Annotated in this window: 58 protein-coding genes and 2 tRNA genes (2 of these 60 only partly in view); 17 read left to right on the top strand and 43 right to left on the bottom strand. The window is 63.0% G+C overall.

Annotated features, from left to right (window positions below; translation table 11 throughout):
* A protein-coding gene (locus DWB85_RS12410; protein ID WP_117955067.1) for a DEAD/DEAH box helicase crosses the window boundary here: on the top strand, positions 1–807 show its final stretch. Its footprint begins 855 nt before the window's first position; only the last 807 of its 1,662 coding nucleotides appear in the window; its start codon lies beyond the left edge, outside the window; the stop codon is at positions 805–807.
* 275 nt (positions 808–1,082) lie between these two features.
* On the opposite strand, the gene DWB85_RS12405 is transcribed toward DWB85_RS12410, so the two are convergent.
* The 3 genes from DWB85_RS12405 to DWB85_RS12395 all read right to left on the bottom strand — a co-directional run bounded on the left by DWB85_RS12405 (position 1,083) and on the right by DWB85_RS12395 (position 4,380).
* A complete protein-coding gene (locus DWB85_RS12405) occupies positions 1,083–1,727 on the bottom strand; it encodes a phage integrase N-terminal domain-containing protein (protein ID WP_239017315.1) in 645 nt (214 codons plus the stop codon).
* Between the two features lie 697 nt (positions 1,728–2,424).
* Positions 2,425–3,003 (bottom strand): DUF2857 domain-containing protein, encoded by a 579-nt coding sequence (locus DWB85_RS12400; RefSeq protein ID WP_117955065.1) that lies wholly within the window; start codon positions 3,001–3,003, stop codon positions 2,425–2,427.
* A 15-nt stretch (positions 3,004–3,018) separates the two neighbouring features.
* Positions 3,019–4,380, bottom strand: a complete 1,362-nt coding sequence (locus DWB85_RS12395; RefSeq protein ID WP_162846108.1) for a ParB family protein — start codon at positions 4,378–4,380, stop codon at positions 3,019–3,021.
* A gap of 483 nt (positions 4,381–4,863) precedes the next feature.
* Between DWB85_RS12395 and DWB85_RS12390 the strand changes: the two genes are divergently transcribed.
* From DWB85_RS12390 to DWB85_RS12380, 3 genes are all read left to right on the top strand, one after another.
* A complete protein-coding gene (locus tag DWB85_RS12390; protein ID WP_117955061.1) occupies positions 4,864–5,073 on the top strand; it encodes a MerR family transcriptional regulator in 210 nt (69 codons plus the stop codon).
* Positions 5,074–5,175: 102 nt separating this feature from the next.
* Positions 5,176–5,550, top strand: coding sequence for a type II toxin-antitoxin system RelE/ParE family toxin (locus tag DWB85_RS12385; RefSeq protein WP_117955058.1), 375 nt, complete (start codon positions 5,176–5,178; stop codon positions 5,548–5,550).
* Positions 5,543–5,851, top strand: coding sequence for a helix-turn-helix domain-containing protein (locus DWB85_RS12380; protein WP_117955055.1), 309 nt, complete (start codon positions 5,543–5,545; stop codon positions 5,849–5,851). Before DWB85_RS12385 ends, DWB85_RS12380 begins: the two co-directional genes overlap by 8 nt.
* Positions 5,852–6,016: 165 nt before the next feature.
* Here the strand turns inward: DWB85_RS12380 and DWB85_RS12375 are convergent.
* Positions 6,017–6,093 (bottom strand) — tRNA-Asp (locus tag DWB85_RS12375).
* A 28-nt stretch (positions 6,094–6,121) separates the two neighbouring features.
* Positions 6,122–6,197 (bottom strand) — tRNA-Val (locus DWB85_RS12370).
* Between the two features lie 171 nt (positions 6,198–6,368).
* On the opposite strand from DWB85_RS12370, the gene queD reads away from it, so the two are divergent.
* Entirely contained in the window at positions 6,369–6,722 is a 354-nt protein-coding gene (gene queD, locus DWB85_RS12365; RefSeq protein ID WP_117955053.1) for a 6-carboxytetrahydropterin synthase QueD, read from the top strand.
* A 435-nt stretch (positions 6,723–7,157) separates the two neighbouring features.
* On the opposite strand, the gene DWB85_RS12360 is transcribed toward queD, so the two are convergent.
* Positions 7,158–7,760 carry a TetR/AcrR family transcriptional regulator gene (locus DWB85_RS12360; protein WP_117955050.1) on the bottom strand — a complete coding sequence of 201 codons (603 nt, stop codon included), beginning with the start codon at positions 7,758–7,760 and terminating at the stop codon, positions 7,158–7,160.
* A gap of 80 nt (positions 7,761–7,840) precedes the next feature.
* Here DWB85_RS12360 and DWB85_RS12355 point away from each other — a divergent pair, with 80 nt between their 5' ends.
* Both DWB85_RS12355 and DWB85_RS12350 read left to right on the top strand, forming a co-directional pair.
* On the top strand, positions 7,841–9,541 hold the full coding sequence (locus DWB85_RS12355) for a GMC family oxidoreductase (RefSeq protein WP_117955048.1): 1,701 nt from the start codon (positions 7,841–7,843) through the stop codon (positions 9,539–9,541).
* Between the two features lie 15 nt (positions 9,542–9,556).
* Positions 9,557–11,005 (top strand): coniferyl aldehyde dehydrogenase, encoded by a 1,449-nt coding sequence (locus DWB85_RS12350; protein WP_117955046.1) that lies wholly within the window; start codon positions 9,557–9,559, stop codon positions 11,003–11,005.
* A 17-nt stretch (positions 11,006–11,022) separates the two neighbouring features.
* On the opposite strand, the gene DWB85_RS12345 is transcribed toward DWB85_RS12350, so the two are convergent.
* Positions 11,023–11,349, bottom strand: coding sequence for a DUF3301 domain-containing protein (locus DWB85_RS12345; RefSeq protein ID WP_239017314.1), 327 nt, complete (start codon positions 11,347–11,349; stop codon positions 11,023–11,025).
* Between the two features lie 95 nt (positions 11,350–11,444).
* Between DWB85_RS12345 and DWB85_RS12340 the strand changes: the two genes are divergently transcribed.
* Positions 11,445–12,086, top strand: coding sequence for a TetR/AcrR family transcriptional regulator (locus DWB85_RS12340; RefSeq protein WP_133300614.1), 642 nt, complete (start codon positions 11,445–11,447; stop codon positions 12,084–12,086).
* Here the strand turns inward: DWB85_RS12340 and DWB85_RS12335 are convergent.
* Positions 12,075–12,866 (bottom strand): alpha/beta fold hydrolase, encoded by a 792-nt coding sequence (locus tag DWB85_RS12335; protein WP_117955040.1) that lies wholly within the window; start codon positions 12,864–12,866, stop codon positions 12,075–12,077. The genes DWB85_RS12340 and DWB85_RS12335 overlap by 12 nt on opposite strands.
* Before the next feature lie 30 nt (positions 12,867–12,896).
* On the opposite strand from DWB85_RS12335, the gene DWB85_RS12330 reads away from it, so the two are divergent.
* Positions 12,897–13,688, top strand: a complete 792-nt coding sequence (locus DWB85_RS12330; protein ID WP_117955038.1) for a hypothetical protein — start codon at positions 12,897–12,899, stop codon at positions 13,686–13,688.
* A 15-nt stretch (positions 13,689–13,703) separates the two neighbouring features.
* Here DWB85_RS12330 and DWB85_RS12325 read toward each other — a convergent pair whose 3' ends face one another.
* From DWB85_RS12325 to DWB85_RS12295, 7 genes are read right to left on the bottom strand one after another with little or no spacing between them, the layout of a single operon-like run.
* On the bottom strand, positions 13,704–14,702 hold the full coding sequence (locus tag DWB85_RS12325; protein WP_117955036.1) for a HupE/UreJ family protein: 999 nt from the start codon (positions 14,700–14,702) through the stop codon (positions 13,704–13,706).
* Complete coding sequence (locus DWB85_RS12320) at positions 14,699–15,631, bottom strand: peptidylprolyl isomerase (RefSeq protein WP_117955034.1); 933 nt, start codon at positions 15,629–15,631, stop codon at positions 14,699–14,701. The genes DWB85_RS12325 and DWB85_RS12320 overlap by 4 nt, the downstream gene beginning before the upstream one ends.
* Positions 15,632–15,674: 43 nt before the next feature.
* Positions 15,675–16,232, bottom strand: coding sequence for a nitroreductase family protein (locus DWB85_RS12315; RefSeq protein WP_117955032.1), 558 nt, complete (start codon positions 16,230–16,232; stop codon positions 15,675–15,677).
* Between the two features lie 59 nt (positions 16,233–16,291).
* Complete coding sequence (locus DWB85_RS12310) at positions 16,292–17,104, bottom strand: FkbM family methyltransferase (RefSeq protein WP_117955030.1); 813 nt, start codon at positions 17,102–17,104, stop codon at positions 16,292–16,294.
* Positions 17,104–17,289, bottom strand: a complete 186-nt coding sequence (locus DWB85_RS12305) for a hypothetical protein (protein ID WP_117955028.1) — start codon at positions 17,287–17,289, stop codon at positions 17,104–17,106. The genes DWB85_RS12310 and DWB85_RS12305 overlap by 1 nt, the downstream gene beginning before the upstream one ends.
* 2 nt (positions 17,290–17,291) lie before the next feature.
* Complete coding sequence (gene glpK / locus DWB85_RS12300; RefSeq protein WP_117955026.1) at positions 17,292–18,782, bottom strand: glycerol kinase GlpK; 1,491 nt, start codon at positions 18,780–18,782, stop codon at positions 17,292–17,294.
* Positions 18,783–18,790: 8 nt separating this feature from the next.
* Positions 18,791–20,218: an aldehyde dehydrogenase family protein gene (locus tag DWB85_RS12295; RefSeq protein WP_117955024.1), complete on the bottom strand. Its 1,428-nt coding sequence runs from the start codon at positions 20,216–20,218 to the stop codon at positions 18,791–18,793.
* Between the two features lie 126 nt (positions 20,219–20,344).
* Here DWB85_RS12295 and DWB85_RS12290 point away from each other — a divergent pair, with 126 nt between their 5' ends.
* Entirely contained in the window at positions 20,345–21,481 is a 1,137-nt protein-coding gene (locus DWB85_RS12290) for an acyl-CoA dehydrogenase family protein (protein ID WP_117955022.1), read from the top strand.
* A gap of 105 nt (positions 21,482–21,586) precedes the next feature.
* Here DWB85_RS12290 and DWB85_RS12280 read toward each other — a convergent pair whose 3' ends face one another.
* From DWB85_RS12280 to aptA, 3 genes are all read right to left on the bottom strand, one after another.
* Positions 21,587–21,952 carry a PilZ domain-containing protein gene (locus DWB85_RS12280; protein WP_117955018.1) on the bottom strand — a complete coding sequence of 122 codons (366 nt, stop codon included), beginning with the start codon at positions 21,950–21,952 and terminating at the stop codon, positions 21,587–21,589.
* Positions 21,953–22,033: 81 nt separating this feature from the next.
* Positions 22,034–23,005: an AEC family transporter gene (locus DWB85_RS12275; protein ID WP_239017313.1), complete on the bottom strand. Its 972-nt coding sequence runs from the start codon at positions 23,003–23,005 to the stop codon at positions 22,034–22,036.
* 36 nt (positions 23,006–23,041) lie between these two features.
* A complete protein-coding gene (gene aptA, locus DWB85_RS12270) occupies positions 23,042–24,373 on the bottom strand; it encodes an omega-aminotransferase AptA (RefSeq protein WP_117955016.1) in 1,332 nt (443 codons plus the stop codon).
* A 122-nt stretch (positions 24,374–24,495) separates the two neighbouring features.
* Here aptA and DWB85_RS12265 point away from each other — a divergent pair, with 122 nt between their 5' ends.
* The 3 genes from DWB85_RS12265 to DWB85_RS12255 all read left to right on the top strand — a co-directional run bounded on the left by DWB85_RS12265 (position 24,496) and on the right by DWB85_RS12255 (position 26,478).
* On the top strand, positions 24,496–25,422 hold the full coding sequence (locus DWB85_RS12265; RefSeq protein ID WP_117955014.1) for a LysR family transcriptional regulator: 927 nt from the start codon (positions 24,496–24,498) through the stop codon (positions 25,420–25,422).
* A 101-nt stretch (positions 25,423–25,523) separates the two neighbouring features.
* Entirely contained in the window at positions 25,524–25,784 is a 261-nt protein-coding gene (locus DWB85_RS12260) for a hypothetical protein (RefSeq protein ID WP_117955012.1), read from the top strand.
* A 214-nt stretch (positions 25,785–25,998) separates the two neighbouring features.
* Complete coding sequence (locus tag DWB85_RS12255) at positions 25,999–26,478, top strand: c-type cytochrome (RefSeq protein ID WP_117955010.1); 480 nt, start codon at positions 25,999–26,001, stop codon at positions 26,476–26,478.
* Positions 26,479–26,509: 31 nt separating this feature from the next.
* Here the strand turns inward: DWB85_RS12255 and DWB85_RS12250 are convergent, their stop codons facing one another.
* Both DWB85_RS12250 and DWB85_RS12245 read right to left on the bottom strand, forming a co-directional pair.
* Positions 26,510–27,157, bottom strand: coding sequence for a cytochrome b/b6 domain-containing protein (locus tag DWB85_RS12250; protein WP_117955008.1), 648 nt, complete (start codon positions 27,155–27,157; stop codon positions 26,510–26,512).
* A 7-nt stretch (positions 27,158–27,164) separates the two neighbouring features.
* The gene (locus DWB85_RS12245; protein ID WP_117955006.1) at positions 27,165–27,884 is read right to left on the bottom strand and encodes an NUDIX hydrolase; all 720 of its coding nucleotides are present in this window, start codon (positions 27,882–27,884) and stop codon (positions 27,165–27,167) included.
* 201 nt (positions 27,885–28,085) lie between these two features.
* Here DWB85_RS12245 and DWB85_RS12240 point away from each other — a divergent pair, with 201 nt between their 5' ends.
* Positions 28,086–30,122: a DUF3604 domain-containing protein gene (locus DWB85_RS12240; RefSeq protein WP_117955004.1), complete on the top strand. Its 2,037-nt coding sequence runs from the start codon at positions 28,086–28,088 to the stop codon at positions 30,120–30,122.
* 13 nt (positions 30,123–30,135) lie between these two features.
* Here DWB85_RS12240 and DWB85_RS12235 read toward each other — a convergent pair whose 3' ends face one another.
* The 4 genes from DWB85_RS12235 to DWB85_RS12220 form a co-directional block, all read right to left on the bottom strand.
* Positions 30,136–30,543, bottom strand: a complete 408-nt coding sequence (locus DWB85_RS12235; RefSeq protein ID WP_117955002.1) for a protein tyrosine phosphatase family protein — start codon at positions 30,541–30,543, stop codon at positions 30,136–30,138.
* Between the two features lie 59 nt (positions 30,544–30,602).
* On the bottom strand, positions 30,603–31,352 hold the full coding sequence (locus DWB85_RS12230) for a sulfite exporter TauE/SafE family protein (RefSeq protein WP_117955000.1): 750 nt from the start codon (positions 31,350–31,352) through the stop codon (positions 30,603–30,605).
* A gap of 7 nt (positions 31,353–31,359) precedes the next feature.
* Entirely contained in the window at positions 31,360–32,463 is a 1,104-nt protein-coding gene (locus DWB85_RS12225) for a phosphoribosylaminoimidazolesuccinocarboxamide synthase (RefSeq protein ID WP_117954998.1), read from the bottom strand.
* Between the two features lie 91 nt (positions 32,464–32,554).
* Entirely contained in the window at positions 32,555–33,220 is a 666-nt protein-coding gene (locus tag DWB85_RS12220) for a DUF6498-containing protein (protein ID WP_133300613.1), read from the bottom strand.
* A 103-nt stretch (positions 33,221–33,323) separates the two neighbouring features.
* Here DWB85_RS12220 and DWB85_RS12215 point away from each other — a divergent pair, with 103 nt between their 5' ends.
* Both DWB85_RS12215 and DWB85_RS12210 read left to right on the top strand, forming a co-directional pair.
* Positions 33,324–33,752: a group II truncated hemoglobin gene (locus tag DWB85_RS12215; RefSeq protein WP_117954994.1), complete on the top strand. Its 429-nt coding sequence runs from the start codon at positions 33,324–33,326 to the stop codon at positions 33,750–33,752.
* A gap of 16 nt (positions 33,753–33,768) precedes the next feature.
* Positions 33,769–35,808 carry a TonB-dependent receptor gene (locus DWB85_RS12210; protein WP_117955114.1) on the top strand — a complete coding sequence of 680 codons (2,040 nt, stop codon included), beginning with the start codon at positions 33,769–33,771 and terminating at the stop codon, positions 35,806–35,808.
* Positions 35,809–35,835: 27 nt separating this feature from the next.
* Here the strand turns inward: DWB85_RS12210 and DWB85_RS12205 are convergent, their stop codons facing one another.
* Genes DWB85_RS12205 through tsaB form a run of 6 tightly spaced genes read right to left on the bottom strand, consistent with a single transcriptional unit; the run spans position 35,836 to position 41,715 of the window.
* Positions 35,836–36,843, bottom strand: coding sequence for a tryptophan--tRNA ligase (locus DWB85_RS12205; protein WP_117954992.1), 1,008 nt, complete (start codon positions 36,841–36,843; stop codon positions 35,836–35,838).
* 35 nt (positions 36,844–36,878) lie between these two features.
* Complete coding sequence (locus DWB85_RS12200) at positions 36,879–37,982, bottom strand: tRNA-queuosine alpha-mannosyltransferase domain-containing protein (RefSeq protein WP_117954990.1); 1,104 nt, start codon at positions 37,980–37,982, stop codon at positions 36,879–36,881.
* Positions 37,983–37,986: 4 nt separating this feature from the next.
* Positions 37,987–39,297 carry a M18 family aminopeptidase gene (locus DWB85_RS12195; protein WP_117954988.1) on the bottom strand — a complete coding sequence of 437 codons (1,311 nt, stop codon included), beginning with the start codon at positions 39,295–39,297 and terminating at the stop codon, positions 37,987–37,989.
* A 3-nt stretch (positions 39,298–39,300) separates the two neighbouring features.
* Entirely contained in the window at positions 39,301–40,191 is an 891-nt protein-coding gene (locus tag DWB85_RS12190; protein ID WP_205422726.1) for an NAD(P)-dependent oxidoreductase, read from the bottom strand.
* 13 nt (positions 40,192–40,204) lie between these two features.
* Positions 40,205–41,005 (bottom strand): undecaprenyl-diphosphate phosphatase, encoded by an 801-nt coding sequence (locus tag DWB85_RS12185; RefSeq protein ID WP_117955111.1) that lies wholly within the window; start codon positions 41,003–41,005, stop codon positions 40,205–40,207.
* Entirely contained in the window at positions 41,005–41,715 is a 711-nt protein-coding gene (tsaB, locus tag DWB85_RS12180) for a tRNA (adenosine(37)-N6)-threonylcarbamoyltransferase complex dimerization subunit type 1 TsaB (protein WP_117954983.1), read from the bottom strand. Before tsaB ends, DWB85_RS12185 begins: the two co-directional genes overlap by 1 nt.
* 74 nt (positions 41,716–41,789) lie before the next feature.
* Between tsaB and mobA the strand changes: the two genes are divergently transcribed.
* Positions 41,790–42,377, top strand: a complete 588-nt coding sequence (gene mobA, locus DWB85_RS12175; RefSeq protein WP_117954981.1) for a molybdenum cofactor guanylyltransferase MobA — start codon at positions 41,790–41,792, stop codon at positions 42,375–42,377.
* Between the two features lie 55 nt (positions 42,378–42,432).
* Here the strand turns inward: mobA and DWB85_RS19415 are convergent, their stop codons facing one another.
* From DWB85_RS19415 to DWB85_RS12105, 13 genes are all read right to left on the bottom strand, one after another.
* The gene (locus DWB85_RS19415; protein WP_133300612.1) at positions 42,433–43,305 is read right to left on the bottom strand and encodes a hypothetical protein; all 873 of its coding nucleotides are present in this window, start codon (positions 43,303–43,305) and stop codon (positions 42,433–42,435) included.
* 257 nt (positions 43,306–43,562) lie between these two features.
* Positions 43,563–44,210, bottom strand: coding sequence for an adenylate kinase (gene adk, locus DWB85_RS12160; protein WP_117954975.1), 648 nt, complete (start codon positions 44,208–44,210; stop codon positions 43,563–43,565).
* A gap of 131 nt (positions 44,211–44,341) precedes the next feature.
* Positions 44,342–45,157: a nucleoside triphosphate pyrophosphohydrolase gene (gene mazG, locus DWB85_RS12155; RefSeq protein WP_205422725.1), complete on the bottom strand. Its 816-nt coding sequence runs from the start codon at positions 45,155–45,157 to the stop codon at positions 44,342–44,344.
* Entirely contained in the window at positions 45,154–47,385 is a 2,232-nt protein-coding gene (gene relA / locus DWB85_RS12150) for a GTP diphosphokinase (RefSeq protein WP_117954971.1), read from the bottom strand. The genes mazG and relA overlap by 4 nt, the downstream gene beginning before the upstream one ends.
* A gap of 1 nt (position 47,386) precedes the next feature.
* On the bottom strand, positions 47,387–48,283 hold the full coding sequence (gene cysM, locus DWB85_RS12145; RefSeq protein WP_117954969.1) for a cysteine synthase CysM: 897 nt from the start codon (positions 48,281–48,283) through the stop codon (positions 47,387–47,389).
* 96 nt (positions 48,284–48,379) lie between these two features.
* Entirely contained in the window at positions 48,380–48,751 is a 372-nt protein-coding gene (acpS, locus tag DWB85_RS12140; protein WP_117954967.1) for a holo-ACP synthase, read from the bottom strand.
* Positions 48,748–49,479 (bottom strand): DNA repair protein RecO, encoded by a 732-nt coding sequence (gene recO / locus DWB85_RS12135; protein ID WP_117954965.1) that lies wholly within the window; start codon positions 49,477–49,479, stop codon positions 48,748–48,750. Before recO ends, acpS begins: the two co-directional genes overlap by 4 nt.
* A gap of 14 nt (positions 49,480–49,493) precedes the next feature.
* Positions 49,494–50,393 (bottom strand): GTPase Era, encoded by a 900-nt coding sequence (era, locus tag DWB85_RS12130; RefSeq protein WP_117954963.1) that lies wholly within the window; start codon positions 50,391–50,393, stop codon positions 49,494–49,496.
* Positions 50,383–51,075 carry a ribonuclease III gene (gene rnc, locus DWB85_RS12125; protein WP_117954961.1) on the bottom strand — a complete coding sequence of 231 codons (693 nt, stop codon included), beginning with the start codon at positions 51,073–51,075 and terminating at the stop codon, positions 50,383–50,385. Before rnc ends, era begins: the two co-directional genes overlap by 11 nt.
* The gene (locus DWB85_RS12120) at positions 51,072–51,458 is read right to left on the bottom strand and encodes a DUF4845 domain-containing protein (RefSeq protein WP_162846107.1); all 387 of its coding nucleotides are present in this window, start codon (positions 51,456–51,458) and stop codon (positions 51,072–51,074) included. Before DWB85_RS12120 ends, rnc begins: the two co-directional genes overlap by 4 nt.
* 29 nt (positions 51,459–51,487) lie before the next feature.
* Positions 51,488–52,327: a signal peptidase I gene (lepB, locus tag DWB85_RS12115; protein ID WP_117955108.1), complete on the bottom strand. Its 840-nt coding sequence runs from the start codon at positions 52,325–52,327 to the stop codon at positions 51,488–51,490.
* Positions 52,328–52,335: 8 nt separating this feature from the next.
* Positions 52,336–54,135 (bottom strand): translation elongation factor 4, encoded by a 1,800-nt coding sequence (gene lepA / locus DWB85_RS12110; protein ID WP_117954956.1) that lies wholly within the window; start codon positions 54,133–54,135, stop codon positions 52,336–52,338.
* Between the two features lie 109 nt (positions 54,136–54,244).
* On the bottom strand, positions 54,245–55,543 hold the 3' portion of the coding sequence (locus DWB85_RS12105; RefSeq protein ID WP_117954954.1) for a DegQ family serine endoprotease. 111 nt of this gene lie beyond the right edge of the window; the window shows 1,299 of its 1,410 coding nt (coding positions 112–1,410); its start codon lies beyond the right edge, outside the window; it ends in the stop codon at positions 54,245–54,247.

Genomic DNA, 55,543 nt, shown 5'->3' with positions numbered 1-55,543 from the left:
CATCGTATGCCCGAGGCGGGAGGCCTGATTATCGCCCCCAGTATCCAGATGGCCGAATATATGGTCGACCTACTCGAGCGCATTGAAGGCGAGAAGCCGATACTGGTACACAGCCAGATGCCCAACCCAAATGCCAAGATCCGCGCCTTCCGAAACACGGACAAACGCTGGCTAGTCTCGGTAGCGATGGTATCAGAGGGCGTGGACATCAAGCGCTTGCGAGTCCTTCTCTACCTGCCTAACGCGCTGACTGAGCTGGCGTTCCGCCAGGCAGTGGGTCGGGTAGTCAGGACGATGGGCTCGGACGATGACACCCGGGCTTACGTGGTGATGCCCTCTTTCCAACTCTTCGAGGACTTCGCAAGGCGCGTTGAAGAAGAGATGTCTCCGGCAGCTCGCAAAGGTGGCGACACCCCCAAACACAAGGTCTGCAAAGAGTGCGGACACGAGTGCGAACTCGGTGCAGCGGCCTGCCCGGTCTGCGGACACGAATTCCCCAAGGCGCCCGAGCGACTGAAGCCATGTAGTGACTGCGGCGCACTGAACCCGATGACTGCCAAGAGCTGCCACGCCTGCGGCAATTCTTTCGAACATGCTTTCAAGCTGACTCTGGATGAAGCACTCCGAACAGGCGCTATAGTTCGCGGAATCGACATCGAAGAAGAGGAGGTGCAAAGCGCCGAAGAGATTGCACCAATTGTCCGTGGTCGGATTCTCAGGAGTGGCGATCAGAGGCTGGTAAAAATTATTCAAACCCTGCCTGATGAAAGCTGGGCGCGGCTTCGTTCAATCCTGGAGGCAAACTAGTATGCACTGAACAACACACTAAACCACTAAATACTTACGGCCAGTCAAATGCCGTGTTAACCCAGATAGACCCGGGTAATTTCGAGTCTGGAATGCCCAAGCTCCTCACTGATGGTCAGGCGGCTTTGCTCATCGAGGACACGCTGCTCCGCTGTTAGAGCACCACGACTGGGCCCGCCTGCACTCGGTGACGGCCACCCGGTCAGTTCCTGATAACGCGCCTGCGCGTAGGCATGCCGTAATCCGTGCAGCTTCGACAACCCCGCCCGCGCAGTTCAGCGCTCGTAAGTGCGCAACTGCTGGACATAGTTCCTGCTGCTCGGAATCAGTGATCCTTTGCCCGCCAGTCGATGCGCCTGCTCGAGCACGCTGCGTTGGGCCTCCGTTCGAATCGGGATGAGGCGCGGCCTGCCCCCCTTGGTCCAGCTGCGCTTCAGGTACAAGTGATCGCCCCGGTCGGCATAGCTTGGGTTAAACTTCATCGCCTCCTCGCGTCGCAGGCCAAAGGCGCGCTGCAACTGCAAACTCATGACCACGTGGACATCCCTGATCTGGGCCAGTTGCCCGGCGCCGACCTCACAGGCCTTGGAGGTCTGACTCACGAAGGTCCGGTTGGGTATGCCATAGAAGTCGTTGGAGCGGGCAATGACGTTGCTTCGATTGACGCGGGCCGCCCACCACCGTAGCGCGTTCATGCGGTTCTTGATCGTGCCGGCACCCAGCCCCTGTCGAGCCCAGCGCTCAACAAGCGCCTCGACGTGTTTGGGTTTGAGCGACCGACTGGACATGCCGCGGTAGCCCATCTCATGTAGCTGATCCGCGATCTGGTTCAGCATATGGCGTCGCGCCGCCTGCGTGGACTCACTGCCCTCGCGGTTGTCGTAACACAAACGTTTCAATTGGTAGTTCAGGTCTTTCACAGTGTCGACTCCCGTCGCTGAGTGTTTATGACCTACCGCGGGCTCGTAGCCCGGCTGGCTCGCTGACGCGAAACGGTCAGGGGACACCACTCCCCGGCAACCTGAAAGTGCCTACTCTCAGGCAACACCGCCGGATCCTGAAGGGAACCGATACGGTGCAGACCAATTAGCCCCCAGGGGCAACGTTGTGATGGTGATGACTTCTCCTCCCTTTTTTGCACTGCGGCACCATCGCCGCGGTTTGAATGAAACGTCGTGCGGGCACGACGCGGTTACGATGCTGACCAGGTCAGCGCTCGGAACGACAGGCTTTCGCCTGGTTCCGTATGGGCAGAGCCCAGATGCCACACTGTCGCAGTGGCCGCGTTGAATTCGTCAATCGCGATGCCAGTGTATGTGCACGTCATCTGGCCGTAACCCCGCTATTCATCCCGGCGCCGGCGCGGTTTACGGGCGCAGCGCCCTTGTCACTACATCGCGCGGCGCGGTAGTGACAAGGGCGACAGTGCACCGGGTTCAGTTCAGATCCCGACGTGCATAGCCCGCGCCAGCCTCCCGTCACTCAGGATGAGCTACGACAGTGGCATTGTGGTTGAGGAATCTGACCCGACCGGGAAACCCGGTTTTTCAGCGACGGGGTTTTTGATTAGAGTCTAATCACCCGGTGACCGGGCATCGGGCGGATTGGCCGGCGCCGCTAGCGGCGCGGTCTGCCCTCGGGATTGCCGTACTGTGCCCAGCGTCGGGTCAAGTGCCAGATGGCGCGCAAGTCGACCTCGGTAGCGGCCCGGAGTGCCAGGTAGTCTTCGGCAGTCAACAAGGCATCCTCCTCGTCCTTGACCCTGGCTTTCCACTCCGTCCACAAGGCGTGCGCTTGCGCCTCGTCGGGTTCGGCCGGGCGACCCACGGCCGGCTTCACGGTCAACAGGCGGCGCCACCGGGTGTACTCCTTCGGGCCCAAACCGAACAGGGTCTGCATCATTTCCTGTGGGGCGTCAGCCTTGATCAGCGCCTGCTGCATTTCCTCCGAGGCCCGCAGTTGGCGGATATGCTCCACCATGTGGCAGAACACGTCACGGTTCAGGTCCACCCGAAGGCAGTGGACGCGGATCGCTTCGATGCGATAGAGGTCCGCGATGTTCAGGCACTGCAGGGCGTCGATCTCCCTCGGCCCGAACCCCAAGTCACGTAGCGCCGACTGGTCCGCCTCTGCCAGACACCGGATCGCATAGAGCAGCACTGCTGTGATCAGGTCAGCCTCTTTGGTGGTAGCCATGATCCTCTCCTATCCCTATGGGAGTGGCTGACCGGCGTCCCGAGCGACCCGGTGCAGGGCGCGGCAGTTCTCCATCAGCGCCACGAGGTTTTCCCAATCCGCATCCGGCAGCCAGTGCCACAGCCGGGCAGCGAGGGAACCCGCTTCCAGTGGTTCCAGTGGCACCACCGACCCGGGCGGGGTCGGCTTCACATCCGCGCACGCGGCCAGTTGCCACCACAACGCCGCGACCCATCGCACCGCATCCGTATCCGTATCCGGTAGATCGGTGCCTGCTGTATCGGGCACCGCCTGTACCGCAAAGCCAACCCCCTGATCCGTGAGAGGTTGAATCAGGGACCCCAGCCCGTAGGCCTCGGCAAGCTGCCGGGCCAGTCGATACGCCCGATGCCTGAGTTGGTTCAGTTCGAGCTCCGTGCCGGCATCGGTCTCACCTTTTTCATGGGCTTTTGCAGGGGCCGTCGCTCCGGCCTGTGTCGACGTCGCCGCGGGTCGCGGGTTCGGTGGATTTTGGGGTCCCTGGTGTCCCCTGCCAGCTGCTGGCGCCACATCTCCGGGAAGTTCCTGCATCGATTCACCAGCTGGGCATTCCGGCGCGAGCGCCGGAAATGGCTGGCCAGCGATTAACGCCTCCAGTTCAAGGCGCACCAGTGCGATATCCGCGTCCGCCGCATCGGCGATCTCCGTTTCAATTGCGCCCCGCAACACCTCGGTGACCCAGTCCGGGCTGTCATAGCGATGGCATAGCGCGGCGAAAATGGCATCAAATTCTCCGTCGGAACCCAGTGACCTGCTGAGCCAGAGGTTGCGCGCAGCGCGCTCCAGTGCCTGGATTCGCACCACCTGCGGCGAACCCATGCCGGCGGACAGCGCCTGGGGAATCAGCGGCCAAAGCGTGTGTACCGCGTAGGCCATCCGGGAAATCAGGGTCTGGCTGAAACTCAGACCCCGCGCGGTAATCAGCTCCGATAAACGGCGTTGGGAAAGCGGAGCGCCCGGCATTTCCGCCTCTAGCAGTGCTTTGGCTTCGAACACAGCACGGGCCTTATCGATAAAGTGCAGGTTGTCGCGCAGTTCGTTCTCGCGCAGGTGTGACAACAGCACATCCGATTCCGCGACCCAGGGCTTATAGACGCAGTCCAGGTAGCGAAACGCGTCGTCGCTGGTTTCCTGATACAACGCCCGCAGGGCGCGCAAGCGGGAATTACCCCCGGCCAACAGCATATAGTCCGTCTCGCCGGGTCGGCGCGTCACCACCAAGGGCTGGTCCAGCCCCTGAGACCGGATCGAGGCCTTGATCCGTTCGTACTCGCTGTTCCGGCAGCGCCGCGGATTTCGGTCATAGCCAAGAAGCCGGGTCACTTCCAGTCGGATCATACGGGCGCCTTCCGGCGCAGTATTCGGCTCCGGTGGATTGAGCGGTACGCGATGATGTTCAGGCTCGGCTGTCATGGCGTCTCATCGCCCGCGTTACACGGGCTAACGGTTTTTTGAAGCTGTCCGGAACGGAAAGATGCATTTCACCACCCCGGTCAAGCCATAACTCAATTCCAAATTACCGTATCACCAATCCCACACGGATTCCTTTGTAATGTTTCTGAACGGTGAACGTCGCCCTACCCTCCTCACATACGTTCAATTCGGCCAGGTTCCTGCCCCGGTTCGCCATCGCTTATCTAACGGCGCCGCCACGTGTCCGTATTCCGCGTTGCGATGATTGCCCGGATTCATAAATTAGGGTTCTACCGATGCGGTGCTAATGGGTGTTTACTCAAATGCACGCCGCATCGAAACCTTACAACTGGACTCACCCGAATCCGGGAACAGGTTAAAGGCTCGAAGCGACGAGGGAGCAGGAACATGAACAGTAAAGAAGCGGCAGCCACACTAGGCTATGCAGAGAAGACCTTACGGGAATCGAGAGTCACCGGCACATTGGCCGGCGTGACAACGCCTGCCTATATCAAGCGCGGGCACCGCGTCATTTATGACGAGGAGGACCTGCTGGAATGGACCGCGCAGTTCCGGAAAATCACCAACACGTCGCAATCATCCATCGACCTCAAATGACTCGCCGCTACGGCCATCCATGGCCTCCCGCGGCATACCGTACGTCCTGTACCTAAAACATACCACTTCGCGTCAGTGACACTAAGTGGTAGACTTAGGCTAATGGCTGTTTACCAAACAAAGACCTTTGCGCGGTGGGCAAAGAAGACTGGATTGCGAGATGCAGAGCTTTACACCGCAGCTCAGGAAGTTGTTGCTGGTCAGGTTGAGGCAAAGCTCGGCGGTAATGTCTACAAGAAACGGGTAGCCCTCCCTGGCGGCGGCAAGAGCGGTGGCAGCCGAACACTAATAGCCACAAGGATCGGAAAGCATTCGTTCTTTCTTTATGGCTTTGAAAAAAATGAGCGCAGCAACATTAAGGCAAACGAGCTGTCCGTCCTGAAAAGTGCCGCGAAGGTCTGGCTTTCAATGACCGCTGACGGACTAACAGCCGCTCTGAAGGCTGGAGAGATTAAAGAGGTAAAGCGAGATGAGTAGACTACTCAATGAAATGCATGAAAGCATGGCCGGCCTGCACGAAGCGGGTCTTCTGAGCACAGATGACATGCGCAAGTTCGATGCCGCCTGCCTGCCTGAGGTGAAGGAGTACACTCCAGCTCAAATCAAGAAAATCCGCACCCGCAGCAACGCAAGTCAGCCGGTCTTTGCGAAGTGTCTTAACACCAGCGCATCCACCGTGCGGCAGTGGGAAAGCGGTACTAAAAAGCCCAGCGGAATCGCCCTGAAAATGCTCAGTCTTGTCGACAGCAAGGGGCTGGGAATATTACTGGACGCTTGACAGCGAGTAGAAGAAAGTCAGGTAGGAATGGATGCCCGTCCCCCGTTAATGGGGTAGAGCCCAGCCTGCGTGGCTATTGTGTCACTGAGGTAAACAAGGAACTTGAGACAGACTTTCTTGCCACACAAAAATCAACGTAACTAATTGATTTTCATCGAAAGAAAATGGCGGACCGGACGGGACTCGAACCCGCGACCTCCGGCGTGACAGGCCGGCATTCTAACCAACTGAACTACCGGTCCTAAACGGTAGAATTCTGTGCCTCGATTGTGGTGGGTGGTGACGGGATCGAACCGCCGACCCTCTGCTTGTAAGGCAGATGCTCTCCCAGCTGAGCTAACCACCCCCGAACCGAGAACGCGCATTATAGAGATTTGCCCTGCCCTGTCAAACCTTCCGGGGAAAAATAATTCAAATTTTTGAGCTTATTAAAAGCCGTTGATTTTAGTAGTAAAATTCTGGCTCTGTTGCCCGTTCGAGCGGGCTCCCCGACAGCCCGCGAGAGGGGGTGGACGTTATGGAAATCTACAAGGAATTTCACTTCGAGGCAGCGCACCGCCTGCCCAATGTGCCCGAGGGCCACAAGTGCGCGCGCCTGCACGGGCATTCATTCCATGTGCGCCTGTCGGTCAGTGGCGACGCGCCGGAACCCAGTGGCTGGGTGATGGACTTCGGCGATATCAAGAGCGCCTTCAAGCCGATTTACGACCAGCTCGACCACTACTACCTCAATGACATTCCAGGGCTGGAGAACCCGACCAGCGAGAATCTCGCCCGCTGGATCTGGACGCGCCTGCAACCGGCCCTGCCGGGACTCACGGCCGTGGAAATCCGCGAGACCTGCACCAGCGGCTGCGTGTACCGGGGGTAATGAAGGGGCTGTCATATTCCGGTAACACCGGCAAAAATACTTGACGAATGTTTTGCCCCTACAAATAAAGGGCCAGTTGGAACCAATGTGCCAGAGCCGTTCACCGAAAGCGCTCACTGTGTTTCCGATAATGGGCAGAAGTTACCAGAAGTAGCAGCGTGAAAAATGTTATGCACACAAAACTAGCGGTCACAAAATTTTCACCAAGTTACCCGCCACTTCAACAAGCTTGCTTTAACTAAAATCCTCAAGTCATTGTTTTTAAACATAAATTACGGTTTGTTTGTTTTTTAACCAATTTGTAACATACAGTGCAACCAAAGCCTTACAGCCCCGGTTAAACAATTTACTCACTGACTTATCCACAGATTCTGTGGACAACTGCCCAGCCCCTGTTACGAAAAGTCCTAGCCATTTGCCGGGGTATTTCGCCGTTCAGCGGCCTTCACCCAGGCCCGACAGCAGGGTTTGCTCGAGATAGGCGCGAATCCGGGAGCTGGATTTCAAACTCAGCCCCATATTGGGGAACAGCGTCATCGAAACCGCCAGCCGCATCACGAAATCTGTCGCGGCGGCCACGTCGATAGCCGCGGATATCTCCCCCGCCGCCTGGGCCTGGCGGATGTGCGGCGGCCAGAATGCGACGCTGCGCTGGTAAAACGCCGGATCGAGATACATGGCCGCCACCGTTTCCGGCTCGGTCTGGGCCAGGCTGGCAAATATGCCCTCCTCGCTGTCCCGGCGGCCGGCCACCACCGCGTGGGTGACCTTGTCCACCAGGGTCGGCAGGGTCTCCAGCACTGCCTCGGTGTGGTTGAGAAACAACTCCTGGCGCCGCGCCAGCGCCCCCTGCACCAGGGTTTGCTTGTCGCCAAAGTAGCGATAGATCGACCCCCGCGACAGCCCGCCCACCCGGGCGACCTCGCCCATCGAGGTGCGGCGGATACCAAAGCGATGGATGCACTGTTCCGCGGCATCGAGGATGCGCTCGACCATGGGGTCGTCACAGTCTGTGGAACTGAACCGGGGCTGCTGCATGGTTTTACTGCCTTGAATATTGCAAACAAATAAACAATAATCGTATTTTGTTCATTTGTCCAAAACCAGGCGGGGGCGCCATGAGCGACACCAGACAGCAGTATGACTACATCATCGTCGGCGCCGGCTCCGCCGGCTGTGCCCTCGCCTACCGTCTCTCCCGCGAGGCCAGTCGCCGGGTACTGTTGCTGGAGGCGGGCGGCAAGGACAGCCTGCCGGCGATCCACGTACCCCTGGGCTTCGCCTTCATGATGAAGAACCCGAAGGTGAACTGGTGCTACCAGACCGAGGCCGAGCCCAACATGCACAACCGCCGCATGGCCTGGCCCCGGGGCAAGGTGCTGGGCGGCACCAGCTGCATCAATGGCATGGTCTATATTCGCGGCCAGAAAGAGGATTACGACGGCTGGGCGGCGCAGGGTAACGAGGGCTGGTCCTATGCCGAGGTACTGCCTTACTTCAAGCGCTCCGAGCACAAGGCCGAAGGCGGCAATGAATACCATGGCTATGGCGGCCCCCTGTGGGTGCAGGAGGCGCCCCGCGATGAGAAACTCGAACTGGCCGATGTCTTCGTGCAGGCGGCGGTCCAGACCGGCCTGCCCTTCAACGAGGACTTTAACGGGGAGAGCCAGGAAGGCGCCGGCGACTACCAGATGAACATCCGCAGGGGCAAGCGCCAGAGCACGGCCCGCACCTTTCTCCGGGCCTGTGAGAAGCGCCCCAACCTGACCGTGCTCACCGGCGCCCTCAGTGAAAAAATCCTGTTCGAGGGCAAGCGCGCTGTCGGCGTGCAATTCCGCCGGGAAGGCAACACCGAGCAGGCTTTCGCCGCCGGTGAGGTCATTGTCTGCAGCGGGGTCATCAACTCGCCGCAGCTGCTGGAACTGTCCGGTATCGGGCAAAGAGCGCGGCTGGAGACCCTGGGTATCGAGGTCGTCAGCGACCTGCCCGGGGTCGGCGAAAACCTGCAGGATCACCTGACCGTGCACATCCAGCAGGGCATCCGCGGGCTCAAAACCTTCTACGACGAGAGCCGGCCGCTGTCCCTGATCGGCAACCTGGTCAAGTATTTCACCCGCGGCAAGGGGCTGCTGGCCCACCCGGCGGCCCAGGTCGGGGTGTTCTTTCGCAGCTCGGACGCGGTTACCCGGCCCGATGCCCAGGTGCATTTCGCCCCGGCCGCCAGCGAGCCCGACGCCAAAGGCAATCTCAAGCCCCGGCCGGGCACCACGGCTACCGTGTGCCAGTTGCGCCCCGAGAGCCGGGGCAGCGTTCACATCACCAGCACTGACCCGGCGCAGCACCCCAGCATCAGGGCCAATTACCTGGACACCGAAACCGACCGCCAGACCATGATTGCGGCGTTTCGCCGGGTGCGCGACATCTTCCGTGCCCCGGCCCTGGAAAAATACCTGGACCAGGAACTGGTGCCCGGGGCGCAGGTACAGAGCGACGAGGAAATTCTCGCCTACATTCGCGCCGAAGCGGAGTCGGTCTACCACCCGGTGGGTTCCTGCCGGATGGGTGGCGACGGCGAGTCGGTGGTCGATGCCAGGCTGCGGGTGCACGGCGTCGATGGCCTGCGCGTTGCCGATGCCTCCATTATGCCCACCATCGTTTCCGGCAACACCAACGCCCCCGCCATCATGATCGCGGAAAAATGCGCCGACATGCTGCTGCAGGACGCCGGCATTCACGTCACCCTGCCCGAGGGCCTGGACAGTGACCACCATACACCCGATAGCGAAGCGGCCCTGCAGGCCGTGACCGTCAACGCCTGAGGCAGGAGCAAGCCGATGAACGCACCCAGCCAGCAACACGCTGTAGAACTTGAACTCAACCGGATCCTGCAGCGCCAGCGCCAGGCCTTCCAGGCCGAAGGGCCGGTCGCCCTGGCGACCCGCGTGGACCGCATCGACCGCTGCATCGCCATGCTGGTGGATCACCAGGCTGAGATCTGCGATGCCGTCAACCGTGACTTTGGCAACCGCTCCAAGTACGCCACCCTGATGATGGACGTGATGAACTCGGTAGCCAGTCTCAAGTTCGTCAGGAAAAACCTGAAGAAGTGGATGAAGCCGGAAAAGCGCAGCCCGTTCCTGCCGATGAACTTTCTCGGCGCCAGGGCCTGGGTCAAGTACCAGCCCAAGGGCGTGGTGGGCGTGATGACCCCCTGGAACGTGCCAGTGAACATGATTTTCAGCCCGCTGGCCGACATACTGGGCGCCGGCAACCGCGCGATGATCAAGCCTTCCGAGTACACCCCGCACACCTCGGCACTGATGAAGAGGCTGTTCGACCAGTATTTCGAGGAGTCGGAAGTCTGCGTGGTGACCGGCGGCCCGGAAGTGGGGGCGGCCTTCAGCGGCCTGAAACTGGACCATATCATTTTTACCGGAGCCACCAGTATCGGCCGGCTGGTAATGAAAGCCGCGGCGGAAAACATGGTACCTGTCACCCTGGAACTGGGCGGCAAGTCACCGGTGGTGGTGTCGGAAACAGCGGATATCAACAAGGCCGCGGAAGCCATCATCTCCGGCAAGGCCATGAACGGCGGCCAGCTCTGCGTCAGCCCGGATTACTGCTTTGTGCCACAGAGCAAACTGGAGGCGTTTATCCGCCGCTGCAAAGAGGTTATTGCCGAGCAGTACCCCACGGTGCAGGGCAACCCGGATTTCACCGCCTGCATCAACGAACGTCATTTTGACCGGGTAAAGGCCTATATCGACGAGGCCCGGGAAAACGGCTGTCGGGTCATTCCCCTGTGCCCGGAGGGGGAGGAGTTTTCCAGCCGCGATGAGCACAAGATCGCGCTGCACCTGCTGGTCGATCCCGCCGAGGACCTGGCCTGCATGCAGGACGAAATCTTCGGTGCGGTAATGAATATAAAAACCTACGCCGACCTGGACCCGGTGATCGGTTTCATTAACGCTAGGGAACGCCCCCTGGCCCTGTACTATTTCGGCGACGACAAGGCCGAGCAGCAGCGGGTCCTGGATGAGACCATCTCCGGCGGTGTCAGCATCAACAACGTCACCATGCATGTGGCCTGCGACGACCTGCCCTTCGGTGGCACCGGCGACAGCGGCATCGGCAATTACCGCGGTCGGGATGGTTTTCGCACCTTCAGCCACGCCCGTGCCGTGTACCAGGAAGGCTGGGTCAACCTGGCCCAGCTCGGCGGCACCCTGCCGCCCTTCGGCCAGAAACTGGAGAAGATGCTGGCGGGACAGATCAAAAAATAGGCGCTCGGCGCGGGCCCTCAGTGCAGCACCCGTGGCCGCTCGCTGACCACCACCGCCTGCAACTCGCGACCCAGCATAATGACATGCCCCTGGCGCCGTTCAACGCCGTCGACACTGTAGTCGAAACGGTACTGGCGCCACACCCGCCAGCGGCCGCCGCTGTCGCGGCTCAGGGAAAAGCGCTGGATGTGCACCGACTGGTCCAGCAACTGGAAATCGTCACGCTGGGCGGCCCGGGCAACGTGTTGCAGGGCCAGTTCCCTGATGCGGGTGGCGGCCAGGAAATACAGGCACAGCGCGGCAAAAGCCAGCAGGGCCAGCACTTCTCCCAGGGTAAAATACACAACGTCTCCTGCAGCTTTGGTTAGCGGGGCACAGCTTACTGGCATTGACCCCGGACGTATACAATTTCGCTAGCCATGTGTATCGTGAGCCTGCTATGTCAGCGTCAGCCAATACCAGCATGGAAACCCCCAACTCCCGCGAGCGCCAGCGCCTGCAAACCCGGGCCCAGATACTGTCGGCGGCCATCGACGGTTTTGCCCGCTCCGGCTTTGAGGCCACCTCGCTGGCGGAAGTCGCCCGCCGCGCCGGCGTCAAGAAAGCGCTGGTGCAGTACCACTTCGCCACCAAGGAGCAATTGTGGAAGGAGGCCGCCCTGCTGATCTGGCAGCAGCGCAACGACTTCCTGCGCGACATTCTAGCAACTCCCGACGAACCCGACCTGACCGAGCAGATGCGCCGGGGCTTCGTCGCCCTGGTCGAATTCAGCCTGGAGCATCCCCAGTGGCTGTGGTTCATGTTCCACGAGGCGGCCGTGGGCGGGGACCGCCAGGCCTGGCTGCTGGACAAGTGCCTGGCCCGCGACTACCGCCTCGGCGAGGCTTTTGTGCGCCAGTTCCAGCGACAGGGGCTGATTCGCGAGGGCTCACCGATGCAGCTGCTGCACCTCATCTCCGGCGCCCTCACCTACAACCTGCTGGTGGCGCCAACCACCCTGCGGGCGACCGGCCTGGACCTCTCGTCCCGGGAGGCCATCGATGAGCAGGTCGCCCTGCTGCAGCAGCTGTTACGCCCCTGAGTAGTGCTGCTGCAAAAATCGCCCGACAATGCCGTTGAACAGCTCCGGCTGCTCCGCGTGCAGCCAGTGGCCACAGCCCGGCATGACCTTGACCTCGGCCCGGGGAAACAGGGCCAGCACCCGCTCGCGGTGCGCCGGCAGGATATAATCCGATGCGCCCCCTTTGACAAACAGCACCGGGCCGGAAAAAGGCTGGTCCACGTCCGGCTCGGCACGCACCGCATCGTAGTCCCGCTTGAGACCCGCCAGGTTGAAACGCCAGTCGTAGACCCCGCCTTCCCCGCGCTGCAGGCTCATCAGCAAAAACTGGATCACCCCCTCCTCCGCCAGGTGGGCGGCCATTAGCTCTGCCGCCTGCTGCCGCGATGTCACCCGCGCCGCGTGCACCGCGTCCAGGGCGGCGAACACGCGATCGTGGTGCGGCGGATAACTCACCGGGGCGATATCGGCGATAACCGCCGCGGCACAGCGCTCCGCTTGCGACAGGGCGATCTCCATGGCCACCTTGCCACCGAGGGAGTGTCCCACCAGCGCGGCGCGGGTAATGCCCTCGCCGTCCATCCACTCGCTGACCACCTGCGCCATGCGCGCCAGGCTCGCCTGTTCCAGCCAGGCGGAGCGGCCGTGATTGGGCAGGTCAATGCTCAGCACCGTGTAGCGTCTCGCCAGGGAGCGCGCCAGGGCCCCCAGGTTGCCGCCGGCCCCGAACAGCCCGTGCAGCAGTACCACGGGTGGTCCCTCGCCGGTGGTGCTGTGCCTGATTGGAGATTTTGCTACCATGCGCTGCACTATAACGGATTGGATTGAAGCATGCCTGTTACCTACTCCCGCTCGCGAACGTATATCCTGCTGCTACTCGGCAGCCTGCTACTCGTCGCCTGCGCCGGAACCCCCACCTATAACCCCACGACCTTCCCCTTCGAGTTCAACCAGGAAAAGTTTGCCGCCGCCGACATCAAGACAGTGGTCATCCCCCATGTGAACCTGGGCACTCCCTCGCGCAACTACCTGGAAAGCGAGGCGCCGCGCATCGACGGCTTCGTCAGCACCTACCTCAAGGAGAATGGCTACAGGGTCATCAAGCAGCGCGAATTCAAGCAGCTGTGGAGCGCCGGTGTCCGCGCCTACGGCGACCCGGTCGACCCCACCACCGGCAAGGTCAACATGAAGTCCTTCGCCCAGATCATGACCAGCATCCGCGATGAGATGGTCGAGAAGCATGACCTCGACGCATTTGTATTCACCGACCTGGTGGAACTGGAAACATCTTTCTCCGGCGGCCTCAAGCACCTCGCCCGCTGGGACGGCGTCACCCGCAAGCCATCCCTGCAGGGACCCGGCTCCGGCGTGTCGGTAGATTTCGACTGGAACGCCCCGGCGGCCGTGGCCTCGCTACAGGTCAGCGTGTTCAATGCCGACCTGGAGCGGGTGTTCTTCAGCCGCGGCGGCATCGATGCCACCGAGGCCATCGATACCCGCTCCGCTTCCGGGCGCTTTACCCGCCGCCGCACCATGCTGGAGAACGAGGACTACATCATGGAGGGCGTGCAACTGGCCTTCCATCCCATGATCACCATGGAGGCCTGGCCGGGCAATCCCTGAGCCGCGCGGGGCCGCTCAGGCAAGTACCTCCAGGCCCCGTTCCAGGCACCACATGGCCGACAGCCCGCCGAGCACGTACACCGGCACCCAGCGCAGCTTCTGCTGCCAGGGTTCCAAGGGCCGGTGCAGCAACCACCAGATGGCCAGCATCACCAGGATAAAACTGAGCTGGCCAATTTCGATACCGACGTTGAAGAACAGCAGCGCCAGGGGCACGTTGTCCTGGGGCAGGCCCGTCTCCGCCAGCGCGCCGGCAAAGCCCATGCCGTGCAGCAGGCCAAAGCCACCGGCCAGCCACCAGGGGTTGCGCCAGACAATGTCGTTGCGGCCCTCGCGGGTCAGTTCCACTGCCAGCACAAAGATACTGAGGGCGATGGTGAACTCCACCAACGCCACCGGGTAGTTAAAGAAGCCCAGGGTAACCAGGGACAGGGTGATGCTGTGGCCCACGGTAAAGGCGGTAATCGTCCACAGCAGGCGGGTGCCACCACCGACCAGCAACAACAGCCCGAACACAAACAGCAGGTGGTCTATGCCACCCCAGATGTGCTCGATACCGAGCACGCTGTAATCGCTCATGACCTCGCCGGCGCCCGGTTCTTCCGGCACCACGAAATCGGTCTGCTCGGCGTTGAGCACCTGCTGGTACTGGCGCCCGTCCAGCAGCGACACCATGACCATGGCCGACGCCTGGTTGGGCCCCAGGCCGTCGATGCCCAGGGTTTCCCCCACCAGGCCGTCGTCCCCCAGGCCGCTACAGGCCAGTTGCAGGCTGGTGACCATGCCGGTGCCCTCCATTTGCGGGGCGCTCGCCTGGCTGACCTCGCAGGAGGCAGGCCACTGCGGCCGCATGGGTACATTGCTGGTGGCCTGGGCCGGGGTTTTCCACACCAGGTTATATTGGCCCGCGCCAATCTCGGTGACTTTGAGCAGCGAGGGCGCAAAGCGGTGGGCCTGCGCCGGCAGGCTCAGGCCGATCAGCACCAGCAACAGGACGGTCACACTTTGCTTCATCGTCTCACCTCATAATCCTGGCGCAGCTGCTCAATACTTTGCTGCAGGGCCCCGGCCCGGGCCTCGGACTCCAGGTCCCTGACCAGCAGCGACCGCACCTCCTCCAGGCTGGCATCGCGACCGGGCTCCAGCGCCTCCACATACACATAGTGCAGGCCGTAGGTGGAGCGAATCGGACCCAGCCACTGTCCCGGCTGCGGCCCGGCCTGCTCCAGGTTCATGACAAATGCGGCGCCGAAGTGGCGCGCCAGCTGTTCCGGCGACTGGCGCATGAAGCGGTAGCCGGGCAGAAAGGGTGAACCGAGTTCGCGCGCCTGTGCCGGCCCCATTGACTCGCTGGTGATGCTGGCCACCACCTGCTCCACTTCCGCCTCCCGCTCGCGATTGAAATAAACATGCTCTATCGAGTAGCGGGGCGGGCGCCGCAGTTCCTCCCTGCGCTCGGCGAATTCGCGGGCAATATCCGCCTCCGTCGGTGCCGCCGGCGGATTCCCGGCCAGCAGCAATTGCTCGACAATCTGGATCAGCCTGCGCTTGACCACCTCGTCCCCCAGGTGCAGGCGCATTTCCAGTGCCTGCTCGTACAGCGCCTGGTCGGACTTGCCCTCGGCAATGCCGAGAAAGTGCATGTTGCGCAGCAGGCGCTGGTAGACCACCGGGTCATAGAGGTGCAGTTCCAGTTCCAGGCCGCGCTGGAACATCATGTCCCGGTCCAGTTCGGCGGTAACCATGCGCGCCATCTGCTGTTCCGTGGGCATCCGCCCAACCGTGCTCAGCCACTGCTGTTGCAGCGCCTCCAGGCGCGCCTCGGACAGGGGGCCAATCACCACCGGCGGCGCCGGGAACAGGCGACCGAGAACCAGGTACAGCGCCCAGCCGATCAGCAGAAAGTGTAACCATGGCCGGTTAAGCCTGGCGAGCAAGTTCATTCATTACTCCTGAGTGGGATAATACGGAAATGGCGGCCGGGCTTTACCAGGAACTGACGAAATCGTCCGGGCGCATAGCCGGCAGCGGTTTGCGCTCACACTCGCGGCTGCCGAGGTAGACAAACCCAACCAGCTCCTCGTTGGCGGCGAGGCCCAGACCGGTCATCACATGGCGATCAAAACAGGCATCACCGGTGCGCCAGATCCCCGCATATCCCAGCGCTTCCGCCGCCAGCAGCAAACCGTGCGCCGCGCAGCCCGCCGACAGCTGCTGCTCGATATACGGCACCTTGGGATGCTCCCTGAGGCAAACCACCACCGCCACCAGCAGCGGCGCCCGCAGTGGCGCGTTGGCCGCTTTTTGCAGGGCGCTGTCATCGGCGCCGGGATTGCGGGCCAGCAGCGCTTCCCGGAACAGGGCGCCGAGGGCGTCGCGGCGCTCGCCGGCGATGGTCAGGAAGCGCCAGGGACGCAGCCGCGCATGGTCCGGTGCGCGCATGGCCGCGGTGAAGATCTGCTGCAATTCAGCCGCGCCGGGGGCCGGGGTGGTCAGCCGGGCCGCGGAATTGCGCTGCTGTAAAAATCGTAGTACGTCGTTCATGGTTACGGTCGGAATACATTGGCCGGCAATGATAGCAGCAAAGCCGCCTGCTGTGCCGCTCAGCCCGGACCCTTGCCCACCAGGATGTTCATAAACCCCGCGTCACCGGCAACCGCGTCGACATCGTCACACCAGGCAGCCAGTTCATCGACGGACGATGGCACCAGCCGGTGCTCCAGGTGATCGATAATCCACAGGGGCTCGCCCAGTTCCGCCAGCAGCTCAACCAGCGCCCGGCCGCTGCTGCCGCACTGCCTGAGTGAGAGCGGCGTGAGTTCAATGATGATACGCGGCTTGCGCGCCAGGGAGGCCAGCAGCGGCATCAGGCCGGCGACCACACCGTACTCCGAACCCTGGGTGTCGATTTTCAGCAGGTCCAGGCGCTCGCTCCTGGCGGCGAGATACTCGGCACCGTTGAGCAGCGTGATGGCCCTGCTGCGCCGGGCTTCATCGGTGGCGAAGATCTGGTGGTCACCCAGGTTGTCCTCACTGAGGTAAAGCCGCGCCTCGCCGCTGACCGCGGCAAGTCCGGCGCGGGTGACGTGGACAATGCCCTGCTTGCCGTTGAGGGCAACGCTGTTTGTGAGCAAAAGGAAGTTATCCGGGTCCGGCTCGAAGGCGTAGACGGCGCCGTCGGGGCCGACCCGACTCGCCGCCAGCAGCGAGAAGTAGCCGATGTTGGCGCCGACGTCGACGAACACATCCCCCGGCGCCAGGAACGCAAGCACCAGCGATGACTCGTAGGGCTCCCAGATACCCTGCTCGCGCAGGCACCTGGACACGTACCGGTCCCGCTCGCCGTGGACCGCAATAGCCAGCGCTTCGGCGAGCCCGGGCACCTGCAGTGGCACCGCCGTGGTCGCGCTGGCCATCAGTGGCTTTTTACCCGGGTCTTGCCGCAGCGGGCGCAGCGATACACGGTGACCAGTTTGCCCTGCTTGACGTCGAACTGGCTGGCCTTGTCCACCTGCCACTTGTGGTGCCCGTGCCGGCACAGGGTCTTGCCCCGGTGCTTCTCCTTCAGGGAAGGTTTGCGAAACGGAATGACCTCCGCCATGGTCAGGCCAGGGTGCGCTGCAGGGCATTGCTCCAGGACGCCAGGCGCTTGCGCCGGGCGCTGGTACTCATCCGCACCGCAAAATCCCGCTCTGACTGCCAGATACTGCGCACTTCCCCCGGGTTCTGCCACAGCCCGATGCCCAGTCCCGCCAGGTAGCAGGCGCCGGCGACCGTGGTCTCGATCACCTGGGGGCGGATCAGCTTGCGCCCCAGCACATCGGCCTGGATCTGCATCAGCAGGTCGTTGGCGGCGGCGCCGCCGTCGACCCGCAGGGGCTTCATCCGCTTGCCCAGGTCGGCTTCCATGGCCCGCAGGATATCGGCGTTTTGCAGCGCCATGGCATCCAGGGTGGCCCGCGCGATATGGCCGTGTTCGGTGCCGCGGGTCAGGCCGGTAATGGTGCCCCGGGCCTCCGGCGCCCAGTGGGGCGCGCCCAGACCGGTCAGGGCGGGCACAAACTCGACGCCGCCGTGGTCGGCAACGCTGCGCGCCAGCTTCTCTATATCCGGGGCGCGCTTGATGATTTGCAGGCCGTCACGCAACCACTGCACCGCCGCGCCGCAGACAAACGCACCGCCCTCGAGGGCGTAAACCGGTTTGCCTTTTTCACCCAGCTGCCAGGCCACGGTGGTCAACAGCCCGGAACGGGACTGCAGCAGTTCCGGGCCGGTGTTCATCAGGATGAAAGAGCCGGTGCCAAAGGTGCACTTGGCCTCCCCCTGGGTAAAACAGGCCTGGCCAAACAGCGCCGCCTGCTGGTCGCCAGCGACTCCGGCGATGGGAATGCCGTCGGGCAGGCCCGGCACCTTGCTGGTATGGCCCAGCACCGCGCTGGAGGGCGCAATGCCGGGCAGGATATCCGCCGGCACTTCGAACAGGTCCAGCAGCTGTTTGTCCCAGCGACTGGTTTTGAGGTTCATCAGCGAGGTCCGCGAGGCATTGGACACATCGGTCACGTGCTGTTGCCCGCCGGTGAGCTGCCAGATGAGGTAACTGTCGATGGTGCCCGCGGCTACCCTGCCCGCCTTGCGCAGGCGCGCCACACCGGAGGTGTTGCGCAGCAGCCAGCGGTATTTGCTGGCGGAAAAATAAGGATCCAGCACCAGCCCCGCCTTGCGGCGGACGGTTTTCTCGTGGCCCCCGGACTTCAGCTGTTCACAGAATTCTGTGGTGCGGCGACACTGCCAGACCACCGCATTGTTGAGCGGGTCACCGCTTTGCCGGTCCCACAGCAGGGACGTTTCCCGCTGGTTGGTAATGCCGATGGCGGCGATCTGCCCGGGCTTGCACACGCCCTTGCGCATGATGGCGCGAATACCCTTGAGCACCGAATTCCAGATATCCTCCGGCCGGTGCTCCACCCAGCCGGGTTTGGGGTAAAACTGGGGGAACTCGTAGTTGACGCTGGCGCGGAGTTTGCCGGCCGAGTCCATCAATGCCACGGTGCTGCCCGTGGTGCCCTGATCTATCGCCAGTACAAATTCCGCCATATGCCAGCCTATCCCTCGTAACCCTCAACCGCCTTGATTTCCAGAAAATCGGTGAAGCCGTGGATGCCCCACTCGCGTCCATTACCGGACTGCTTATAACCCCCGAAGGGTACGGCATAGCCCCCGAAGGCGCCATTGATTTTAACGTTGCCGGCGCGAATGCGCGCCGCCACCCGCCGGGCGTGATCCAGGTCGCCGCTCTGGACATAGCCGGCCAGGCCGTAGACCGTGTCGTTGGCGATGGCGATGGCCTCCTCCTCGCTGTCGTAAGGAATCATGGTCAGTACCGGACCGAAGATCTCTTCCCGGGCAATGGTCATCTGGTTGGTGGCGCCGGAGAACACTGTCGGCCGGACATAGTAGCCCCGGTCGGTACCTGCGGGCAGGCCCGGCCCGCCGGCCACCAGCCTGGCGCCCTCGGCGATACCGGTCTCGATCAGGCCCTGGATCCTGTCGAACTGGAGCCGGGACACCACCGGCCCCATGGTGGTATTGGCGTCCGCCGGGTCGCCCACCACCACACTGGCGGCGGCGCGGGCGGCGATCTCTTCCGCCTGCGCCAGTTTCGCCGCTGGCACCAGCATGCGCGAGGGCGCGTTACAGGACTGGCCGCTGTTGGCGAACATGTGCAGCGCACCCCGGGTAACCGCCTGTTCCAGGTCGGCGTCGTCGAGGATGATATTGGCGCTCTTGCCGCCCAGCTCCTGGGCGACGCGCTTCACCGTCGGCGCCGCGTTCTGGGCCACCAGCACACCGGCACGGGTAGAGCCGGTAAACGACATCATGTCCACCTCGGGGTGCCGCGACAGGGCGGTGCCGACACCGGGGCCGTCGCCATTGACCATGTTGTAAACCCCGGCCGGCACCCCCGCCTCATCCAGGATCTCCGACCAGATATGGGCCGACAGCGGCGCCACCTCGCTGGGCTTGAGCACCATGGTGCAACCTACTGCCAGCGCCGGCGCCACCTTGCAGGCGATCTGGTTGAGCGGCCAGTTCCAGGGCGTGATGAGGCCGCACACGCCGATCGGCTCATGGAACACCCGGGCGTTACCCATGTTTTCCTCGAACTCGAAATCGCGCAGGACCCGCAGCGCCTCCGCCAGGTGGCCGAGGCCGCAGTCGGCCTGCTCCTCCATGGCAAAGGTCTGCGGCGCCCCCATTTCCTCGCGAACGGCCACAGCCGCTTCCTCGTAGCGCTTCCGGTACACCGCGACGCAGGACTCGAGCAGTTCCAGCCGTTCCTGGCGGCTGCTGCGGCCAAAGCTGGCAAAGGCCTGGCGGGCCGCGGCAACGGCCCGGTCGACATCCGCCGCGCTGCCCAGGGAGATCAGCGCGCAGACTTCCTCCGTCGCCGGGTTAATGACCTCGCAGTCGTTGGCGGTGACGGGGTCGACCCACTGGCCGTTGATATAAAACTGTCGATAATCGCGCATATGTAGCCTCCAGCGGTTGCGGGCGAATCAATAACCGGACCAGTGTAGCAGCGGCCGTCGGCTTGGGTATCACCCCAGAGGGGTGTACAATCCGCGCGTTTTTCCGCCAGTTTGAGGAAGCCCGACATGGACAACGAAGAACTCACCCTGTTTCGCGACATGGCCCGCCGGGCCTTTGAACAGCTCATCGCCCCGCACTACGAGGAATGGGAGGAAAAGCACATCGTTCCCCGCGAACTGTGGAACCAGCTCGGTGAGGCCGGCCTGCTGTGCCCGGACATGCCGGAGGCCTACGGCGGTGCCGGCACCTCAGCGCAGGTGTGCTTTGCCATGATCGAGGAACTGTCGCGCATGGGCTTTGGCGGCTTGGCCAGCGGCTACGGCATTCACTCCAACATCGTGGCGCCCTACATCGAGCACTTCGGCAGCGAAGAACAGAAGCAGCAGTGGCTGCCGAAAATGGTCTCCGGTGAAGCGGTGGGCGCACTGGCCATGACCGAACCGGGCGCCGGCTCCGATGTCCAGGGCATTCGCACCAATGCCGTGCGCGACGGCGATGAGTGGGTGCTCAACGGCTCGAAGATTTTCATCACCAACGGCATTCACGCCGACGTGGTCGTGGTGGCGGCCATTACCGACCCCGGCAAGGGGGCCAAGGGCACCTCGCTGTTCCTGGTTGACAGCTCCCTGCCCGGCTTCGACAGGGGCAAGAAAATCGAGAAGATCGGCCAGCACGCCTCCGATACCGCGGAGCTGTTCTTCCAGGAGGTGCGCCTGCCCGCCAATGCCCTGCTGGGTGAGTTGAACAAGGGTTTCGTCATCATGATGACCGAGCTGCCCCGGGAGCGCCTGGGCATTGCCGCCCAGGCCGTTGCCGCCGCCGAGGGCGCCATGGCACTCACCGTCGACTATGTGCAGGAGAGAAAAGCCTTCGGGCAAACGGTTGCGGCCTTTCAGAACACCCGTTTCACCCTGGCCGATGTCAAGACCGAGATCGCCCTCAACCGGGCTTTCTACGAGAAGTGCGCCGACCAGTACACCCGCGACGAGCTGACGGCCGATGATGCCGCGATGCTCAAGTACGCGGCGACGGAAATGCAGTGCAAGACGATCGACCAGTGCCTGCAGCTGTTTGGCGGCTATGGCTATACCGCCGAGTACCCGATCTCGCGCTACTACACCGATGCCCGCATCCAGCGCATCTACGGCGGCACCTCGGAGATCATGCGCGAGCTGGTGGCCCGCTCCATCCTCGGCCGCTAAGGCCGCCGCCCCCGCCCGGCGGGGGCCCATTCAGGCCGAGCCAGTTCAGGCCGAGCCAGTTCAGGCCGAGCCAGTTCAGGCCGAGCCAGTTCAGGCCGAGCCAGTTCAGGCGGAGAGCGTGTGCACCACCCTGCACCACTTCTCCATGTCTTCCCGGCTGGAATCCCTCAGTTCCAGCCCCACCCAGTAACCCGGCTTGCCCTCGGCCGGGCGGCACCACATGGCCTCGCCCACCAGTTCCAGGTTTTCTTTCCAGTTATCCATGGGCACGGCGAGGTTGAGCTGCGAGCCGGTACTGATCTGTGACGGCACCAGCAGCTTGAGGCCACCGACAGAAACATCGACCGTCTCACAGCGGATAATCGCGTTGTCTGCCTCCCGGCGACTGCCCCGGGATACCACCTCGATGAAAATAGCCTGCACGACCTCGATCCGTTCGTGCCTGCGGCGGTCGGTAAAGTCGTGTGTCATGCCTCGCCCCCTGATTGCCTCTAGCCAATGTGCCACGCAGGGGCAAGGAACGTCATCACAGAACTGGCAATTTCTCCAGATTTATCCGCCGGGATTCCCCACCAGCGACAGCAGGGACAGCACGAACAGCCCCAGGGTCAGGGTGAAAGCCGACAGCAGGGTGGTCAGGACCACGATGTTCGCCGCCAGCACCCCGTTGCCGCGGGCCGCCACGACCATGATGTAACTGGCCGCGGCAGCGGGAGCCGCCACCAGCAGGAACAGCACCCCCAGGGCCTCGTCACGGACCCCCAGCGCCAGGGCCAGGGCGACCGAAATCAGTGGCGCAATGCAGAGCCGCCAGACTGTCGCCTCCCAGGCCAGCGGCCCCGACAGGCGCAGCTCGGACAATCTCATCGCCCCACCGATACACACCAGCATCAGCGGCAGGAACAGCGCGCCCAGCCACAGGCTCGCCGGCTCGACAAGATCTGGCAGCGGCAGCCCGGAGAGCGACAGCGCAACCCCCGCGGCAATGCCGATCAACAGTGGATTGCGCAGCATGCCGCCCAGTGCCGCCAGCAGCGACGAGTTGCCGCCCAGGGTACGGTTCAGTACCAGCACGGCCAGCACGTTGTAAAGGCTGGTCATGACCGCGACCGCCAGCGCGCCCAGTTGCGCCCCGCGCTCGCCATAGGCGGCGATGCACAGCGCCAGCCCCATGATGGCCAGGTTGGAACGAAACGCACCCTGGACGAAAATTCCCCGCTCCGCCAGGGCATGCCCGCGCCAGCGGCTGTAAGCCCAGCTCGCCAGCGTCACCGCCAGGGTCGCCAGCACGCCCGCCAGCAGGAAAGTGGCGGAACCAAGCTCGCTGTAATCGACGCCAGCGGCGCCGGCAAACAGCATCAGCGGCAGCCCGAAGTTGAATGAGACCCGGGATATACGGTCGTTGAGGGGCCGGGTCAGCCAACCAATACGGGCCAGCAGGACACCCGCCAGCACCCAGCCGAAGGTCGGCAGGGAAATCAGCAGGCACTGGCGAAGTAGCGCAGCGGCGTCAGCGAAGGTCAAACGGGTATGGCCTTTGGTGAAAGGCCTATTATGACCTCACTGCAGGGAATCGCCCAGCGCCGACACCAGACTGTCGATCTCATGCTTTTCGATCACGAAGGGCAGGCCGAGCTGAATGGTGTCACCGCCGTAGCGCACGTAAAAGCCTCTCTCCCACATCCGCATGGCCACCTCGTAGGGGCGGCGCGCCGGTTCCCCCGGGTAACTGGCCAGGCTGAGCGCACCGGCGAAGCCGAAGTTGCGGATATCGGTCACGTGGGGCGCGCCCTGCAGCTGATGCAGGGCGTCTTCAAAGTAGGGCGCGAGTTCGGCAACCCGCTGCGGCAACTGCTCCTGCTCCAGCACCTGCAGGGCGGCGATCGCCGCGGCGCAGGCCACCGGGTGGGCGGAATAGGTATAACCGTGGGGGAATTCCAGCATGTACCCGGGTCCCCCCTGATCCATGAAGGTCTGGTAGATCTCGCCGGAGGCAACTACCGCGCCCATGGGCACGGCACCGTTGGTCAGCTGCTTGGCGACGTTCATGATATCGGGCCTGACGCCAAAGGCCTCGGCGCCGGTCATCGCCCCCATGCGCCCGAAGGCGGTAATCACTTCATCGAAAATCAACAGGATGTCGTTGGCGTCGCAGATATCACGCAGGCGTTGCAGGTAGCCCGCCGGCGGCGGTATGACCCCCGCTGAGCCGGCCAGGGGCTCGACAATGACGGCGGCGATATTGGAGGCGTCGTGCAGGGCGATCAGTTCATTGAGTTCGTCCGCCAGGTGCCAGCCGTGGGCGGGCATGCCCCGGGTATGAGTATTTTCCGCAAGCAGGGTGTGGGACAGGTGATCGGCGTCAACCGCGGTACCGAAGAGCTTGCGGTTGGCGCCGATGCCGCCGACCGATATCCCGCCAAAGTTGACCCCGTGGTAGCCCTTGGCGCGGCCGATCAGCTTGGTCTTGGTAGGCTGCCCCTTCAGCCGCCAGTAAGCGCGGGCCATTTTCAGCGAGGTGTCGGCGCACTCCGAGCCGGAATTGGTGAAAAACACATAGTCCAGGCCCTCCGGGGTCAGGGACTTGATCCGGTTGGCCAGCTCGAATGAACGGGGCTGGCCGAACTGGAACGCGGGCGAATAGTCCAGGGTCTGCAGCTGCCGGGTCACCGCCTCGGTGATTTCCGGCCGGTTGTGCCCCAGGCCGCTGCACCACAGGCCGGACAGCCCGTCCAGCACCCGCCGGCCGCGGTCATCGAGGTAATAGGCGCCCTCGGCGCCGACGATCATGCGCGGATCGTCCTTGAACTGGCGGTTGCCGGTATAGGGCATCCAGTGGGCTTCCAGTTGTTCCCGGCTCAGGGTCGGCTGGGGGTTGTGCATGCTGGTCATGGGCTTGTTCTCGCAAACGGGTTCGACAGCGGGATTCTAGGGCCTGGCATTAGTTGCATAAATCATTACCTATGCATCTAAAGTTTCATTAATATTAAACTTTATTCCACGGGAGAGACCGCATGGCGGGTAAAGCCCTGCTGGGCAACGTGACCGACAGCGACCTGCGCCTGCTGCGGGTGTTCCGGGCGGTGGTCCAGTGCAGCGGGTTTGCCGCCGCGGAGCTGGAACTCAATATTAACCGCTCGACGATATCGCGGCATATCAAGGACCTGGAAACGCGGCTGGGGGTCACCCTGTGCCGGCGCGGCCGCGGCGGCTTTGCGCTTACCCCGGAGGGAGAGCAGGTGTTCGCCAGCGCCATGAAGATCATGGCGGCGATGGAGGAGTTCCAGCACGATGTGGACGAGTTGCACCAGCGGCTGACCGGCCCCCTGTCCATCGCCCTGTTCGACAAGACCGTCTCCAATCCCGCCTGCCGGATCAGCGCCGCCTTCGCGGCCTTCGACCGGGCGGCGCCCGAGGTGCTGCCGGAAATTCACGTGGAACCCATTAACGCCATTGAACGCGGTGTCATCGAAGGCCGCTACCAGTTGGGCGTCATTCCCGATCACCGGCCTTCGACCAGCCTGGATTACTATCCCCTGTTCCGGGAGCAGATGTATCTGTACTGCGCCCGGGGGCACTCACTGTTCGACCGCGACCCCGACAGCATCGGCAGCGCCGCCATTCGCCGCTGCCGCTATGTCGGCATTGGCTACCACTCGCCCAACATGGAGGCCACCCGCAAACTGGGACTGGAGCGTCACGCCACCGCCCACGACCAGGAAGCGGTGGCCCACCTGGTATTGTCCGGGCGCTACCTCGGCTACCTGCCCGAACACTACGCGGAAGGTTTTGTCCGCCGCGGCATGATGCGGCCACTGCGGCCGGAGCTGTTTCAGTACGTTTGCCAGTTCAGCGCCATCGTGCGCCGCTCGCCACCGCCATCGCGGGTGGTACAAACCCTGCTCGACAAGCTGGTGACCGTGCACGACAGCGCGAGCTAGCCGCGGCTGGCAGGCGGTTGGCAAAATCTCCAGAAAACGCTCCTGCCTGGCTGCCGCACTTGCTAGACTGGAGCGGCGCGGCAAACAATGGGGGATTTACTATGCGCTGGTTTCTGGTATGTGCCGTGGTGGCAGCCGGCTACTGGTACCTGTTCGGCCTGGATTTCAGCGTCGACAGCCCCAGCTATGAACAGAAGATGCTACGCAACAAGAGCGCCCTGGCCCAGTGCATCAGGGAAGAGGAATACGCCGCCAGCCGCATGGCCACCAGTAGCGCCAACGCCGAGGCCGACTGCGCCGCCGAACTCAACCTGTACTGGGAAGACGGTGGCTGGCACAGCTACAAGGACAGCCGCCGGTAAGGCAGCCCTGCTGATCGATAATGAACCTGGCCGTCAGTTGCGCTGGCGGCAACTGCAGCCGGACGCCGTCCACCACAGCTGGGTTCGATCTGTTGTCCACCTTGAGCTTATGCTCCAGGGAATGGTTCAGGTCGCAAGTGCTTGCACCCGGGGGCGCAGCTTGCATACACTCAAATTTCCACCCCCAATCACCGACTGAAACAGGGATACCCCCATGAAGCGTTTTACCCGCAACACCCTTTTGTCCGTGGCCGCTGCGGCCACCCTGGCCACCTCTGTCCAGGTTGTAGCCCACCTCGACGACAAAGAGCCAATGCAGTCCTATCGCCAGTCCTACTTCACCCTGCTGGCGATGAATTTCGGCCCCATCGGTTCCATGGTCAAAGGGGAAATGCCCTGGGACGATGCGAAGCTGAACCTGTTTGCCGGCGATCTGGCGGCCCTGGCCAAAATGGATGTATCCCGCGCCTTCCCACCCGGCAGCGACAAGGGCACCACCCGGGCCAAGCCGGAAATCTGGGACAACAAGGACGACTTCGAAGCAAAAATGCAAGATATGCGGGAGGCCGTGACTGCGCTCCAGGTCGCCGCCGGATCCGGTGACAAGAAGATCATCGCCGAAGCCACGGGCGCCGCGGGCGAGGCCTGCAAAGCCTGCCACGACGAATACAAGGCCAAGGAATACCTCTACTAGGGCCTGTTCACACTCACTGGCCTGACCCGGGCTACCAGAGCGGCTGGGGCTGGGGCGCCTGCTCCAGCCCCAGCCACAGCAGGCCCGCCACAAGCAGGGCCAGCAGCAGGGCTTTCCAGGCCGCTACCGGTGCCGCCCTGCCCTGCCGGCCCGCAGCAGCGCCGCGAATCATCGCCGTGATCATCCCGTCCCGCTTCCGGAACTGGTGATAACAGACCACCAGCACATGCAAGGCAACCAGGCCCAGCAGGACATTGAAGGCGAGATCGTGAATACTGCCCATCAGGTCGCGAAAACCCGAGTCCGCCGCATAATACAGCGGCCCCGAGAACAGCACATCATCGCTGTTGAACAGGCCGCTGACTGCCTGCAACAACAACAGGGCAAGCAGCGCCACCACTGACCATCCACCCAGGGGGTTGTGGCCTGGCGTCGGACTGCCCTCCCCCCGCAGGTAGGCGGCGATGCGTTTTGGCCCGGCAATAAAGTCGCTGAAGCGCGCATGGACACTGCCAACCAGCCCCCAAACCAGGCGGGTCACCACCAGCACGATCAGTGCGTAGCCCACCCACTCGTGCCAATCGTAGCGCTCAAACTCGGCGCTCCACCAGGCCAGCACCACGCACAGCACCAGCAGCCAGTGAAATACGCGGGTTGGCAGGTCCCAGACTGGATGCATAGCGGTTCTACTCCTGCGGCAGGGGTACGAGCGGAGGGTACGCGGGGTCAACCTCCTGGTAAACATAGGACCAGACGCCGCCCTGCATGCAGGCCCGGTGCCGTGGCCCCGGCTGCTGTGGATCGGCGGCATCGTAGCCGGCGTCACCCCGGTACATGGCAACCAGGTCGCCATCGACGCCGGCCAGTACCGGCAGTACCTGGGGCACCGGACTCTCCCGCTCGCGGGCGATAGCCTCGTCCACGCTGCGGTAATGGGACAGGGTGACCAGGCTGATCCAGGTGGGGGGCAGCATCGCCAGCTCACCGGCGCGATGCTCGGCCAGCGCCTGGGCCACCGGCAACCAGCGTGAATCGTGAATTTCGCCGCCATCGATCACCACGGCGTCCTCGCCGCGCAGCGGCGCTGCGTAGATCCAGGTGGCGAAGCGCTTGCGTTCCACCTCCGGGGTCGTCCAGTGACTCAGTAACACCATGTCATCCGGGTCCGGTTGCTGGCCGCACTCCTCCATGGCTTCCCGCGCCGCGGCGATGCGCGCCGCCTGCTCCTCGTCGCCGTCCGCTGCCGCGAGGTCCGCGGCATCCAGGCTGCCGCCGGGAAAGACCCAGAAACCGCCGGCAAAAGCCAGCGCCTTGTTGCGCCTGAGAAGCAGGGTTTCCAGGCCGTGATCGCTATCGCGCAGCAGCACCACGGTGCTCGCCGGCCTGATTGGCTTTTTCTCTGTCATGGAACGTGTCTCTCAAATTCAAGACCGGAGTGTAACAGCAGTTACCCGATATCCCACCCTGCGGGCCGATGGTGCCCAATCACATTAACGCCTGGTAATAAACTTCAATCCCGCCGGTCCAATTTGCAATACCCCCTGCGTTGCGAAGCCCTGGTGATTTATCGACACTGGAGAACCCGGCATTCATGGCGACGAATCATCATGCGGAAAACAGTATTGCTGGCCGTTATACCCCTGCTCGGCAGTTCCTACAGCCTGGGCCAGGGCCCGGCCCCCGACCCCAACAAACCGCGGGCGAATGCCTCCTCCATAGAAGCCCGTCCCTATACGCTGAGTGAGAAGCGCGCCCCCTGCAGCAACTTCGACCCTCTGCGCCGACCCCACTTCGGTGATATGCATGTGCATACGGCCTGGTCCTTCGATGCCAACTCCCAGGACACCCGCAACCGGCCTGCGGACGCCTACGACTTCGCCAGGGGCGGTCGCATGGGAATTCAGCCCTATGATGACGAGGATCGCCCCACCCGCTATATACAGCTGGACCGCCCGCTGGACTTCACCGCGGTGACCGACCACTCCGAGTTCCTCGGCGAGATGCGTATGTGCACTACCGAGGGATCGCCGGGCTACTGGCATCCGGTGTGCATCGCCCACCGCCACCTGCCCCAGTATTCATTCGGCACCTTTGCCGCCTACGGCTTATCGGGCAAGAAGCGCTGGGGCTTTTGCGGCGACAACAACGAGGCCTGTTTTGCTGCCGCGGCCGCCACCTGGAAAGACGTGCAACAGGCCGCCGAAGACGCCTACGATCGCTCCAGCGACTGCAGCTTCACCAGCTTCATCGGCTACGAGTGGACCGCCTCGGTCGGCAGCGGGATGAACCTCCATCACAACGTGGTGTTCCGCAATCATCGCGTGCCGGACCGCGTCCTGTCATGGATCGAATCACCTTCCCAGGTGCACCTCTGGGATTACCTGGACCAGGAGTGTCTGGCGGACAAGCCGGGCTGCGATGCGGTGGTAATTCCCCACAACTCCAACCTCAGCGGCGGCCTGATGTTTGCCACCGCGCGGGTAGAGAATGACGTCGTACCGGACGACCCGGTCAGCGCCGGAGAAGCCCGCCGGCGGGCGCGCTGGAATGTGCTGTTCGAGGTGATGCAGCACAAGGGCTCCTCCGAGTGCGATAACCGCACCCCTGCCTGGGCCGAGGATGAGTACTGCGGTTTCGAGAAGCTGGGCTATGACAGCTTTGGCGGCAAAAACACCGGCATGGCCGAGGGCGGCGCGATGGAGTGGCTGACCGTGTTTGTCGACGAAGACAGCCTGCCGGTGACCAAGCTGCCCGAGGCCAGCAACTTCCTCCGCTATGCCCTCAAGAAGGGCCTGCAGCAGCAGGCCGAGCTGGGCGTGAACAGCTTCAAGTACGGCCTCATTTCCAGCACCGACACCCATATCGCCGCCCCCGGACTGACCATGGAGAAAAACCACCCCGGCCACGGCGGCGCCGGCATGGGTGCCGGCGATGGCGTGCCCGCCGGCCTGCCCGACGAACTGGAGTATGGCCCTGGAGGGCTGGCGGTGCTGTACGCGGAAGAAAACACCCGCGACTCGCTATTCGCCGCGATGCAGCGGCGCGAGGCCTACGCCACCAGCGGCACCCGTCCGGTGCTGCGCTTTTTCGGCGGCTGGGACTACGATGAGAATGCCTGCGCAGCCGCCGACATGGTGGCCCAGGGCTATGCCGGCGGTGTGCCCATGGGCGGTGACCTGGCGGCGCCCGGGCCGGCAGACGCGGCGCCGCGCTTCATTATTTCCGCCCTGGCCGACAGTGGCACGGCTGAATATCCCGGCAACCCCCTGCAGCGGATACAGCTGATCAAGGGTTGGTATGAAAACGGTGAGTTGCAGGAGCGGGTTGTGGACGTGGCCGGCGGCGCCAACGATGCCAGCGTCGATATCAATACCTGCGAGACTCGCGGCAGCGGCCACGCGCAGCTGTGCACGGTCTGGCAGGACAAGGACTTCAATCCCGGGGCGCAGGCGTTCTACTACACCCGGGTACTGGAAAACCCCAGCTGCCGCTGGAGCCAGCGGCTTTGTGTCGATGCGGGGGTGCGCTGCGGCGATCCGTCCTCCATCCCCGAGGGCATGGAGAACTGCTGTTCGCCGGAACACGAGAAAGTGATCCAGGAGCGCGCCTGGAGCTCACCCATCTGGTATACCCCGGCGAGCTGAGGCCGGGCGATACTCAGGAGAGGGCGCGGGCGGCCATAGAGAGGTCGAAGCCGATATCCTGGGCGCGTGCGACCGCCTCTGCCCGCTCCTCCGGCTGCCGGGAAACCACCCACAGATTGGTGCAGCGGGTGCCTGAGCGGCAGAAGGCAAACACCGGCCGGTCCTCGTCGTCAAAGAGGTCGGCCATTTCATCGATACGGTCCCCGGGAAAATCCAGTGCCGTTACCGGCATGTGGTGGTATTCCAGCCCCGCGGCTTCCGCCGCTGCGGCGATTTCGGCGCTGCTGGGCTGCCCGCGCTCCTCCCCGTCCGGGCGATTATTGAGCAGCACCTTGTACCCGGCTGCGGCGATATCCGCCACCAGGGCGACGCTGATCTGGCCCGCCACTGCCAGGGTTTCGGTAAGCTTGTAGGAATTCATAGGTATACCTCCGAGGGGCGTTATACCAGAGCCTCCCGGCCCATACCAGCGCCGGCAAATCACAGGCCGGCGACACCGTCCCACAGCAGTTTGCCACCCAGCACCAGCAGGAAGACGCTGATAACCCGGTAATAAAACGTGGGTTCGGATATCTTCACCAGGTAATGCCCCAGCTTGACCCCCAGCGGGGCCAGGGGCACCAGCACCAGGGAGTAGAGCAGGTTGTCACTGCTGAACTGCCCCAGCATGGCGTAGGGCACCAGCTTGACCGCGTTGACCACGGCGAAAAATATGCCGGCGGTGCCGGCAAAAACCAGCGGATGCAACTGCTTGGGCAGCAGGTACATGGTGAAGGGCGGGCCGCCGGCGTGAATACTGAAGCTGGTAAAGCCGGCAAGGACGCCGAAAAAGCCCGCCGGGCCGGGTTTGTGTTCCGCCGCCCCGCGTGACTGCAGACCCAGCAACTGCTGGGCGGCAAATACCACGGACAGCAGGCCGATCAGGATGCGCATGTAATCATCGCTCATGCTGTCCGCCGCCAGGTAGCCGACGAGAATACCCGCCAGGGCTCCAGGCAACAGCAGCTGCAGCGCGCGGCGGTCAAACTGGCCCCAGTAGGTGCGCACCACCACGGCGTCCATGACCACCAGTATCGGCAACAGGATCGCTGCCGCCTGGGTGGGCGACATCACCAGCGCCATCATCGGCACTGACAGCACCGCCACGGCGCCGCCAAAGCCGCCCTTGGCGACGCCGTACAGCAGTACCGCGGGGATACTGGCCAGGTAAAAAGCGGGATCGGAGAGCAAAACCTCCTCAGTCGATCAGGCCAAATTCCGCGCCCAGCACTTCGATAATTTCTGCTTCCGGGTTGGCGGAGAGTTCGATCGCTTTGCCGATAATCTTCTCGGCAATCCCGGTGTAGGTCGCCGAGACCGCCATCAGCACGTCCGCGGGCAGGGCATTGTCACGGGCCAGCCCCTGTCGTTCCTGCATGCGGTCCTTGTTGAGCAGAATATCCGGGTCGGGAAAATGCTTCAGCAGCAGCTGGCGGAAACCTTCCTTGGAATTTTCCACCACCCGGCCCTCGCGCCAGGCCGCCCCATCCCAGATACGGGAGGAATCCGGCGTGCCAACCTCATCCATGTAAATCAGCTTTTCCCTGCCGGCACTGTCGCGCACATAGCCGAACTCGAACTTGGTGTCGACAAAGATCTGGTCGAGCTCCGCCAGCCGGGCGCTGATCAGGTCAAAACCCTCGGCCAGCAGTGTCTCATAGCGATCCACATCGTCCACGCTGCTGAAATTGAAGGCCTGGTAGTTGCTGACGATATCGTTCCGGGTGATGTTGACGTCATCCGCTGCCGGCACCCCCGGGATCCCCGCAACAATACCCTTGGTGGAGGGGGTAATGAGCAGCTGTGGCAGTTGCTGGTCTTTTTCCAGCCCGTCGGGAAGTTCGATGCCGCAGAATTGCCGCTCCCCGCCGGCATAGGCGCGCCACATGGAGCCGGTGATATACCGGCGCGCTATGGCCTCTATCCTCACCGGCTTCGCCTGCTGCACGATCCACACAAGCGGGTGGGGTACCTCCAGGATATGGCTGTCGGCCAGACCCTGTTCGCGGAAACAGTTGAACCAGTGGCTGGAGATCGCGTTCAGCGCTGCCCCCTTACCCGGCACGCCGTTGAGCCCTCCCTCACCGTGCCAGATGCAGTCAAAGGCAGAGATACGGTCGGAAATCACCATGATCGCCAGCGGCGCATCGGCGGGCACATCATAGCCGCGCTCGGCCACCAGGCGGGCGCTGTCGGCCGCGCTCAACCAGTACACCGAGCGCACTTTGCCGCTGTGCACCGGGGCCCCGGTGCGAATCGGAAGGTGGTCGTTAACAGCCAGGACTTTAGTAGCGAGACTCATACAGGTTTTCCGCCAGCTGGGGGTTAAACCCGGCAACAGGGTGAGCCGGGCGGCGCAAAGTCTACCAGAGGAACCGGTCACAGACACCCACTCAGGCAGCCTTTCTGCCATGCTCGCGCAGGTGCAGCCCCAGGTCCATCGCCATTTTCAGGGCGATCAGTACGATGAGCATAAACAGCGGCTGGCCCAGCGCCATGACCGCGAAACCGCCGGCGATAATGGCGATATGCAGCACCACAATACGGCCATAGGGGCCCCCCATCAGCTCACCCACCGTGGTGGTGTTGCGCTCCGGCCCGAACAGGAAATTCGCCAGGAAAGACACCCCGTGGCTGGCAAACAGGGCGGCAAAGGCCACTATCCACTCCGCTGGCGCGTAGTCCAGCACTGCCCGGGTGACGTTGAACAGGATTTGCGGAAACACCAGGAACAGCGGCCAGGTATCGTCGGGAAAGGGGCTGAATTCGCCATCGACCAGGGTGAGCATGATGAACATGCCGTGGACCCCGCAAAAACCGCCGTAGTGGATGAGAAAAAACAGGCCGCTGAAGCTGCCGCCCAGCGGCGATACGATCAGCATTTTCACCAGGGTATAAAAACCCAGCACCAGGTTTTCCGACCAGTACAGGATCATCAGCGCAGCCACGTCCCAGCCGAAACCCAGTACCCCCACCAGCGGGATGAGATTGACCACCACAATCGCCAGCAGGCTGGCCCGGCGCCGTGTGCCCGCATACCCTGATTGCCGTGTTGCCAAGCCTGTTACTCCCGGTTTATCGTCCGCTCCCGGAGGAGGCATTGCTGCCCAGAGCGTGTAAAATACCCCCCGTTTCCCAATCACTTCGCGACAGGTAACAATGATGAGCCAGCCACAAACGCCCTACCAGATTCTCGGCGACGAGGGCATCCGCAGACTGACCGGCGCATTCTACGACATTATGGACGAACTGCCTGAGCTTGCGAAGCTGCGGGCCATGCACGCCGCCGACCTGTCCCCGATGAAGGAAAAACTGGCGGACTACCTCAGCGGCTGGATGGGCGGGCCGCCGCGCTACGCGGACAGGTACGGCACCGTGTGCATGACCGAGCCCCATGAGCCCTACCACATCGGCCCGGAAGAACGGGACCAGTGGCTGCTGTGCATGGACAAGGCCCTGGCCCGCATCGAGGCCAGCGATGAACTGGTGGCGATGCTCAAGGTGCCGATGTTCCGCATTGCCGATGCGATACGCAACCGCGAAGGTCCCAGCGCCGCCAGCATCGACAGCAACGTTATCGCTTCCCACTGAGTTACGGATAATGCCCATGAAAGCCATCCCTGCCATCCTCGCCACCGCCACTCTCTGCGCCCTGGCCACGGCCAGTGTCGCCGAGTCCGCCCTGGAAGAAGAAATCCTGGTGACGGCGACCCGCATCCCCGAGGATGCCACTGCCCTGCCCCTGTCCTGGGCGGACATCAACAGCGATGTCCTGGCCCTGACCGGTCACGTGCACATCAACGAGGCGATGCAGCGCCTGGCCGGTGCCTGGATCAGCCGCGGAAATGGCCAGGAAAGCCTGACCTCGCTGCGTTCGCCGGTGCTCACCGGCGCCGGCAGCTGCGGTGCTTTCTTCATGGCGTTCGACGGTATCAGCCTGCGTTCACCGGGATTTTGCAATGTCAACCAGCTGTTCGATGCCAATAGCGAACAGGCCGGCGCCATTGAAGTAATCAACGGCCCCGCCACCGCGCTCTACGGCGGCGGCGCCCTGCACGGGGTGATCAACATCCTCAGCGCCGGTCCCGAGAACGAGCGATCGCTGGCGCTGGAGGCCGGGCCCGATGACTACTACCGGGGCAAATACGCCTACGGCCAGAGCGACGACCGCCACGGTTTCAGCCTGCGCCTGAACGGCACCACCGACGGCGGTTACAAGGATGACTCCGGCTATGACCAGCAGAAACTGAGCGCCCGCTACGACTACCGGGGCGAGCACTGGGACATCAGCAGCGCCCTCAACGTCAGCAATCTCAACCAGGAGACCGCCGGCTTTGTCCAGGGTTACAAGGCCTACCAGGACCAGGACCTGAAGCAGGACAACCCCAACCCGGAGGCCTACCGGGATGCCTGGTCGCTGCTCGCCTACAGCCGCGCCAGCCGCGACCTGAAGGACGGCCACAGGCTGGTGATCACGCCATACCTGCGCGACAACGACATGGAATTCTTGATGCACTTTGTGCCCTGGCAGCCGCTGGAGGAGAATGGCCACAGTAGCCTGGGCCTGCAAACAGCCCTGTACAGCGAGCTGGGCGAGTGGAACTGGATTAACGGGATTGAGGGCGAGTACACCGACGGCTGGCTGAAAGAGACCCAGGCCCGGGACTTCAGCCCCAACCAGCCAGCAGGGGTGCACTACGACTACCAGGTGGATGCGACCATGGCAGCCGCCTTCAGCCAGGCGACCTGGAACCGCGACCGTATCCAGGTCACCGCGGGCCTGCGCTGGGAGTATAACCGCTACGATTACGACAACCGCACCGGTACCGGCCCGGCCTGTGACCCCACTGCCACTGCCTGCCGCTTTTACCGCCCGGCGGACCGGGATGACAGCTTCAGCAACCTGTCCGCCAATATCGGCGGCAGCTATGCCTACCGGGAGAGTCATCGGGTATACCTGCGCTATGCCGACGGTTTCCGGGCGCCCCAGACCACCGAGCTATACCGCCTGCAGTCCGGGCAAGAGGTGGCGGACCTGGATTCGGAACAGCTGCAAAACCTGGAAATCGGCCTGCGCGGCAACTTCAACGGTGAGTTGCAGTACGATGTGGCCGCGTTCCACATGGAAAAAGACGAAGTCATTTTCCAGGACGCGGACCGGCAGAATGTCAGCGGCGCCCGCACCCGCCACCAGGGTGTGGAGCTGAGCCTTGACTATCGCTTCGCCGACAGCTGGTACGTCAACGGTGTTGCCAGTTTCGCCCGTCACCGCTACGACAGCGCGATCAACCTGATCGGCTCTTCCGGCGATATCGAGGGCAACGATATCGACACAGCGCCACGCCGCTTTGGCAGCGCCCGCCTGGGCTGGGAGTTCCAGCCGGACAGTGTGGCGGAACTGGAATGGGTTTACATGGGTCGCTACTACCTGGAACCGGACAACGAGCACAAGTACGACGGCCACTCGCTGGTCAACCTGCGCGTCAGCTCACAGCTGGCCCCGCGCTGGCGCGGCAACCTGCGGCTGACCAACCTGCTGGATGAGGATTACGCGGAGCGGGCGGACTTCGGGTTTGGCAACTACCGGTATTTTGTCGGCCAGCCCCTCGGGGCCTATGTCGAGCTGGTTTACAGCATTGGCGGATAATCGGCACAGCTGAGGGCTGGCAACAACCTAGCGAATGGCGGATATCCCGACCGCATCCCGAACCCGCGCAATCAGCGCGGTGCTGTGCTCCCGCGCCCGCTCGGCACCCTGCCGCAGCACAGCTTCGATATGGCCGGGATCGTCCATGAGCTCGTTGTAGCGCTCGCGGGCCGCTGCCAGCTCCCCGTTGACCAGCTCGAACAGCTGCTTCTTGGCCTCACCCCAGGCGATGCCCGCCTCGAAATCCTTGCGCATGCGGGCGGTTTCCGCCTCGTCGGCGAATGCGGCCCAGACCTGGAACACGGTGGAGTCATCCGGGTCCTTGGGCTCACCGGGTTCGAGCAGGTTGGTCTTGATCTTGTTGATCTGCTTGCGCAGCTGCTTTTCCGGCAGGAATAGCGCAATGGTGTTGTTGTAGCTCTTGGACATCTTGCGCCCGTCCAGGCCCTGCAGCACCGCCACGCTATCATCGACAGCCGCTTCCGGCAGGGTGAAGACCTCGGCGAAGTTGTGGTTGAAGCGGCCGGCGATATCGCGCGCCATCTCCACGTGCTGGATCTGGTCGCGGCCGACGGGAATGCGATGGGCGTTGAACATCAGGATATCCGCAGCCATCAGCACCGGGTAACTGAACAGGCCCATGGTCACGCCGAAGTCGGGATCTTCACCGGCTTCCTCGTTGGCCTGCACCGCAGCCTTGTAGGCGTGGGCACGATTCATCAGGCCCTTGGCGGCATTACAGCTGAGCACCCAGGTGAGTTCCGGAATCTCCGGGATATCCGACTGGCGGTAGAACAGGGCGTTGTTGGTATCCAGTCCCAGGGCCAGCCAGGTGGCGGCGATTTCCTTGGTGGACTGGCGCACCAGCTGCGGGTCCTGGCACTTGATCAGGGCATGGTAGTCGGCGAGGAAGAAAAAGGACTCCAGTGAGTCGTCCCGGGAGGCGGCAATGGATGGGCGGATGGCGCCCACGTAGTTACCCAGGTGGGGAGTACCGGTGGTGGTGATGCCGGTAAGAACGCGTTGCTTGGCCATGGTGTTGTCTGTCTGCGAAAAGGCGCCAATGATACCTAGCTTGGTCGTGACTGGCTATCCTGCAGTGCGCGCAACAGGGCCTCGTAGCGCGGCCGCAGCGCCGCCAGCGTATACCCTGTCATCGCGGGTGGCGCTGGCTTTTCAGCGGCCAGCTGGCGGATCAGCGCCACCGCCGAGTCCGCTTCTGCTGCAGGCTGGTCGGGACAGGAGGCATAGCGGCATGCCGCCGGGTACAGCTCGCGGTAGGCCAGGCGGTCTGGTACTACCGGCACACAGCCGGCGGCCACCGCCTCCATCACCGCCAGGCCCTGGAACTCATGGTCGGCGGTGGACAATACCAGGTCGGCGCCGGCCTGCAGAGCGCGATACTGCGATTCATCATCGACGAAACCAAAGTGCACCAGGCGATGGGCAAATTGCTCGCCAATCCGGGAAAATACCGGCGGTGAGTTGCGAAACTGCTGGCCGGTGATGGCAAGCTGGTAATCGACTCCCGCCTGTTCCAGGCCCTGGAGGATGCGCTGCAGCCCCTCCCCGCCCTTGTCGTGCTCGAAGCGGGCGCTCCAGAGAATGCGCAGGGCATCACCGGCGGACCAGCCCCAGGAATCAGCCGCGACGACCGGCAGCAGCGGCACCGGCAGCACCGAGGCCTTGTCCGCCAGGCTGGCCGCGATATGCGGCGGCACAAAGTCCGGCAGTCGCGCCAGCAGCCGCTCGCAGCCGCGCAGGAAACTGTCGCGGTTGAAGGCCGAGTTAAAGACCAGCGCATCGGCGGCCAGGGCGCTGTACACACTGACCATCTGGACCTCCAGCAGGCTGTGCTGCTGGCGGTGCTGGGGAAACTCGAACTGGTTCTCGTGGAAGTAAAGCGCGCTGGGCACGCTCGCCAGTGCCGGCACCAGGCCGCGCAGGGTGGCGAGATCGACCATGGAAGTGGCGATCAGCAGCTGGTAGTCCCGCTCCAGCTTGTGCCGCTCCGCCAGGCTCCAGTACAGCGGGTTGCCCCGCACCCGCCAGCTGAAGTGGCGCGGTGGCAGGCTGAGCGCGGTCCACTGCCACTGCGGGAACATCTGTTCCAGCCCTCGCTGCCAGTAGCGGTGACTCTGGGCAGCGTAGGCCGACAGCAGCAGTACTCGCACCGCGTCAGCTGGCGTTGAGGCTACCGCGATAGTTGTAAAAGCGCTGCAACACCCGGGCGAGATTGCAGGCGTCGCTGGTGCCTGCGAGTTCGCGAATGGAGTGCATCCCGAATGTGGGTACGCCGATATCCAGGGTTTTCACTCCGATACCACCGGCGGTGATCGGGCCAATGGTGCTGCCACAGGCCATGTCGGTGCGCACCACAAAAGACTGCACCGGCACGCCCTCTTTCGCTGCCAGCATGCGGTAGAGCCCGGTGGTTTCGCTGTTGGAGGCGTAGCGCTGGTTGGCATTGATTTTTATCACCGGCCCCCGGTTGAGGATGGGGCTGTGGTTTTCATCGTGGCGGTCGGCATAGTTGGGATGGATGCCGTGGGCATTGTCGGCGGAGATCATCATCGAGCGTTCGGTCAGGGCGGCGTAGGCGGTTCGCTCACCGGCGATGCGCTTGAGCACCGATTCCAGCAGGGGTCCCTGGGCCCCTGAGGTTGACAGGCTGCCCACTTCCTCGTGGTCGTTGCACACCAGCAGCACGCTGCTGTGACCGTCCCACTGCTGCAGCGCCCGCATGCCGGTAAAACAGCTCAGCAGGTTATCGAGGCGCGCCGAGGCGATAAAGTCGCCGTTGAGACCGATAACCGCCGCCGGCTGCGTATCGTAGAAGCACAGCTCGTAATCGAGGACTTTTTCCACCGCGCTATCGGCATGTTCAGCCAGCAGTTGCGCACGCAGCAATTCCCGGAAGTCGGTCGCCTCCTCTGTATCCAGCTGGCACAGGATAGGTGGTATGTCCTGCTGCGGGTTGACGCTGCGGTTCTTGTTGGCTTCCCGGTCCAGGTGAATGGCCAGGCTGGGAATAATCGCGACAGGCCGCCGGAAATCAACCAGGGCGGTGCGCAACTCACCCGCCTCGCACTGGTAGCTGACCCGGCCGGCCAGCGACAGATCGCGATCGAACCAGGGATTCAGCAGGGCGCCGCCGTAGACCTCCACACCCAGCTGGTAGTAGCCGTGCAGGTTCCTCTCCGGCGAGGGCTTGACCATCAGGCAGGGGCTGTCGGTGTGCGCGCCCACCATGCGCAGGCCGGCAGCGGGCCCCGATTCACTGCCAATGCCGAAGGCGACGATAGAGCTGCCATTACGGGTCACGTAGTAGCGCTCCCCCGCCCGCAGCTGCCACTCGCTGTCCTCGGCCAGCCTGCGGTAACCGGATGCCTCCAGCTGCCGGGCCATTTCGGCAACGGCGTGGAAGGGCGTCGTCGCCGTACCGAGAAATTCACACAGCTCACCGTTGAATTGCTGTTGCTCAGACATTGTCTACTCCTGCTCGGTTGATTGCTTGCTGACAGCACGCATGCGGGCAAACAGGCTGGAGGTATCCCAGCGCCCGCCTCCCATTGCCTGTACTTGCGCGTAGTACGCGTCCACCAGCTCAGTCACCGGGAGCTCCAGCCCCCGGCGCTTGGCCTCGGCCAGCACCAGGCCGAGGTCCTTGCGCATCCAGTCGACGGCGAAACCGTGCTCGTACTCCCCGGCCAGCATGGTCTGGTAACGGTTTTCCATCTGCCAGGACTGGGCCGCGCCCCGGGATATCACTTCCACCACGGCGGCGGTATCCAGCCCCGCCTGTTCGGAGAACTCCAGGGCTTCAGCCAGGCCCTGCACCACCCCGGCAATACAAATCTGGTTCACCATTTTTGCCAGCTGGCCGCTGCCCGCCGGCCCCAGCAGGCGAACGCAGCGGGCATAGACTTCCATGACCGGCACGGCGCGGGAAAAAACCTGCTGTTGCCCGCCCACCATTATTGTCAGCGCGCCATTTTCGGCGCCGGCCTGGCCGCCCGAGACCGGGGCATCGAGGAAGCCGACGCCGGCGTCCTGCGCCGCAGCCTCCAGTTCCCGGGCGAGCTCCGCCGATGCGGTGGTATGGTCGACGATGATGGCGCCCGCCTCGAGGGCGGACAGAGCCCCCTGCCCGCCCAGCACCACGCTGCGGACATCGTCATCATTGCCCACACAGAGGAAGCAGATGTCAGCACCTGCCGCCGCGCCCGCGGGCGTATCGGCACATTCGCCACCGTATTTCGCCACCCAGTCCCGGGCCTTGCCAGCCGTGCGGTTGTAAACGCAGACTTCGTGGCCCGCGCCCTGCAGGTGACCGGCCATGGGGTAACCCATCACGCCCAGGCCGATAAATGCCAGTTTCATAATTCCTCCAGGATCAGGCCAGCCAGACTGCGAACAGTATCACGGCCAGCACTATGCGATAGTAAACAAAGGGCATCATACCCACCCGGTCCAGCAAGCGCAGGAAGATGGCGATACACAGGTAGGCGGTTAGCGCCGAGGCGCCGGCGGCAATGCCCAGTTGCAGCCAGTTCACCGGGGCGGGAGAGTGCAGCAGTTCGACACTCTTGACCAGGGCCGCGCCGGATATCACCGGGATGGACAACAGGAAGGAAAAGCGCGCCGCATCCTGGCGGCTCATGTTGAGCAGCAGGCCAGCGGTGATCGTCACGCCCGACCGCGACACACCGGGGATTAGCGCCACCGCCTGGGCCAGTCCGACAAACAGGGCCACCCCAAAACTCAACCGGCGATCTCCCGGCGTGTGCTGGGCGTGCCGATCGGCAAAACCCAGTAACAGCCCGAACACCAGGGTGGTCGAGGCAATCACCGGCAGATTACGGGCGTGGGCCTCTATGGCATCCCCCAGCAGCAGGCCCAGTAGCGCCGCCGGCACCGTCGCCGACAACAGGTACCAGACCATGCGGCTATCGGCGGTGGCGGCTCCACCGGAAACAGAACGTCCCCAGGCCATGGCGATCTGCCACAAATCACGGTGGTAGTACCAGACCACCGCCAGCAGTGTCCCCAAGTGGACGGCCACATCGAAGGCCAGTCCCTGGTCGGGCCAGGCGAGCAGCAGGGACGGAAACACCAGGTGCGCAGAACTGGAAATCGGCAAAAATTCGGTCAGCCCCTGCAGTACAGCGAGCACCAGGGCCTGGAACAGGTCTATCACGTGCGCTTGCCCTGCTCGGATATCTTCTTCCAGTTGATCTCGTCCCGGACGTAAACCGGCTGCACCTGGCGCGGTGTCTGGAGCTCTCCCCGGGCGGCGAGGGCGAGCGCCAGCGGCACCAGATCCTGGGCCTGGGGCAACAGCGCGGCATTCACCTCGCCCAGTTGCTCGCGCAGCGCCGGGGCAAACTGGTTGACAAACTGGACTCCGCTACCCAGGGCAAATACCTTGTCATCGACACCGGCCAGCGCGATCTGGGCGGGGGGCACCGCCCGGGGCTCGCCCACGGCCACCGCCAGCCCCTGCGCTATCCGGTAGTACTGGTAGTAAACTTCGTTAATCCGGGCATCCAGGGTACTCAACACCATGTCACCCTCCCCGACCAGGCCCTCACGCAGGGCCGTCTGCACCTGGCAGCCCAGAGTGGAGACGGGAATGGCGGGGATGCCGGCGGCAAAGGTGAGCCCCTGGACGGCACTGGCGGCGATACGCAGCCCGGTAAACGAACCGGGACCAGCCCCGTAGGCAACAGCCTCGATACCCTGCTGCCGCAGCTGCCCGTCAGGCAGTAATTCACCCAGCATGCCGAACAGTCGCTGGCTGTGTTGCCGTGGTGTAATCTCGTGCCGTTGGGCGATATCCGGGTCGCGCCAGAGGGCCAATGAACAGGCCTCGGTCGCTGTTTCTATGGCCAGCATGCTCTTCATCAGGATTGTATTTCGGTCCGGGGGCAGGTGTTACACTCAATTATCACACAGCCGGCAGCCGGTAAGAACCTGCATTGGACAATTTCACTCACGATCCCAGCCGCATCTGCGCACTCATCCTGGCGGGGGGCGCCGGCCGCCGCGTGGCTGGGCGCGACAAGGGCCTGCTCCAGTGGCACGGGCTACCGCTGGTTGCCCACGTCCACGACACACTGGCGCCCCAGGTGAGCGAGATCATCATCAGCTGCAACCGCAATCGCGAGCGCTATGCCCGCATCGCGCCGCTGGCGCCGCCAGACCTGCGCACTGGCTACCAGGGGCCGCTCGCGGGCCTGGAAGCGGCGGCGCCGATGCTGCAGCGGGACTTTATCCTGCTGGCCCCCTGCGACACACCCGCGCTGCCGCCAGAGCTGGCAGCAAGACTCGCCTGTGCCCTGCAACAAAAACCCGGCGCGCAGGCCGCCTTCGTCAGGGCGGGAAACAGAAACCACTACCTCTGCGCCCTGCTGCGGCGAGCCAGTCTGGCTGGACTGGGCGCCTACCTGGACAGAGGCCAGCGCGCGGTGCGCCACTGGTATACCCGGCTAGATGCCGTGCCAGTAGACTTTCCCGCGCAACAGGAGGCTTTTGCAAACTTCAACGACCTTGGGGATTTTGCCTGACGACAAAAAAACCCGCGCCGTTGCCGGTGCGGGTTGTGTTCAGCCCTGCGCGTGATTAACGCTTTTTAGCGGCCGTCTTTTTCCGGGTCGCTGCTTTCTTTTTGGGCGCGGCTTTCTTCGCCGCCGCTTTGCGCTTGGGCGCGGCTTTTTTCTTGGCCGCAGCTTTCTTCCCCGTTTTCTTTTTGGGCGCTGCTTTTTTCGCCGCTGCCTTTTTCTTTGGCGCGGCTTTTTTCTTGCTCGCAGCTTTCTTTTTGGCGCCAGACTTCTTGCCGCTTATCGCCGCCTCAAGCTTTTTCTCCGCCGCCTTGGCCTTGGCGAGGGCTTTCTTTTCGACAGCGAGAATTTGTTTCTCGAGACGTTTTTCAAGCGCGGCCAGCTTCTTGGCATCTGCCTTGGCTCGCGCCTTCATCCACTTCTCGGCGTGACGGGCAAGTTCCCTGGCCTTGTCCAGTTCAGCCTTGGCGGCCAACTCCGCCTTCCTGGCCAGCGCTTTCTCCCGCGCTGCGGCCTTCACCGCGGCGACACGTGCAGATTCGGCGGCATCGCTGGCGCGCTTGCGGGCGGCCGCGAGTTTATCGCGCATCGACTTGAGCCTGTCGGAGTTTTTCCTGGCTGCGTTTTGTGCTGCCTTCACCGCGCGCTTGTTGGCTGCCGTCGCCTTGGCCGAGGCCTGCTTGCGAGCTTCCTCAATTTTGTTGCGCGATTTTTCCAGCGCCTGCTTCTCTGCCTCTATCGCTTTTTGCACCTTGGCCAGCGCCTCGTTGGCACGTGCTACTGCGGGTGAGGACGCAGCTTTTTTCGCTGCTGTTTTTTTTGCCGGCGCTTTGCGAGCAGCCTTCTTTTTTGCAGCGGGACGCTTCTTTGCGGGCGCCTTTTTACGCGAAGCTGGCGCTTTCTTCGCAGTTGTTTTCTTTTTTGCCGTTGCCATTACGCTCTTCTCCAGAATTGTTAGTCAGGTAACGCAACTCAAAAATAACAACAAAAACCGGGGCTTACAACAGCAGGCAAACACAAAAAACACGTATAAATCAAGGCTCTAGCGGCACCAGGGGGATTTCAGAGTCGTTGTTTTCGCCTCGACCCAGGCAGAGCCATAGCGCTTAAACACTATATATACAGTGTTAAATAGAATTCCAGGCAAAAGAAAGGGGAGCCTCGCTCCCCTCTGGCAAACAGTCTGCTGAACTAAACACTCAATTCGGAAAAAACCGCATCGCGAATTTTTTCCACGCTGCCAACGCCGGGAACGCGGTGGTATACGGGGGCATCGTCACCCACCATGTCCTGGTAGAAATCAATCAGCGGGCTGGTTTGCGAGTGATAGACTTCAAGACGTTTGCGCACTGTCTCTTCCTTGTCGTCGTCGCGCTGCACCAGCGCTTCCCCGGTTTCATCGTCGAGACCTTCCTGCCGGGGCGGATTGTGCTGCACGTGATACACACGACCGGAGCCCGGGTGCACCCGGCGGCCGCTCAGTCGGGATACGATCTCGTCGTCTTCGACAGCAATCTCCACCACGTGATCGATGTTCACGCCGGCCTCGACCATGGCCTGGGCCTGGGGGATGGTGCGAGGGAAACCATCAAACAAAAAACCCTTGTCACAGTCAGGCTCGCTGATGCGCTCCTTGACCAGGCCAATGATAATGTCATCCGACACCAGACCACCTGCGTCCATGACTTCCTTGGCCTTCAGTCCGAGGTCGGTCTGCGCTTTTACCGCCGCTCGCAACATATCGCCAGTCGAGATTTGTGGGATACCGAATTTATCAGTGATGAACTGGGCCTGGGTGCCCTTTCCGGCGCCGGGAGCGCCCAACAGTATCAATCGCATTGGCGAGAGTCCTCGTTATAGTGTGGATGCGGCGAGGCCGCTTCGCGATGGGTAAAACGGGTATTTGGGAGGCCAGTAACGATACACAGGGGGCTATTATGTTACAACCCCTACCTTTGGCTAGTGTCTGCTCACTCTTTGCCCTCTTTGGCGCGCTCCCAGAGGGCATCCAGGGCGGTGTCATCGAGGCTGTCCAGGGGCGTGCCGGCGGCCTTCGCCATGCCCTCCATCTGCCGAAACCGGCGCTCGAATTTACTCGCCGATGCCCGCAGCGCGGCTTCCGAATCCAGCTTGAGTTGCCGGCTCAGGTTGACACAGGTAAACAACAGGTCCCCGACCTCGTCGCGGACCGCCTCCGCTTCGCCCGCTGCCAGGGCCTGGCGGAGCTCCTCGATCTCCTCCTCCAGTTTCGCCAGCACGGGTAGCGGATCGGGCCAGTCAAAGCCGACACCGGCGGCCCGTTTCTGTAGTTTCTGGGCCCGCGGCAGAGCCGGTAGCGCCACGGGCACATCATCCAGCACGCCGTGCTGCTCGCGCTCACCGCGTTCCCGGGCCTTGATCGCTTCCCAACTGGCGTTGACCTCGTCGACACTGGTAGCGCCGCTGACGATGCCCTCGATTTCACCATCGGCGAACACGTGCGGGTGCCGGCGCACCAGCTTCTCTACCAGGGTGTTCACAATCTCCCTGAAAGAGAACAAACCCTGTTCCCGACCCAGTTGGGCGTAGAAGATTACCTGGAACAGCACATCGCCGAGTTCCTCCCCCACGTGATGAAAGTCCTGCTGCTCGATGGCGTGGGCCAGCTCGTAACATTCCTCCAGGGTTGAGGGCACGATGGAACGGAAGTCCTGCTTGAGATCCCAGGGGCAGCCGTGCACGGGATCGCGAAGTCGCTCCATCACCCGCAGGAGATCATCGATGGTATACATGCCGGCCCACGTCATTCGCTCAGCCGCACCGCGGAAATAACATTGTTCAGCCGGTTGATACGCTCCAGCAGCCGGGACAGGGAAGCGAGGTTGGGCACCTCCACCCGAAGCCGCATGGTTGCAGTGTGGCTTTTCTTGTTGGTCTGGGTATTGATGGTCAGCACGTTGATCCTGGCATTGGCGAACAGGCTGGTAATATCCCGCAGCAGGCCGTGGCGATCATAGGCTTCGATGGACACATCCACCTCGTAGTTTTCCGTGGGCGAGCGGCCCCATTCCACCTCGATGACCCGCTGCGGGTGGCTGTCCGCCAGCTTGACCAGCCGCGCACAGTCACTGCGATGAATACTCACTCCCCGGCCCTGGGTGATGAATCCGGTAATCGCATCGCCAGGCAGCGGTTTGCAACACCCGGCCATATGGTTGAGCAGGTTGCCAACGCCCTGCACCTGAACTTCACCCCGGTAGCGGGTGGCGCCCGGACGGGCGAGTTTCAGCTGCGGTTCGCGGCGCTGTTCAACCAGCCCCTGGGCGGCGTTGAGCACCTGGGCCGAGGACAGCTCACCCGAGCCCACCGCGGCATACATGTCCTCCACGGTTTTCATCTGCACTTTTTTGGCCACGCGCTGGTAATCGATACTGGTCAGGGCCAGTCGTTTGAACTCCCGTTCCAGCAAATGGCGCCCGGCACTGACATTTTCCTCCCGCGCCTGGGCCCTGAACCAGTGCTGGACTTTGGCCCGCGCCCGGGAGGTGCGCAAATAGCCCAGCCCGGGCTGTAACCAGTCGCGCTTGGGACTGCCCTGCTTGCTGGTGAGAATCTCGACCCGTTCCCCGGTGTTGAGCGTATAGGTCAATGGCACGATGGAGCCATTGACCTTGGCCCCGCGGCAGCGGTGCCCGACCTCGGTGTGCACGTGATAGGCAAAATCGAGCGGCGTTGCGCCCTGGGCCAGATTGACCACATCCCCCTGCGGGGTAAACACGTACACCCGGTCCTGGGCCACGTCGAAGCTGAACTGCTCGGCCACCTCGCCGGTGTCGCCGGTCTCCTCGTGCCAGTCCAGCACCTGCCGCAGCCAGGCGATTTTTTCCTCGTAGCTGCTGGCCATACCCGCCGCGCCATCGGAGCCCTTGTAGCGCCAGTGGGCGCAAACCCCCAGTTCCGCCTCCTCGTGCATCTGCCGGGTCCGGATCTGAATTTCGAGAATCTTGCCGTCCGGGCCGATGACCGCCGTATGCAGCGAGCGGTAACCGTTCTCCTTGGGGTTGGCGATATAGTCGTCGAATTCATTGGGAATATTGCGCCACAGGCCGTGAACAAGTCCCAGGGTGGCGTAGCAGTCCTTGATTTCCGGCACCAGGATACGCACCGCGCGAATATCGTAAACCTGGGAAAAGCCGATACCCTTGCGCTGCATTTTCCGCCAGATGCTGTAAATATGCTTGGCCCGGCCATCGATCTCGAACTGCAGCCCTTCGCGGCTCAGCACCGCCGACAACAGTTCCTTGACCTCGGCAATGAACTGGTCCCGCTCCAGGCGCTTGCCGTCCAGCAGGCGGGCGATCTTGCGATAGGCATCGGCATAGATGTAGCGGAACGACAGGTCCTCCAGCTCCCACTTGAGGTGGCCGATACCGAGGCGATGGGCCAGCGGCGCGTAGACGTCGAATACCTCCCGGGCGACAAGCTCCCGCCGGACCTCGTCATTCTTGACCGCGCGAATGGCGCAGGTACGCTCCGCCAGCTTGATCAATGCGACCCGCACATCATCGACCAGCGCGATCAGCATTTTGCGGATGTTGTCTTTCTGGGCATCGGCCTGGCCCAGCACTGGCCGCTCCTGCTGCAGCCGCAGGTCGCCGATAGCGGCCATCCTCAGCACGCCCCGCAACAGCCGGGCAACCGCCGGACCAAAGCGCTCCCCGACCTCGTCCACGGTGATGCGTTTTTCGCGCACCACCCGGTACAACATGCCCGCCACCAGGCAGTCACAACCGACGTGCAGTTCTGCCAGTATCAGCGCCACATCCAGGCCGGCCTTGAAGCAGTCACTTTCCCGGGCCCAGTCGAGCTGGTCCTCACCGGGACCCTCGGCCAGTTCACGCACCAGTTCAGCGGTGGCCAACAGGCGCTCGCGCTCGGCCTGTTCGAGTTTCAGCGGCAGGGTTTCCAGCCACGCCGACAGGTCAATCTCGTGGCGATCCGCTTCGTGGTGGGACTGGTGGCGAACCCGGACCATCTCAGGCCTCGGCGAAGACGCCGGTGGACAGGTAGCGGTCACCGCGGTCGCAGACGATGGCGACGATGACCGCATTCTCCAGTTCCCGCGACAGGTTCAGCGCGGCAGCGACGGCACCACCGGAGGAGACCCCGCAGAAGATGCCCTCTTCCGCGGCCAGCCGGCGCATCATGATTTCGGAATCGGACTGGGAGATATCCATTACCCGATCAACCCGGGCGGCGTCGAAAATGGCCGGCAGGTAGGCCTCGGGCCAGCGGCGGATGCCGGGAATACTGGAGCCGTCCTCCGGCTGCAGGCCAATGATCTGGATATCGGGGTTCTGCTGTTTCAGGTACGCGGAACAACCCATGATAGTACCGGTGGTCCCCATGGAACTGACGAAGTGGGTCACTGTGCCGGCGGTCTGTTGCCAGATTTCCGGCCCGGTGCCGTTGAGGTGGGCCAGCGGGTTGTCGGGGTTGCCGAACTGGTCCAGCACTCGCCCCTCGCCGCGCTCCTGCATGGCCATGGCCAGGTCGCGGGCGCCTTCCATGCCCTCCTCCTGGCTGACCTCTATCAGTGTCGCGCCATAGGCAGACATGGCCTGCTTGCGCTCATCGCTCATGTGCGCCGGCATGATCAACAGCAGGCGGTAGCCGCGAATCGCCGCCGCCATCGCCAGGGCTATGCCGGTATTGCCACTGGTCGCCTCTATCAGGGTGTCGCCGGGCTTGATATCGCCCCGCGCTTCCGCCTCGACGATCATGCTCAGGGCCGGCCTGTCCTTGACCGAGCCGGCCGGGTTGGTGCCCTCGAGCTTGAGCAAAATGGTATTGCTGGTCTCGCCCTGCAGGCGCTGCAGGCGCACCAGCGGGGTATTGCCTACACAGGCTTCGATAGTGGGGTATGCGTGCATAGTATCTCAGCATCCTTACGCCGAACGGCAGTGTACCCTGTCATACGCAACGCTGCAGCGCGGGAGGCGAAAATTATTGCAATAACAGGTAGTGAATCAGGCCAGCACCGCAAAGGCGATGACGCAGTCGACCTCGTCTGCAAGGCTGAGGGCCACCCGGCTGCCGCCTTTTTCCCGGGCCACGCTCAGGGCGCCGCCGGACAGGCTGACCAGCGGCGCACCGTGCTCATCGTGGCTGATGCGAATATCCTGCCAGCTCACTCCGCGGCCGATGCCGGTACCCAGGGCCTTGGCGACCGCCTCCTTGGCGGCAAAGCGCTTGGCCAGCAAATTCTGCGGCCGCGCGCTGGCGGCATACTCGTCCCGTTCCTCGGGGGTGAGAATGCGCTGGACAAAGCGATCCCCCAGCCGGTCGACGGTCTGCTCCAGGCGCTCGAATTTCAGAATGTCCGTTCCTATCGCGATCACTTGCCCTCTCCTGCGCCCGGATGGCGCCCGCGAAACAAATCCCTGCTCTTCAGTGGTGCGTCACCCAGGTGCAGGGCCAGGACCTGGCGCAGCAAACGCCTGGCGGTGGCACTCGCCGGCCCGTCGAACTCACCCCGGGCCAGGGCCAGCAAATCGGCGCCGGCATAGGCGGGCCGGGCCGGGTCAGTACCGGGCATGCCTGGCACCAGGCCGTGGTCAGGTTCGTAATGATACCAGCCCCCGGGCTCAAGTCCCTCGCCGCTGAGCCCGTCTTCCGCCAGGGACAGGTGGTAGCCCAGTTCGTCCAGCAGACCCAGCTCAAAGCGACGCAGCGTCGCTTCGATCCCTCCCTCTGCACTCAGTTCGGCCAGGGCATTGCCGTAGCGGGCAAACAGTCGTGGATGTGGGTCGTGCCGGTGCAGCAGGCGCACCAGTAACTCGTTGAGGTACATGCCACTGAACAGGCGCTCACCGCGCAGGGCGAAAGGCGGGCCGGCCGCCTCCAGCTGGGTCAGGGTTTTCATCTCGCTGCGGCCACTGAATGACAACAGCAGGGGAACGAAGGGCTGCAACAGCGCGCTGCTGCTGCCGCCCCGCGAGCGCCGGCGGGCACCCTTGCTCACCAGGCTGAGACGGCCGTGTTCGGCGCAGAACACTTCCAGGATCAGGCTGCTGTCGCGGTAGGGGCGGCGGTGCAGGATATACGCCGGTTGCAGGTGAACGCGCATGCTGCCGTCAGCGCTCAGACGTCGTCGTAGCCCAGGCTGCGCAGGGCGCGCTCATCGTCGGACCAGCCACTTTTGACCTTGACCCAGAGGCGGAGCATGACCTTGCAGTCAAACAGGCGCTCCATGTCCTTGCGGGCATCGGTGCCGATAGAACGCAGCCGGCTGCCCTTGTCGCCGATGATGATCTTCTTCTGGCCCTTGCGCTCCACCAGGATGAGGGCCGAGATGTGCGCGACCTCTCCCTCCAGGGCAAACTCCTCGATTTCCACGGTGACGGCGTAAGGCAATTCGTCACCCAGCTGGCGCATGATTTTCTCGCGCACGATTTCCGCCGCCAGGAAGCGCTGGCTGCGGTCGGTAATTTGCTCCTCGGGATAAAAGTGCGCCGACTCCGGCAGGCGTTTGATGATCTCCTGTTCGAGCTGGTCCACGTTGTGCTGGCGCAGCGCCGATACCGGTACGATAGCCTCGAAGTCGCCGCGGTCAGCCAGCGCCTGCAGATGCGGCAAGAGCACGTGCTTGTCGTCCAGCAGGTCGACCTTGTTGACCACCAGCAGGGTGGGCAGTTTCGCCCGCTGCACCTGCTCGAGAACCATCTGGTCTTCCCCGGTCCAGGCGGTGCGATCCACCAGGAACAGCACCAGGTCGACGTCGCGGATGGCGGAGCTGGCCGCCCTGTTCATGTAACGGTTTATGGCCTTGTCTTCCCCCTGGTGCAAGCCCGGGGTGTCGACAAAAATAATCTGGTGATTGTGCTCGGTCTTGATGCCCAGCACCTGGTGCCTGGTGGTCTGCGGCTTGCGCGAGGTAATACTGATTTTCTGGCCGAGTATATGGTTGAGCAGGGTTGACTTGCCCACGTTCGGGCGGCCGACAATGGCCACGTAGCCGCAGCGTTTGGCTTCACTTGCCACGGGCTTGCAGCCTCTCGAGAGCAACCTGGGCTGCCGCCTGCTCGGCCTTGCGCCGGCTGCTGCCGGAGCCTTCCACCACCAGCGATGGCCTGGCCAGGCGGCAGGCGACCTCAAACTGCTGGTTGTGATCCTCGCCGCGCACCCCCAGCAGGGCGTACTCCGGCAGGGGCCGCTGCCGGCCCTGCAGGTATTCCTGCAGCTGGGTCTTGGGATCCTTGCTGACATCGTCCAGCGACAGGGCCTGCAGCCGCGAGTCGTACCAGGCGAGCACACAGCGACGGCAGGTATCGACATCGGCGTCGAGCAGGATGGCGCCGATGACCGCTTCCAGCGCGTCAGCCAGGATGGAGCCGCGCCGCTTGCCGCCGCTTTTGCGCTCACCGCTGCCGAGCACCAGGTGATCGCCCAGCTCGAGGTCCCGCGCCACCCGGGCCAGGGTGTCACCTTTCACCAGGGCTGAGCGCATACGGCTCATCTGGCCCTCGCGGGCATCGGGAAAACGGCGAAAGATCGCCTCGGCAATAATGTGGTTGAGAATCGAGTCGCCGAGAAATTCCAGCCGCTCATTATTGCGGCCGCCCACGCTGCGGTGAGTCAGGGCGAGTTCCAGCAGGCTGCTATCGGCAAACTGATAACCCAGCGCCCGCTGCAGGCGCGCCGAGTGTGCCTGCTGGTCCGTCACTTGATGTTAGGCTTTCCCGCCACGAACAGCAGGTCGTCAAACTTGAGCACTGCGTCCAGCCGCCCGGCAATGGGCACCCTGGCCTCGTAGCTGGCATCGATGTAGGTATTACCCTTTTCCCGGTAAATTTCCACATCGCCAATCTTGAGCGCGTAAATCTGGTTGGTGTTGAACAGGTTGTCTATGCGCCGGCGAACCTGGCCCACGGTAGTGGTGCCCGGTTCATGCTCATTGGCGACCTGGGTAATGATGTCCTTGACGGACATGTATTCAAAGTAGTGAGGCACCATCTTGACGAAACACATGACGTAAAAACCGGCCATGATGGCAATGACCAGCATGCCGGGTATGGACATCCCTCTCTGCCGCTTGAGCGTGCGCATTTCCCTGTTCCCCCTACGGACCATTTTATTCATTCTATCAGGCCGACCCGATCAAAGCTGGGAATGCTCAGGAAGGAGTCCCAGTGCATCCATACCGCGAAGGCCTTGCCTACTATATCCTTTTCTGGCACCTGACCCCAAACCCTGGAATCGGAACTGTTGTCCCGGTTGTCGCCCATCATGAAGTAGTGACCGGGCTTCACCTTGACAGAAAAATTGCGCGGCATGCGGGCTTCATCGACCTGCATCAGGTGAGAGGCCTCGCCCAATTGCTCCAGGCCCAGCCGATACCTGGCATTCACCCCCGGAGCGATGGCGATATCCTCGCGTCCGACCTGCTCGCCATTCACAAACAGGCGCTTGTTGCGGTAGCTCACCGTGTCGCCGGGCAGCCCGATCACCCGCTTGATGTAATAGGTATCGTTCATGTGGGGGGGAAAGAACACCATCACGTCGCCACGCTCGGGCTCATTGAGGTCAAGCACCTTGGTCCTGGTGACCGGCAGGCGAATGCCGTAGGTAAACTTGTTGACCAGGATATAGTCACCCACCTGCAGCGTCGGCACCATGGAGGAGGATGGGATCTGGAACGGCTCCACCAGGAATGAGCGCAGCACGAACACAATGAACAGCACCGGGAAAAACGAGCGGGCGTATTCCACCACCACCGGTTCCGCCGCCTGGTCCGCCACCCGCGCCTGGAACTGCTGGTGCTGCGGGTTGGCCGTGTCCTCCCGGTTGGGGTACCGGGCCTGCAGCTCGGCGATCACTTTCTTCCGGCCCGGGGCCAGGAACAGGGCGTCCAGCAGCCAGATCAGCCCGGAGCCGGCCACCAGGATGACCAGGATGAGCGGGAAATCTATGGTCATTCCGCCCATCAGCCGTCCACCTTCAACACCGCCAGGAATGCCGACTGGGGAATTTCCACACTGCCTACCTGCTTCATACGCTTCTTACCTGCTTTCTGCTTTTCCAACAGCTTTTTCTTGCGGGTGGCGTCGCCACCGTAACACTTGGCCGTCACGTTCTTGCGCAGCGCCTTGACGGTTTGCCGGGCCACGATCTTGCCGCCCACCGCGGCCTGTATCGCCACGTCGAACATCTGCCGGGGAATCAGTTCTTTCATTTTTTCGGTCAGCGCCCGGCCCCGGTACTGCACCTGGTCCTGGTGCACGATAACCGCCAGGGCGTCCACCCGGTCGCCGTTGATCAGCACATCCAGGCGGGCAAGACGGGCCGGTTCAAAGCGTTCAAAGCTGTAGTCCAGGGACGCATAGCCGCGGCTGACCGACTTCAGGCGGTCGAAGAAATCCAGCACCACTTCCGCCATGGGAATATCGTAAACCACCGACACCTGAGTCCCCAGGAACTGCATGTCTTTTTGCACCCCGCGTTTTTCCGCGCACAGGGTAATCACGTTGCCGAGGTAGTCCTGGGGCACCAGGATGTTGCAGCGGGCTATGGGCTCGCGCATCTCCTCTATGTCGCCAACATCGGGGAGTGCCGAAGGGTTGTCGACCCGGATCACCTCGCCGCCTTTCTTCACCACCTCGTAAATCACCGTGGGCGCGGTGGTAATCAGGTCCAGGTCGTACTCCCGCTCGAGGCGCTCCTGGATGATCTCCATGTGCAACATGCCGAGAAAGCCGCAGCGGAAGCCAAAGCCCAGGGCGTCGGAGCTCTCGGGTTCGTAGAACAGGGACGCGTCGTTGAGGGTCAGCTTGCCCAGGGCATCGCGAAAATCCTCATAGTCGTCCGAGGAGATGGTGAAGATACCGGCGTAAACCTGTGGTTTCACCTTCTGGAAACCGGGCAGCGCGGGCACGTCCGGGTGCTTGTCGTGCACCAGGGTGTCCCCTACCGGGGCGCCGTGAATGTCCTTGATGCCGGCGACCACAAAGCCCACTTCACCGGCCTGCAGGCAACTGGTTTCATGGCGCTTGGGGGTGAAGATACCGACACTGTCCACCTGGTGGGCCTTGCCGATGGACTTGGCGACAATTTTGTCGCGCTTGTGCAGTACACCCTGCTTGACCCGCACCAGCGAGACCACGCCCAGGTAGTTATCAAACCATGAGTCGATAATCAGCGCCTGCAAGGGCGCATCGCGGTCACCCTCCGGCGGCGGAATTTCCTCCACCAGGTACTCCAGCGCATCCTCAATGCCCATGCCCGACTTGGCGCTCACCAGGCAGGCGTTACTGGAGTCGATACCGATGATCTCCTCGATCTCCTGCCTGACCCGGTCCGGGTCGGCCTGGGGCAGATCCATTTTATTGAGGATCGGCAGCACTTCCAGACCCTGTTCGATGGCGGTATAGCAATTGGCCACAGACTGGGCTTCCACCCCCTGCCCGGCATCTACCACCAGCAGCGCACCCTCACAGGCGGACAGGGAACGCGATACCTCGTAGGAGAAATCCACATGACCGGGGGTATCGATGAAGTTCAGCTGGTAGACCTGGCCGTCGCGGGCCTTGTAGTCCAGGGTGACACTCTGGGCCTTGATGGTAATGCCGCGCTCGCGCTCGATATCCATGGAATCGAGCACCTGGGCATCCATCTCGCGGTCGCTGAGACCTCCGCAGTGCTGGATAAACCGGTCGGCAAGCGTGGACTTGCCGTGGTCAATGTGGGCAATGATGGAAAAATTGCGGATGTGTTGGAGATCGCTCACTCGTTCGGGCCCGGAATGGTCACGTGGCAGCCCCCGTGGGCTGCCACAGAAAAACGCGCGATTGTACCCGAATCGGGGTGGTCCCGCTATCGCCGGACCACTATGTTTATCAGTCGTTCAGCTTGATACCGATAAACAGGGGGGACCCGCGGCGCATCAGCCTCAGGGGCACCGAACTGCCGCTACCCAGGGCGTCCACAGCCTGCTCAAAGGCGTCCACCGACTTCACCGGCCGGTTGCCGATAAGGGTAATGATATCACCGGCGATCACCCCCGCCTCGGCCGCCGCCCCGTCGGGCACGACCTCGCGAACCAGCACCCCGCCAGACAGGCCGAAACGCTCCAGGGCGCCGGCAGGGGCTTCTTCGACGATCAACCCCAGGCGACCACCCTGCTCGTCACTGGCGCTGCCTGCGCTGAGCGTATAGCTGTCGTCAGCATCCAGCCCCCCGACTTCAACGGTGAGTGTCTTGCGCTTTTTGTCGCGCATCACCACTACCGGCACCTCTTCACCGGGGGCGATCAGACCCACCACGTGCGGCAGGTGTGCGGAGGTTGGAATATCCTTGCCATCGAAGGCAATGATCACGTCGCCCTCCTGCAGTCCCGCCTCTTCGGCCGGGCCACCCGGTGCCATTTGCACCACCAGTGCCCCCTGGGGCCGGTCCAGCCCGAAGGACTCCGCCAGGTTTTTATCCACATTCTGGATGGTCACCCCGAGCCAGCCGCGGGTTACCCGGCCATTCTCCTCCAGTTGCTCCACCACGTTGCGAACCACGCTCACCGGAATAGCAAAGGACAGGCCGATGGAGCCGCCGCTGCGGGTGAAGATCTGGGAGTTTACCCCCACCACTTCACCGTCCAGGTTGAACAGCGGGCCGCCGGAATTACCGGGGTTGATGGCGACATCGGTCTGGATGAACGGCACATAGTTCTCGCCGTTCTCGGTCGGCAGGCTGCGGCCCTTGGCACTGACAATACCGGCAGTCACCGAATAGTCGAGGCCGAAGGGTGAACCAATGGCCAGAACCCACTCACCGACGTCGAGTTCATCACTGCCGTCAAGCTTGAGCACTGGCAGGCCACGCCCGTCAATGCGCAACAGTGCCAGGTCACTGCGTGGATCGGTGCCGACGATTTCCGCGTCGAATTCCCGGCGGTCACTCATGCGCACCAGCACACTGTCGGCACCTTCCACCACGTGGTTATTGGTGACGATCAGGCCGTCTTTGGAAATGATAAATCCGGAGCCCATACCCATGCGCGGGTGGTGGGGTGTCTGTGGCGGCGCGCCACGAAACTCGAAAAAACGGCGCAGGTACTCGGGTATCTCCTCCGGCCCCGGCTGGCCCTGGCCGGCCCTGGGTGCGCGGGCCTCGACGATGATTTTCACGACTGCCGGTGAGCT

The sequence above is a fragment of the Seongchinamella sediminis genome (assembly GCF_003457605.1).
In the GTDB taxonomy this organism is placed as follows: Bacteria; Pseudomonadota; Gammaproteobacteria; order Pseudomonadales; family Halieaceae; genus Halioglobus; species Halioglobus sediminis.
The sequence above is the reverse complement of the archived record's forward strand: the minus strand, read 5'-3'. Positions and strand labels throughout refer to the sequence as shown.

Coding starts and splice junctions, on each gene's coding strand:
- DWB85_RS12335 (WP_117955040.1), bottom strand. CDS start 12,866: ATGGTAGCAAAATCTCCAATCAGGCACAGCACCACCGGCGAGGGACCA.
- DWB85_RS12235 (WP_117955002.1), bottom strand. CDS start 30,543: ATGAATTCCTACAAGCTTACCGAAACCCTGGCAGTGGCGGGCCAGATC.
- DWB85_RS12385 (WP_117955058.1), top strand. CDS start 5,176: ATGGCTGTTTACCAAACAAAGACCTTTGCGCGGTGGGCAAAGAAGACT.
- DWB85_RS12245 (WP_117955006.1), bottom strand. CDS start 27,884: ATGACAGAGAAAAAGCCAATCAGGCCGGCGAGCACCGTGGTGCTGCTG.
- DWB85_RS12340 (WP_133300614.1), top strand. CDS start 11,445: ATGTCAGCGTCAGCCAATACCAGCATGGAAACCCCCAACTCCCGCGAG.
- DWB85_RS12250 (WP_117955008.1), bottom strand. CDS start 27,157: ATGCATCCAGTCTGGGACCTGCCAACCCGCGTATTTCACTGGCTGCTG.
- DWB85_RS12380 (WP_117955055.1), top strand. CDS start 5,543: ATGAGTAGACTACTCAATGAAATGCATGAAAGCATGGCCGGCCTGCAC.
- DWB85_RS12360 (WP_117955050.1), bottom strand. CDS start 7,760: ATGCAGCAGCCCCGGTTCAGTTCCACAGACTGTGACGACCCCATGGTC.
- DWB85_RS12355 (WP_117955048.1), top strand. CDS start 7,841: ATGAGCGACACCAGACAGCAGTATGACTACATCATCGTCGGCGCCGGC.
- DWB85_RS12395 (WP_162846108.1), bottom strand. CDS start 4,380: ATGATCCGACTGGAAGTGACCCGGCTTCTTGGCTATGACCGAAATCCG.
- relA (WP_117954971.1), bottom strand. CDS start 47,385: ATGGTCCGGGTTCGCCACCAGTCCCACCACGAAGCGGATCGCCACGAG.
- adk (WP_117954975.1), bottom strand. CDS start 44,210: ATGCGATTGATACTGTTGGGCGCTCCCGGCGCCGGAAAGGGCACCCAG.
- cysM (WP_117954969.1), bottom strand. CDS start 48,283: ATGCACGCATACCCCACTATCGAAGCCTGTGTAGGCAATACCCCGCTG.
- DWB85_RS12195 (WP_117954988.1), bottom strand. CDS start 39,297: ATGTCTGAGCAACAGCAATTCAACGGTGAGCTGTGTGAATTTCTCGGT.
- DWB85_RS12325 (WP_117955036.1), bottom strand. CDS start 14,702: ATGAAGCAAAGTGTGACCGTCCTGTTGCTGGTGCTGATCGGCCTGAGC.
- mazG (WP_205422725.1), bottom strand. CDS start 45,157: ATGACGTGGGCCGGCATGTATACCATCGATGATCTCCTGCGGGTGATG.
- DWB85_RS12205 (WP_117954992.1), bottom strand. CDS start 36,843: ATGGCCAAGCAACGCGTTCTTACCGGCATCACCACCACCGGTACTCCC.
- DWB85_RS12215 (WP_117954994.1), top strand. CDS start 33,324: ATGAGCCAGCCACAAACGCCCTACCAGATTCTCGGCGACGAGGGCATC.
- tsaB (WP_117954983.1), bottom strand. CDS start 41,715: ATGAAGAGCATGCTGGCCATAGAAACAGCGACCGAGGCCTGTTCATTG.
- aptA (WP_117955016.1), bottom strand. CDS start 24,373: ATGACCAGCATGCACAACCCCCAGCCGACCCTGAGCCGGGAACAACTG.
- lepB (WP_117955108.1), bottom strand. CDS start 52,327: ATGACCATAGATTTCCCGCTCATCCTGGTCATCCTGGTGGCCGGCTCC.
- DWB85_RS12240 (WP_117955004.1), top strand. CDS start 28,086: ATGCGGAAAACAGTATTGCTGGCCGTTATACCCCTGCTCGGCAGTTCC.
- DWB85_RS12120 (WP_162846107.1), bottom strand. CDS start 51,458: ATGCGCACGCTCAAGCGGCAGAGAGGGATGTCCATACCCGGCATGCTG.
- DWB85_RS12190 (WP_205422726.1), bottom strand. CDS start 40,191: ATGAAACTGGCATTTATCGGCCTGGGCGTGATGGGTTACCCCATGGCC.
- DWB85_RS12210 (WP_117955114.1), top strand. CDS start 33,769: ATGAAAGCCATCCCTGCCATCCTCGCCACCGCCACTCTCTGCGCCCTG.
- queD (WP_117955053.1), top strand. CDS start 6,369: ATGGAAATCTACAAGGAATTTCACTTCGAGGCAGCGCACCGCCTGCCC.
- DWB85_RS12290 (WP_117955022.1), top strand. CDS start 20,345: ATGGACAACGAAGAACTCACCCTGTTTCGCGACATGGCCCGCCGGGCC.
- DWB85_RS12305 (WP_117955028.1), bottom strand. CDS start 17,289: ATGGCGGAGGTCATTCCGTTTCGCAAACCTTCCCTGAAGGAGAAGCAC.
- glpK (WP_117955026.1), bottom strand. CDS start 18,782: ATGGCGGAATTTGTACTGGCGATAGATCAGGGCACCACGGGCAGCACC.
- DWB85_RS19415 (WP_133300612.1), bottom strand. CDS start 43,305: ATGGCAACGGCAAAAAAGAAAACAACTGCGAAGAAAGCGCCAGCTTCG.
- DWB85_RS12400 (WP_117955065.1), bottom strand. CDS start 3,003: ATGGCTACCACCAAAGAGGCTGACCTGATCACAGCAGTGCTGCTCTAT.
- DWB85_RS12320 (WP_117955034.1), bottom strand. CDS start 15,631: ATGAACTTGCTCGCCAGGCTTAACCGGCCATGGTTACACTTTCTGCTG.
- recO (WP_117954965.1), bottom strand. CDS start 49,479: ATGCGCGTTCACCTGCAACCGGCGTATATCCTGCACCGCCGCCCCTAC.
- DWB85_RS12315 (WP_117955032.1), bottom strand. CDS start 16,232: ATGAACGACGTACTACGATTTTTACAGCAGCGCAATTCCGCGGCCCGG.
- DWB85_RS12255 (WP_117955010.1), top strand. CDS start 25,999: ATGAAGCGTTTTACCCGCAACACCCTTTTGTCCGTGGCCGCTGCGGCC.
- DWB85_RS12295 (WP_117955024.1), bottom strand. CDS start 20,218: ATGCGCGATTATCGACAGTTTTATATCAACGGCCAGTGGGTCGACCCC.
- DWB85_RS12225 (WP_117954998.1), bottom strand. CDS start 32,463: ATGAGTCTCGCTACTAAAGTCCTGGCTGTTAACGACCACCTTCCGATT.
- DWB85_RS12260 (WP_117955012.1), top strand. CDS start 25,524: ATGCGCTGGTTTCTGGTATGTGCCGTGGTGGCAGCCGGCTACTGGTAC.
- DWB85_RS12330 (WP_117955038.1), top strand. CDS start 12,897: ATGCCTGTTACCTACTCCCGCTCGCGAACGTATATCCTGCTGCTACTC.
- DWB85_RS12310 (WP_117955030.1), bottom strand. CDS start 17,104: ATGGCCAGCGCGACCACGGCGGTGCCACTGCAGGTGCCCGGGCTCGCC.
- DWB85_RS12280 (WP_117955018.1), bottom strand. CDS start 21,952: ATGACACACGACTTTACCGACCGCCGCAGGCACGAACGGATCGAGGTC.
- DWB85_RS12350 (WP_117955046.1), top strand. CDS start 9,557: ATGAACGCACCCAGCCAGCAACACGCTGTAGAACTTGAACTCAACCGG.
- DWB85_RS12390 (WP_117955061.1), top strand. CDS start 4,864: ATGAACAGTAAAGAAGCGGCAGCCACACTAGGCTATGCAGAGAAGACC.
- DWB85_RS12265 (WP_117955014.1), top strand. CDS start 24,496: ATGGCGGGTAAAGCCCTGCTGGGCAACGTGACCGACAGCGACCTGCGC.